A 56,622-nucleotide genomic window follows, 5' to 3' on the forward strand; every position below is an offset into this window, starting at 1 on the left:
GAGGAATAGAACCATATTCCTTCTGTTGTTGATCGCACCAAAACAAAAGAACTTTTGCGTCACGAAAGATAGGGTCCCTCTGCGGGGGCCGGCCATACGGCCGGCCCCCGCATTGTTTTGCGTGCGTGCGGCGCAAAAAGCCCCCGCCATCCCTTGCGGGGGCGGGGGTCAGATCAGTTCTTCCAGGATGCTGTTCTGGACGATCATGCCCAGCGGGGTCAGTGTCAGACGGCGGGGGGTCAAAGTCAGATAGCCCGCCTGTGCGCACCGCTCTAGGAAGGCCAGCTGGTGCGGGGTGAAGGCCGCGCCGCCGCGGCGCCGGTATTCTGCCAGGTCCAGGCCGGTGGAAAGCCGCAGCTGCAGGATCAGGTAATCCTCGGCGCCGCACCCGCCGTCGGGGACAGGGTCCGCGCCGGCGATGAAAGCGGCGGTGTCGGCGGGGTAGAAAAAGCGCTTGCCCCCAAGGCAGCTGTGGGCCGCTGGCCCCAGACCCAGGTAATCTTCGCAGTCCCAATAGAGGCGGTTGTGCCTGCCCTCAAAACCGGGGCGGGCAAAGCTGGAGATCTCGTATTGGCGGTAGCCGGCCCGGGTCAGCTGCTCCACCGCATAGAGGTAAAAACCGGCGGCCTGGTCGGGGTCCGGCAGGCCCGCAGGGGGACGGCGGCCAAAAGCGGACCCCGGCTCGATCTTGAGCAGATAGGCCGAGATGTGGCAGGCCCCGCCCTGCCGGATCAGCTCGAGCGTCTCGTCGAACTCGGCCCGGGTGTAATGGGGCAAGGCCAGCATGATGTCCCCGCTGATGTTCGCAAACCCGGCCTGCCGGGCCAGGGCAAACGCCTGGCGGGCCTGGGCGGCGGTGTGAGGCCGGCCCAGGGTGCGCAGCTGGCTGTCCCGGGCCGACTGCACCCCGATGGAGAGCCGGTTCACGCCGGCGGCCCGGTATCCCTGCAAAGAGGCCAGGGTCACTGTCTCGGGATTGGCTTCCAGGGTGATCTCGGCGCCGGGTTTGGGCGCCGCAGCCTGGATCAGGCGCGCACACTGGGCAGGCGTCAGCAGGCTGGGGGTGCCGCCCCCAAAATACAGGGTGTCGGGCCGGCCGGGCAGGACGTGGCGGCCCAGAGCGGCCACAAGGGCGTCGATGTAGGCGTCCGGGACCCCGCGCCAGGCCCCTGCGGCGTAAAAATCGCAGTAGCGGCAGCGGGAAAAGCAGTAGGGAATATGATAATAGAGTCCAAAAGACAAAATCAGTCACAGCCTTTTCATGAATCGTTCATTTCTATATAGTATACTAAAACCATCAGAGCGGGGCAATAGGCCGTGACACCCCCGCCTGGCGGAAAAGGAGTGTCTGTTATGAATTATTACAACAATGATTACGACCGCGGCTACACCGAGTCGATGATGTCTGCGGCTGACTATATGGCCCGGACCTACCGCTGGATGGCCTGCGGCTTGATCGTGACCTTTGCGGTGGCCTTCCTGACGGCCACTACGCCTCTGCTCTATGTGGCCAGCTCCCTGTATCTGGTGCTGACCATCGCAGAGCTGGCGCTGGTGTTCTTCCTCAGCGCCCGGATCCAGCAGATGTCGGTGGGGACGGCACGGGCGGTCTTCTTCGCCTATTCGGCCCTCAACGGCATGGTGCTCAGTTTCTATTTCGTGGCCTTCTCGGTGGGTACCCTGGTGATGGCTTTCCTGGCTACGGCGGTCTACTTCGGCCTGATGGCCTTCTATGGCCACACCACCAACCGGGATCTCACCAGCTGGGGCCCCAAGCTGATGATGGGCCTGATCGCCATGATCATCACCGGCCTGGTGGGCACCCTGTTCGGATTTGGCATTGGCGCGTCGCTGCTGTACAGCGGCATCGGCCTGGTGGTGTTCATGCTGCTGACCGCGTATGACACCCAGAAGCTGCACCAGATGTACGCTTACTACGCCGCCGACAGCGAACTGGCCGAAAAGGCCAGCGTCTACGGGGCTCTGACCCTCTATCTGGACTTCATCAACATCTTCCTGTTTGTGGTCCGTCTGCTGGGCCTGAGCAGCCACAGCCGCGACTGAGCCTGCGCCCCAGGGAGGCCCCTGCCTCCTGAACGAGTTTCATGATCCCTCTGGTTCCTCCTCAACCAGTCCCTCTGCCTGTGAAGAGCAGGCGGAGGGTTTTTTGTGTCCCGACCGTACGTGCGCCGTACGGCCGGGACTTTTCTTTTGCCGGTCCTTGGCCGCACATCCCGGCGGCCCGCTGCATAGGAAGGGGATGTAGAGGGACTGCACGCCGGGACGGTATGTTCCGGAGCTCTGACACATACAATGGCAGAGACTCGAAAGGAGGCCGGCTGCTGTGACAGACCTGCATGCCCACCTGCTGCCCGCCATGGATGACGGCAGCCCCGACGTCAAAACATCGGTGGCCATGCTGCGCCGTTTGCAGGCCCAGAAGGTCACGGCCGTCTGCGCGACGCCCCACTATTACCGGCGTCAGAACGCTCCCGCAGCCTTCTGCCTGCGCCGGGCCGAAGCTCTGGGCCGGCTGCTGGCCGCCGCGCCTCCGGGCCTGCCCCGGGTGATGCTGGGGGCGGAGGTGGCCTATTTCCCCCAGATGGAACAGCAGCCTCTGGGCCTGCTGTGTGTGGAGGGCACCCGCACGCTGCTGCTGGAGATGCCCTTTGCCGACTGGACCGACCTGCAGGTGGAGACGGTCACGACCCTGGCGCTGGATTGCCGGTACGATGTGGTGCTTGCCCATCCGGAGCGGTTCTGCTTCAGCCAGGGCAACCGGCGGCAGCTGGCCCGGCTGGCGGCGCTGCCCGTCGGTTTGCAGGTGAACGCCGACAGCCTTCTGCGCCGCCCGCTCCGAGGCCTGGCGCTGGAACTGCTGCGGGGCGCGGCCATCCCCCTGTTGGGCAGCGACTGCCATGACCTGGCCCGCCGTCCGCCCCGTCTGGAGGAGGCAAGGACCGTGATCCGGCGGAGGCTGGGTCCGGACTTCCTGGCCCGGATGGACCGGCAGGCCGACCGCCTGACCCGGCTGCGCCCCGGGGAGGCCGCCTTATGAGGGCCCCGGTGGAGATCACCCGGCGGCAGGTGCTCAAGGGGGCGGCAGCGCTGGCAGCCTTTGGGGCAGGGGTGGCCCTGCTGCGCCGATGGGAACAGCGTCCGATCCCGCCCGACCCGGAGACATCGGGGGACGCCGGCGTGCCGTCCTCGCAGCCCGCCTGCAAAGAGCGGGTCTGGGACGGCAGGACCTACCGCCAAAAGAGCGATGTGGAGAGCTATCTCTTTCTCGGCATCGATGTGATGGGCCCCGCCACAGGGGCGGGCAGCTATATTGCCGGCGGGCAGGCCGACACCCAGATCCTGCTGGTGCTGGACCATCAGGCCCGGACCTGGCAGCTGCTGCAGATCAATCGGGACAGTATGGTGGAAGTGCCGGTGCTGGGCATGATGGGCCGATCCCCCTACACGGTGGTGCAGCAGATCGCCCTGGCCCACGCCTATGGGGACGGCCTGGAGGAGAGCTGTGAGAACAGCGCCGCCGCCGTCTCGATGATGCTGGAGGATCAGCCCATCGACGGCTATTTCGCCATGAATATGGGGGGCGTGGAGGTGCTGGTGGACCAGATCGGCGGGGTGACCCTGACGGTCCAGTCCGACTTTTCCGCCGTGGACCCCACCCTGACCGAGGGCGAGACGCTGACACTGGACGGCCGGCAGGCCCTGGCCTATGTCCGCACCCGCAAGGACGTGGACGACCAGACCAACCTGGCCCGGATGGAGCGGCAGCGGCAGTTCCTGGCTGCACTGGAACAAAAGGCCCGCACGCTGGACGCGGATCTTGCAGCCCGCGTATGGCAGGCCCTGGCCGACTATGTGGTCACCGATATCCCCAGCGGTACGGCGGCCCGGGCGGCCCAGTGCCTGCGGGACTATACCCGGCTGCCCCTGCTGACCATCGCGGGGGAAAACCGGGTGGAAGACGGCTACTGGGCCTATTACCTGGATCAGGACAGTTTGCAGCAGGTGATCCTGCAGCTTTTTTACACCGAGATATAAGGTAGGATAGGAGCGCTGTTATGGAGAACCAACCCCACAGCCAGGCCGCGGCAGCCTGGCAGCCCGGCCGCCCGGCGGAGGACGGCGTCGATCTGGTGGAGATCTTCTACCTGCTCTGGGGGCAGGGACGGCAGATCCTGGCCTGCCTTGCGGCGGGGGCCCTGCTGGCTCTGTGCGGCACCCGGCTTCTGGTCACACCCCTCTATCAGGCGGTGTCCAGCATCTACATCGTGTCGGCTTCCAACAACTCTGTGGTCAACCTCAGCGACCTGCAGATCGGCTCCCAGCTGACTGCGGATTACCAGGAACTGATGCGCAGTCGCCCTCTGCTGGAGGACGTGATCCGGCGTCTCGAGCTGGACACCACCCCCCAGCGGCTGGCCCGGCAGATCCGGATCACCAACGCCGCCAACACCCGTATCCTGAAGGTGACCGTCACCAGCCCCGACCCGCAGATGGCCGCCCGGATCGCAAACCAGCTGGTGGACCTGGCCCGGGTATACCTGCCCGAGGTCATGGAGACCGACCAGCCCAACCTGGTGGAGACGGCGGTGGCGCCCCAGTGGCCCTCCAGCCCCAGCTATGCCTTCAACGGAGCGCTGGGAGGTCTGGCCGGGGCAGTCCTCTGCTGCGGGGTGCTGCTGTGCCGCCGTCTGCTCAACGATACCTTCGTCACCCCGGAAGAGGTGGCGGGCAGCCTGGGGCTGCAGCCCCTGGCCACCATCCCCGAGGCCCAGCCCGAAGGCGGGGCCGGGCGGCCCGGCCGCACCCTGCCCAGATGGAGGAAAGACCAGTCATGAAGACCCTTGTGATCGACCAGATGCCCCAGCTGCCCTTCCAGGTGTCCGAGGCCATCAACCAGCTGCGGATCAACCTGGGGTTCTGCGGCAGCCAGATCAAGACCATCATGATCACCAGCAGCGTGCCCAACGAGGGCAAGAGCTTCCTGACCATCCAGCTGTGGAAGCGGATGGCCGAGGTGGGCACGCCGGTGCTGCTCCTGGACTGCGATTTCCGCAACTCCGAGATGCGCCGCAAATACGGCATCCGCAGCACGGACGGCGGCAAGCTGCTGGGCGCGGCCCACTGCCTGGCGGGTCAGGCCCAGCTGGAAGATGTGATCTACAGCACCAATATTCCCCAGGGTTATATGATCCCGGTGGCGTCCACCATCGCAAACCCGACCATCCTGCTCGAGAGCCCCCGCTTTGCCCGGATGCTGGAGGACTGCGCCGGACGGTTCGGGTGCGTGCTGGTGGATACACCCCCTCTGGGCAGCGTGGCCGACGGGCTGAACATCGCCCGCTACTGCGATGGCAGCGTCCTGGTGGTGCGCTGCGGATCCACCCCCCGCCGCCTGGTGCACAATTCGGTGCAGCTGCTGGGCCGCACCGGCAAGCCCCTGCTGGGGGTGGCCCTCAACCGGGCCAATGCCGGCGGCGGGGCAGGGGGCTATTACTACCGCTATTATGGCGGCAGCTACGACCATACCCATGATACAAACGGCAAAGAGGGAGGCAAATGATATGAAACGAATGGTCAAAAGGGTGGCCAGCGTGTCCCTGGCGGCGGCTGTGGCCGCGACAGCGGGCAGTCAGGCTTTGGCGGTGGGCTGGCAGCCCAGCCGGACCCAGAACGAGGTGGAGGTGGTGGAGAGCGTCGTCTCCACCGGCATCGGGGCGCAGGTGGCGGTCACCGCAGGACCCAGCATCAACCCCGCCACCGGCAGCATCCTGCAGGTGCAGCAGTCCCAGGATGCGGTGATCCAGGTGACGCCGGTGTCCCAGACCCTGGCGGTCAACAACGCCATCAACGCCGCCAACCCCGGCCTGTCTGCCGGGCAGCTGTCCGCAAACCCCACCGCCAGCGGCCTGAGCTATGCGGCCAACGGCCAGCTGAACAACCTCTACAACCTGGTCAATGCGGCCACCTCGGTGGGGGCTCTGCTGGCGGCCAACGCCCCTGCGGCTGCGGCCAACTTCACCCAGGTGGCGGGCGCCCCGGCGGACGCCTATATCCCTCTGGCCCTGTATGACATAGGGGTCTCGGCGGGGGCGGAGAGGATCATCGCCCAGGGCGGCAATGCCACCATCCCCCTGTCGGTCCCCGGGGTGACCAACGGGGCCCTGGTGGTGGCGGTCTGCTGGGACCGGGCAGGCAACTCCCGGGTGGTGCCGGCGGCCGTGGCGGGCAGCGTGGTCTATCTGAACGTGACCACCTCCGGCCCGGTGATGATCCTGGTGCGCGCCCGGTAACACCGGAAGGCTGTGGGCCGCTTTTTTCGCCGGCAAGGGGAGGAAGGCGGCCCTTTATCGCAGGAAAGGGGCGCTGTGTATGAAGGGGTAGAGAGATGAGGCCGGCGGCAGCCCGGCCGCCCCGGAACGGTTGGCTGGACCGGCGGCAGGTGCAGCAGGGCCGGCGGTTGTACCGTGCGGCCCGGCGCTTCCAGGATGTCCTGCTGACGGGAGCGGCCCTGGCGGTCCTGTGGCCTGCCATGGCGGCGGTGGCCCTGGCGATCTGGCTGGACAGTCCGGGCGGCAGCCCTTTCTTTGTGCAGCAGCGGGTGGGGCAGAACGGCCGGCTGTTCCGGCTGTACAAATTCCGCACCATGGTGCCCGATGCCGAGGCACGCCTGGAACAGGTGCTGCCCTGCAATGAGATGGACGGCCCGGTCTTCAAGATGCAGCGGGACCCCCGGGTCACCCGGCTGGGACGGTGGCTGCGCCGGGCCGGCATCGACGAACTGCCCCAGCTGCTCAACGTGCTGAAAGGGGAGATGAGCCTGGTGGGCCCCCGGCCTGCCCTGCCCCGGGAGGCAGAACGGTACACCCCCTATCAGCGCCAGCGGCTGTACGTCAAGCCGGGGCTGACCTGTCTGTGGCAGGTGCAGCCCGACCGCAACCAGATCCCCTTTGACCGGTGGGTGGAGCTGGACCTGGAGTACATCCGGCGGCGCAGCCTGCGGCTGGACTGGGTCCTGATCTTCAAGACCTTCGGGGCGGTGGGTCGGATGTACGGCGCATAAGACCGGCAACGAGAGGAAAGGGGAGGGCATCTTATGAACGTTCGGATTGCGCAAAGGTCTGCAGGAGGCCTGGCATGAAGGGGGCGGGACAGCCGGTGCGGGTGGCCCATGTGATCGGCAAGCTGAGCGCGGCCGGGGTGGAGACGGTGGTGAGCAACTACTACCAGCACATCGACCGCAGCCGCTACCAGTTCGATTTCTACATCGATGCCGACTCGGTGATCCCGCCTTCCCGCCGCCTGATGGAACTGGGGGCGAGGTACTTTGTCATCCCGCCCTACCAGCAGCTGCCCCGGTACATGGCGGCCCTGGCCGGGCATTTCCGGGCGGAGGGCTACCAAATCGTCCATGCGGGGATGAACAGCCTGTCGGTGTTCGCCCTGGGTGCGGCCTGGGCGGCCGGGGTACCGGTGCGCATCTGCCACAGCCACAGCACCTCGGCCCCGGGCGAGCCGGCCAGGAACCTTCTCAAAACCCTGCTGCGGCCCTGGGCGGGGGTGTTCGCCACCCACCGGTGCGCCTGTTCGGCCCACGCGGGGGCATGGCTGTTTGGCCGGCGGGCCATGGCCCGGGGAGAGGTGACCATCCTGCCCAACGGCATCGACTGCGGACGCTTTGGCTACTGCCCGGAACTGCGCGCCGCCTGCCGGCGCCGGCTGGGCCTGCAGGACCGGTTCGTGGTGGGACACATCGGACGGTTCTGTCCACAGAAAAACCACGGCTTTCTGCTGGAACTCTTTGGCCGGCTGTGCCGGGAGGAGCCTTCGGCGGTGCTGCTGCTGGCCGGGACCGGGCCGCTGGAGGGGGAGATCCGCCGCAGGGTCCGGGCCGCCGGGCTGGAGGAACGGGTGCGCTTTCTGGGGGTGGTGGAGGATACGGCGCCTCTCTACCAGGCCATGGACTGCTTTGTGCTGCCCTCCCGGTATGAGGGGCTGCCAGTGGTGGCGGTGGAGGCCCAGGCCGCCGGCCTGCCCTGCGTCTTTTCGGAGGGAGTGCCCTGGGAGGCCGACATTCTGCCGGCCGTGCGGCGGCTGCCTTTGGCGGCCCCGGTCTGGGCCTGGGCCCGGGCGGTGGCCGGGTGCAGGGGCCTGCCCCGGCAGGACGGCAGGGCCCGGGTGGCCGCGGCAGGGTTCGACATCGCGCAGGATGCCGGGCTGCTGGAACGCTTTTACGATGCCTGCATCCGGAACGAAGGAGGAGATGCCTTGTGGACCCCATCCGTCTGAAACTGGCCCTGAAACGCCGGCCCGCCGTGGATGCCGCGCTGCGCAGCGCGGCCTGGCCTGTCCTGCAGGCCCAGCGCCTGGGGGCGGACTGGGCGGCCTGGCGCCGGGGCCGGGGCGCTTACGACCCGGAATTCGCCTGGCTGCCGCCCTTGCAGGGCAAGTACCGGGGCCGCAGCTGCTTTGTGGTGGGCACCGGTCCCAGTCTCTGCCTGGAGGACCTGGAACGGATCCGCCCGGCCTATTCCTTTGGGGTGAACGCCGCCGTGCTGGCCCTGGGCCAGACCGGGTGGCGGCCCGACTTCTATCTGATCCAGGACGAATACGTCTACCTGCGCCTGGAAGCGGCGCTGGCCCTGGCGGCGTCCTCCTGCCAGCTGAAAGCGGTGTGGGTGGGGCAGAACATCGCCCGCCGCTTTCCGCTGCCGGTGGGGTATAAAACCTACCCGCTCCACCTGCTGGACCACAGGCTGCTGCACCGGCGGGGCTGGGGGACGTTCCGCTGTTCATCCGACTGTTACCGCTGCGTCTACGACGGCTATTCGGTGGTGTTCTCGGCGCTGCAGCTGGCCGCTTACCTGGGCTTTGGGCCCATCTTTCTGCTGGGGTGCGATTGCGACTATGCCCAGCCCCGGACCCACTTTATCCCCTGCGGCATCCCCCAGCCCAGGGACAGCGGGCAGCGGATCATCCAGGGGCACCGCGCCTTCTGGGCGTTTGCCCGGCAGCGGGGGCTCCGGGTGTATAACTGCACCCGGGGCGGCGCGCTGGAAGTCTACCCCCGCATCCCGCTGGAACAAGCCGTCCGGCACGCCGCCAGGGAGGGGCGAAAACCATGAAGACTGCCTGTTTTATCCCCATCAAGGCCCACTCCCGGCGGGTGCCCGAAAAGAACCTGCGCCTGCTGTGCGGCCGCAAACTGTACGAGTACATCTGCATCCACGCCAGGCAGGCGGACGTCTTTGACGGGCTGTATGTGGATACCGACAGCCCCGAGGTGGCCGAGTATGCCCGGGCCATGGGCTTTGCGGTGATCCCCCGGGCGGCGGACCTGGCCCGGGACGACGCCAACGGCAACGACCTGCTGGTGCATCACTGGCAGCTGTACCCGGAATATGACTGCTATTTCCAGCTGTTTGCCACGGCTCCCTTTTTGCAGCCGGAGGCCATCCGGGCCTGCGTGGGGCGGCTGGAGAGCGACGGGGGCTGCGATTCCTGCTTCACGGCGGTGCGGCGGCAGGGCTTTTACTGGATGGGCGGCACGCCGGTCAATTACCGCCCCGGCATCCTGCCCCGCAGCCAGGACCTGGCTCCCCTGCTGGAGGAGACCACCGGGCTGTACGGCATCCGCCGCCAGGCGCTGGCAAAGTACCGCTGCCGCATCGGGCGGCGGCCCTATGCGCATCTGGTGGACCGGTATCAGGCGGTGGACATCAACACCGAGGAGGACCTGCGGGAGGCCGGCTGGGTGGGCCGGACCATCTACCGCTTGGGAGGGGAGGGATAGGGATGCGCCTGCTGTACGTCCACGGGGGCTCCCGCTGGAAGTTTGACACCGAGGGCGGACTCTACACTGACACCAGCTCCAACCAGGACGTATGGGACCGGTATCTGCGCTGCGGCAGCCTGACGGTGGTGCTGCGGCGGGACCCCGGCGTCTACCCGCCCCGGACGGCGGCGGCCCGGTTCAACGCCTTTGACCGATCCCGGGCAGACTGGGTGGCCCTGCCCGACCTGTACCGCCCGGCGTCGAATTGGTTCTGTCCCCGGCTGCGCTGGCAGGTGGAAAGGGAGATCGCCCGGCAGGTGCGCCTGGCCGACCGGGTGATCGTGCGGGGTCCCGGGAACGTCTATGCCGACACCGCCCTGCGGTGGGCGCGCCGCTGCCGCAAGCCCTGTCTGATCGAGGTGACCGGCCTGGTCTGGGAGGGGGCCTGGTACCACGGGCCGGTGGGCAAGCTGGCCGCCCCCTGGCGGGAACTGCAATGCAGGCGCAGCCTGCGTCAGGCCGATTGGGCGGTGTATGTGACCCGGCGGGCCCTCCAGAAGCGGTATCCCACGGCGGGGGCCAGCATCGGCTGTTCGGATGTGGAACTGACCGGCCTGGACCCCCGGGTGCTGAGCAGCCGGCTGCGGCGCACTTCGGCCCAAAGCGGGCCTTTGGTGATCGGGACGGCAGCCTCTCTGGACAACGGCGGAAAGGGCCAGAAGGTGGTGATCCGCGCCCTGGGGCTGCTGCGCCGGCAGGGCTGGCCGCCCATAGAGTACCGGCTGGCGGGGGGCGGGGACAGCAGGAAACTGCTGGCCTGTGCGGAAAGGTGGGGCGTCCGGCAGCAGGTGAAGCTGTCGGGATGCATCCGGCACGACGCCATGCGGCAGTGGTACGACCAGCTGGACGTCTATATCCATCCCAGCTATGGCGAAGGGCTGAGCCGGGCCATCCTGGAAGCCATGGCCCGGGCCTGTCCGGTGCTCTCCACGGCAGTGGGAGGCGCCGGGGAGCTGACGGACCCCGGCTGCCTGTTTGAGCCGGGGGACTTCCGCCAGGCCGCCCGGCTGCTGCAGAAGATGAGCAGCCCCGCAGTCAGGCAGGCACAGGCCATGGCCTGCTTTGCCCGGGCCCAGGACTATGCCAAGGCCCGGCTGGACCCGCTGCGGGAAGCCTTTTACCTGGCCTTTATGCAGGAGGGAACATGAAACGGACGCTGGTCCTCATCGACGACCTCTATTACCAGTACGGGCTGCGGGGCAAAGAGGAAGCGGGGATCCTGTGTTTGCCCATGCTGCGTCCGGCGCGGCCCGGCCTGGCCGTCCGGGCGGCCCGCAAGCTGGAACTGTCCGTCCGGGCGCCCTGGGCGGACCGCTGGCTGGCCCCCTGGATGGAGCGGATCGGGGAGTGCAGCCAGGTGATCCTGGCCGACGCGGGCAACAGCTTTGCGGTGGCGGGCCTGATCCGCGAACGCTGGCCCCAAAAGCGGCTGATCCTGTGGTACCGCAACCTGGTGCAGGCGTCCCAGCCTCCCGGTCAGGCTCCGCCCGGCTGCGAGGTGTGGTCCTTTGACCCGGGGGACTGCCGGGCCTATGGCCTTGGGTACAACCCCCAGTTCTATGTGCCCAGCCCCGCCTGCCGTGCCGGGGCGTCCGGGCCATGGGACGCCTTTTTTGTGGGGCGGGACAAAGGGCGGCGGCAGCTGCTGGCCCGGATGGAGGCGGCCCTGCAGGCCCAGGGGTGCAGCACCCGGTTCTGCATCGCGGGGGTGAACAGTCCCCGGCTGACCTACGCCCAGGTGCTGCAGGGGATCGCGGGCTGCCGGGTACTGGTGGACTGCAAGTGCAGCGGCCAGCAGGGGATGACCCTGCGTCCGCTGGAGGCGCTGTTCTACGGCAAAAAGCTGCTGACCAACGACAGCCGGCTGGCGGGGGAGGCGTTTTACCACCCCGACAATATCTTTATCTGGGGGCAGGACGACCCGGCCCGGCTGGGCAGCTTCCTGCACAGCGCCTGCCGTCCGGTCCGTCCGGCCATCCTGGCACAATACGGGCTGGAGCGGTGGGTGGAGCGGTTTGGATGACCGCCGCCGGGGCGGGATGGGGAGGGGATAGGGTGGTTTATATGTTGCTGGCAGCGCTGGTCCCCCTGGGACTGCTGGGCTATTGGGCCTGCGGCAGGGATCTGTTTGCCCCGGGCATGATGCTGGTGCTGGTGACGGCTTTCACCACGGGATGCGCGCTGTACAATATGCCCTTGTGGCAGTTCGAGCTCTCGGGCTGGACGGTGTGGCTGCTGGTCAGCACCCTGGCCGTGGGGGTGGTGCTCAACGGGTTGGTGCACGCCTGTGCCCGGCGGGTGCGCATCATCCCCTGGCAGGGGCAGAGCCGGCCCATCCCTGCCGGGGCCTCCTGGGCCGTACTGGCCGTATTGGCGGTGGTGGCGGGGATCATGCTGAGCCAGATCCGCCAGATCGCCGGCACCGGCTTTTTTGTCGAGGTGATGGTGCGGTTCCGGACCCGCAATTCCTACGGCACCGACCTGGCCGACCAGCTGCCCCTGTGGGTGCGCCAGCTGCTCAGCCTGGCGGCGGTGCTGGAGGTGCTGTACCTGTTCAACCTGTTCAAGCACGGCAAGCGGATGGGCCGGCTGGACCGGGCGCTCAACCTGGGGGTGGTGGCCCTGGCTACCCTGGTCAGTCTCCTGACGGGAGGACGCTTTTCGGCCATGACCGCCCTGGTGGCTGCCTTTGTGCTGTGGTATATGCTGGGGCCGGACGGGCCGCGGGCGCTGCGCCCCGGCCGGATGGTTCGGGCGGCCCTGGTGGCTTTGGGGGTGCTGTACCTGTTCTACGGGGTCAGGGTCTTTGTGGGCCGCCAGTCGGAGCAGGGGATGCTGGAATACATCACACACTATGCGGGGGGAAGCCTGCCCGGGCTGGACCTCTATTTCAAGGACCCGCCGCCGCCTTCGGACATCTGGGGCAAGGAGACCTTCTACTCCCTCAACCAGGGCCTGCGCAAGCTGGGGCTTTTGGAGATCCCCTATTATCTGGTCCACCATGAGTTCCGCCGCAGCGGGGGCGGCTCGATCGGCAACGTCTACACCGCGCTGCGGGATTACCACTACGACTTTGGTCTGGCGGGGATGTACCTGCTGCACATCGTGTTCGTGCTGTTCTTCTCGGTCTTTTACGAGTACCAAAAACGGCGCCGCTCCGACCTCGGGCTGATCGTGCTGGCCATGATGTACTACGCGCTGGCCTTTTACATGATCTCCAATTTCTTCTACGCCAATCTGGTGTCCTTCGGGTTCGCCATCCGGCTGGGGATGACGGCGGCGCTGTATCTGCTGCTGATGGGCAAAAGGAGGGGCCGGCCATGGACCGCAGGCTGAGGCGGAACGTATGCTTTGCCCTGCTGGGGCAGGGAGCGGCCCTGGCGGCGGGCGGGGTGGGCAGCCTGGTGCTGCCCAAAGCCCTGGGGGCGGAAGCGTTCAGCTATTGGCAGCTGTTCCTGTTCCATGCGTCCTACCTGCCCTGTCTGGCTCTGGGCCTGAACGACGGGGTCTATCTGCGCTATGGCGGCTGCGAGCGGGCCCGGCTGGATCTGGCGGCACTGAAAAGCCAGCTGGCGGCAGGGCTGCTGGCCCAGGGCTGCGCGGCCGCCGCGGCAGGCGGGTGCGCTCTGGCCCTGCTGCGCGATCCCTGGCGCAAAGGGATGGCCGCTGCGGCGCTGGTCTACTATCTGCTGTACACCTGTCACAATTTTTTGGGCTATCTGTTCCAGGCCTGCGGGGAGGCGGAGGTCTGGGCCAAATCCCTGCTGCTGGACCGCGGCCTCTGCCTGGCCGCGCTGGGGGCGCTGCTGGCTTTGGGCCGCGCCGGGCTGTGGCAGCTGCTGGGATGCTACCTGGCGGCCCAGGGCTGCGCGGCCCTTTATCTGATTGGGCGGATGGGACCGGCCTTTGTCCGGGCGAAATGCAGTCTGGCCGTGGGCCGGGCCGAATGGCGGCGCAGCGTCCGGGCAGGCTGGAGCCTGATGCTGGCCAATCTCTGCTCGATGCTGGTGCTGGGCGCAGGCCGGCAGGTGGCAGACCTGCGGTGGGGGGTGCAGGCCTTTGGGCAGCTGTCCTTTGCCCTCAGCCTGGTGAATGCCGGACTGGCTTTTCTGGCCCAGGTGGGGCTGGTGCTGTTCCCGATGCTGCGGCGGATGGAGGCGGAAGGGTGTGCGGCTGCCTTCCGGCGGATGCAGAAGCGATTGTTCCTGCTGCTGCCGGCAGTCTACATTCTGTATTTTCCTTGTGCGTTTTTCCTGAAACGGTGGCTCCCGGACTATGCGGCCAGCCTTGCCTGCCTGCCCGCCCTCATGCCCATATGCTATTTTGACTGCCAGATGCATCTGGTGGGGGCCACCTTCCTCAAGGTGCTCGGCCGGCAGGACCAGCTGCTGCGGATCAACCTGACCGCTGTGGGTGTGTGCATCCTGTGCAGTCTGGCGGCGGCCTGGGGCCTGGACAGCGTCTATGGGGTGGCCTGCGGCATGAGTCTGGCATCGGCCTGCCGCTGCCTCCTGGCCCAGCGGGCCCTGCGCAAAACGCTGGGCGGCCCCGCCCGGGGCCTGTGGGACGCGGGTCTGGCTGCGGCGTTTGTGGCTCTGGCAGGCCGCGCCCCCTGGCAGCTGACGGCGCCGGTGCTGGCGGCGTGCCTGGCCGCCCGCTGGGTCTGGGCAGTAGAAAAAGCGCCTCCGAAATGGTATACTGGAAAAAAGGAGGCGGACGGATGAACGGTTTTTTGCTGCTGGTTCCATTTTTTGCGATCCGGTTTGGGGTGCTGGCCCGAAAGGGGCGGCAGGCCACCGGGTGATCCTGGCCGAGGAGAGGGAGTGCCTGGCGCGGTTTGGCGCGGCCTACCGGGACTATATGCAGAGGGTCAGGCGCTATTTGTGAGGTCTACGCAGCGAAGAGTTCCGCTTATCTACGCAGCGTGTGTTGCAAAACAGGCCGTCCGTTCGGTAAAATGGAGGCAGAAAGGAGGTGGAGCGATGGACCAGATCAAGATCGGCAGATTCATCGCGGAACAGCGAAAGGCCCGACAGCTCACCCAGCGCCAGCTGGCCGGAGAGCTGGACATCAGCGACAAGACGATCAGCAAATGGGAGACCGGGGGTTCACTTAGATAAAGATACCACATCAATCCCACGCTGACTTTTGCTCAACCGATACAGCCGGAGGGCTGGATAACAAGAAAAGGCGGTATGCGCCCCGTGGAGGGGTAGCGTACCGCCTTTTCTTGTGGGGGTTTCCAAAGGGGGCAACGCCCCCATTTGGCACACGACTTTGCGAAGCAAAGTGTAGTGTGTTATACGCTCTGTCGGCGTTGCCGTGAAAATGCCGTTGCCGCCGGGGAGGGCAAGGGCATTTGGAGCGGCAGGAAAACAGGGCTGTGCTTGCGTGGCGTAGAGCCGTAAGCACAGGTCTGGTTTCAACAGCAGACTGGGCGTATATGAAAGCCCCCGTCCCTCGTCCTACGCTCCGACTTGTGGACAAAGTGTCCCGAAGTTGTGGCTACACTCCCGGAAAAGTAACAGGACAGCGGGCAACCGTCAAGGCTGAAATGAACGGGCTTACACCCGGCCTTGACCGCCACCCGCCGTTCCGCTGAATGGGTGAACAAGGCGACCAATCCCTCAAAGTGCTTGGCCGCTCTCTTTCTGATTTTGGAGTGTTTCTTTTCTCATAATTGAAATGGGCGGGAAGCCATTTTAGGGCTTTCCCGCCTTGATTGCCCATCAGCAAAGCCAGACGGAACGGTCAACGGCGGCGCATGAAATGCGCCGTTCATCTTGACCGTTAACTGGCTTTGCTATTTCTCTGATAAATGAAATTTCGATTTTTAGAAATCGTTTAAGATAGCAATGCGGCTCCACTTGAAATTTTTTCTTTTACTGCAAAAACAGCCTCTTGGATAGAATAGGTTGTCGTTTCTATAACATTCGATTCATATATCCCCAAATTACAAAATTGCTCCCACATTGTTTCTACTAATTCAACATTTGTTTTTCTGTCTAATTTTGAACGTTCCACAGCTCGTTTCATAGTTTCTTCTTTACTGGCTCTTAAAACAATATAGTGTACTTCATAATCTTCTCGAACAAGGGCTCTCCATGGTTCTAAAAACCACGGCCCGACAATTCCATCTACAATTACATCATATCCGCCGCGGGCATAGCGCTTTGCAGCTTCTAAAAAGGCTTCAATGACAACTAAATTTTGTTCGTTGGACTCTGGTAAATGCGGCGGTATTGCTCCTTTGCTTAAATAATGAAAGGCTATGTCACAACAAACAGTTGATAAATAGCCATTTTTATAGGGGAGTATCAGAACTCCCCTACAAACTGTTATTTGCAGTTATCTATACTCATTTGGAATTTCGATATGAAGTGTCTCACACAATAACTTCACATCATGTGCATCATTTTCATCAAACTCGTATCCCAGATGGAACATTACTTGACTATATGGTTCAATACAGGAAACCTCTATTTCCTCAATTCTTCCTTTACCCGAAAAAGTTTCTACCGGAAAACAATCCCCATCATAAAGAATTTCACCTTCGTCCGTATATTCAAAACAATGCAAATCAATAATTCTGTTTTTCAAATCTTCCCATACAGTATGGTTCAATGTTGTATATTCCATCTTAATCTCATAAAAGCCATTAGCTTTCATTATTTCTATAAAGTTCTGATAATCGTTCTTTTCTACAAAAATGTCAATATCATTATGGGCTCTTGACTGATATCCAAGAAGAGCATCTACACCCCAGCCACCATCAAGAAAGACTTTAATCTCCGCATCTATTGCAAATTGAAGAATCTGTTTTACATCTGTTATATTGACCATCTTATCATCTCCACAAATTCTAATTAGGCGACCAGAGGAACTGCTGGTCTGTTTGATAAATCTCTGCATTTAGCAGTTTTCAATGTTGCCAAAACGAAAGTTAAGAAGATGTTCCTTTTCTCCATGTCGCTTTCTTTGGCGTAATTTACAAGGTTATTCCACACAAGATAGTTGTTCAGATACTTGGTAGAAACACCGTTAAAGCCACGCATAAACCTCTTTAGCTGGCTATGGTAGCTATTGATATGTTGGATATTATAAATGCCTTTCTTGGCTTTGCCAGTCTTTAACTGCACAAGGTCAATGCCATTGGCATTTGTAAATCTCACATAGGAGTTCATCTTGTCCGTAACAAGAGTGGAATTGGTCTTAATCCTACCATCATAAATATGATGTAAATCTATTGTAGAAACTCTACCAGTATTCGTAATCTTGGAGATAGACAAGCCATTCCTATTAACCGCACAAGGAACACATACCTTTTCTTGGGACAAGCCTCTGATATGTGTAGAATGACCACGCTTATGAGCCTTGCGTGGCATAGCAAATGTCTTACTCTTGCTATGATTGCCCTTGTACGAGATGGCGAAAAAAGTTTCGTCAGCCTCAATAATGCCGTCAAGGGTAACATCGTCTGCCATATTCTGAAGTGCATCCAAAATCTTGTGTCTCCAAAGGAATGCGGTGTTTCTGTGAATCCCACAAGCAACAGCAGTCTTACGAATGGATAAGCCATTCATCATACAATCAATGTACTGCTCCCACACGGACAAGTCTTTTCTTGTACCAGACACAATGGAGTTCGTAGCAATCACGAAGGACTTGCCACAATCCTTACATACATATCGCTGTGTGCCATCTTTACGATGACCATTGCGAACCACATGGATACAGCCACAAAGAGGGCATACACGACCATTTGCAAAGCGTTCCTTTGCTACGAAATCTTCAATATTCAAAGACTTTACAAAGGCAGGACTTAAAAGCATTGTTTTAAGGCTTTCCTGCTCTGCGACAGTCAACTTACCGATAATATCTAATGCGTCTTTGATAGTAGGCATATCCAATTACCTCCTTCGGTGGTACTGTTTCTTACTATTATTATACGCTATTTCTCGTCAAAAATCAACCATTTGTTGTGACAGAGCCTAATGAAAAAAGTCGTCTGTGTGCATATGCACAGATTTATCCATGTTCGATTCTTTTGCGACAATCGACGCAGTTGTTGTCTTTCCTGTTCCCGGCGAACCTGTAATCACAATAATTCTTCCTTGATTCATCTACATTCTCCCTCGCAATTTAGATTTACCGCTCTCTTTCTGATTTTGGAGCGTTTCTTCTCTCAAGATTGAAATGGGCGGGAAGCCATTTTAGGGCTTTCCCGCCTTGATTGCCCATCAGCAAAGACGGGCGGGACTGTCAACGGCGGCGCATTTATGCGCCGTTCATCTTGACCGTTGATTGGCCCCGCTAACTTTGCTACTCTGTTCTAAGTAATTCCTCAATTTGTTTTTTCATATATTCTACAAGTGCCATCGCTTCCTTTTCTACTGTCTCCCATTCATCAGACAAATTTCCCAAATAAGCTTCCTTTGCCGTTGTTAGCAGGGGGGGAAATCTCTCCGGCAATTTTAAAATTACCCATTTTGCGGCAACATCTTTTGTCGTGATTTCTTCTGTTACTAAAGTAAACCACATTCGTGATAAGGTTAATAACACATTTCTTTCATCACCCTTAAAGCTGGAAATCAAACCAGGTAAAGAAAACCGAATTGCTTTTTTAATTTCGTGAAATGGGATAGCGGGAATAAGCTCTTTGCTTTCCGCCCCCTTCAAAGTTATGCTATTTTTTCTTGCTTGCCATAATAAAATCATTATATCTGGGTCATTGCAGGCTTGCGGATATTCTCCTGCTTCCATCTCTCCCCTTAGCCATTCACCATACATATACTGACATTTTGGCGGAAATTGCAACGGAACAATATCAGATTGATTGATAATAGTTACCTCTAAAGGTCTTTTTTCAATACAGCCTACGGAGCCAGAAATTTTCAATAATTGCTTTGTTAGATCTGCTCTGATTGAATTACTCAATTCTTGTTTAGTAATTATCAGTATATCTATATCACTATCTGGACGCAGCCCATTCATTGTTGCTGAACCATATAAATATATCCCCAATATTTGACCTTGTAATATGGTTTCTGCTATTGAAATAACTTGATTTACTTGTTGTGGAAATTCATTTATATTCATTGTAACTCCTATATGTATTTATTTTTACTCCTCAACAACTGATAAAACAGCGTCTAAGGCTAATTCTAAGGCTATGGATATACTTGTTTTTCCCCATTCTCTTTCTTGGTATTTATGAGGGTCTGCAAGAGTATCGGCTGAAAAAAGCAGCATAGCCCATGTAACTTTTCTAAATTTTGCACACGCCGCCAATGCGGAACATTCCATTTCTACTACTTGACATCCCTCTTCTTTCCGATACTGAACCATTTCTACTGTTTCTCGATAAAAACCGTCTGTTGTCCATGTTTTAACTTCCCAATATGGTATATTCTTTTGGCTTAAAGCAGATTCAATCGCATTTATACCAGCCTTTGAAATCTCTACTTCTCGGGAGGGAGGAAGATAATGGTAAGATGTTCCCTCATCTCTCAATGCAGAAACAGGTATCAAAAATCTATTTTCCGGGATGTCTTCCAATACGCCGCAGGAGCCGACGGAAATAATCTTTGTTACACCCCCTGCAATTAAATATTCTAAAACTTGGACGGCAGCAGCACTTCCCACAGGAGCCGGACATAGACATATTTTCTCCTGATTATAAAGACATTCATAAATAGGATATCGTCTTGTTGCACTTTCAAATTCATCTATCTGTATTCCATCATGGGTATGTGCATAATTTTCAACCTCGTCTCCTAAAAAAGCAAACACTGCTTTTGCAGGAAAACATTTTTTCCCATTTCCCGGCTGAAAAACAGCTTTTGATGCGGTATCGTACTCTAAAACAGGGTAGTCATGCTTTACTAATGGCATATTATTATCTCGAATAACAGGCTATTATTCTATTCCTTTCATCATCTTTTTTGCCAACTGCTTGAACAGGTCGGCAGTTTCTTCATCCATCGGTGCAAGCTGTCCGATCTGTCCGGCAACCATCGCCGTTACATCGTCAATGGAAAGCGGGTTTTGCTTCTGTTCCGCCAATGCGTCCCGCATGGCTTGGAACATCGCGGCGGTCACAGCTTCTCCCGGCTGTTCCCCGTTGTCAATGTCTTTCTTAATATCCCGCAGGATAGCAAGGAACACATTTTTGATTTTCTCAATCTCCGCCTCATGTTCCCCCATCTTCTGGGCGTTCAAAAGCTGTAAATCCTGCTTTGCTTCCGCCCGGTGTTCCGGGTGTTCTTTCATCAGGTCGGACAGGGAAGCCGTTGCCATCTCGATAAGCTGGTTTCTTGCTGTTATGCCTTTTGCCGCTGTGTCCTGAAAATAAATCCGTATCAAATCTATCAGCTTAGGAAAATTCCTATGTTCCAACAGGCGGTTGAGGATTTGCACATCAACAGCACCCGTCACAAGCCCCCTCACGGCTCCCTCGGACAAGCCTAATTCAGAAATATCGTAGCTTTTACGAACGCTCACGGTAGACAAGCCCAGTATGTAGTCTGTCGATACCTTAAATTCCTTTGCTACACCTATGAGAATATCACTGCTGACCGTTCTTGTTTCGCCGCTGACAATGCGGCTCAACTGGGAAGCGGAAACGCCTATCTTCTCCGCAAGTTCCTTTTGTGTGATGTGGTTCCCGTTGCATAAATCGGAAATCCGCTGTCCGGGTGTTCCGGGTAAAGCCATAGATACGCACCTCCTCCGCATACTTCCATTATACAGAATGATTGCAAAAATGCAATTTCCAAAGTGTAAACTTCATCAAAATGCAATTCTCGCAATATTCCGGGAATTGCATTTTTTTCGTGTAGACTTAGGGTAGTTCATCGATGGACGGCACCTTGAAAACAGAATGACCGTCCGAAAAGGAATACCCCGGCTGGGGAAGCACCGCAAGGAGCCGGACTTCGGGACAAAATGTCCCGAAGTTGCGGGGAGCGTGCCAACGCCGGAACACGCCGCAGGAATGAGGCAGGAAGCCTTTTCGGGGGGGGAACGGCAACGGAAAGCAAAATGGAGGGAACGCATGAGAGATAACCCCTATAAAGACTTGCCGCCGCTGGAACGCAGGCCGGACGGTTCCCTTTACCGCATGACCCCGGCGCAGAGAAAACAGGCGGCCAGCCTGATACGCCGGGAGTGCTGTTGCTGTGAGGACGGCAACTGCATTGTCCTTGACGATGGGGACACCTGCACCTGTCCGCAGACGATTTCTTTCTCGGTCTGCTGTAAGTGGTTCCGCTGGGCGGTCTTGCCGCTGGACGGGACGCTGGAAGCGGAGATTTTCCGGGATAAGGACTTGAAACGCTGTGAGGTCTGCGGCGGTGTGTTCGTCCCCAAATCCAACCGGGCAAAATACTGCCCCGGCTGTGCCGCCAGAGTTCACAGGCGGCAGAAAACAGAAAGTGAACGGAAAAGGAGGTCTGCTGTGGACAGTTAGGAGCGAAAAAAGCCTTGATTTATCAGGCTTCGCAAGCCCCAAACCGGGGCAGGTGGTATAAAGTATCGCCCGCCCCGGAAAACGGGCTTCTAACCGTCCACAAAACGCACTATGACAAATACCATCTATATCCATCAGCCGGAAAGGGCGTTCAGCTTCACCCGGCTCCCGAATTTCCTCTTTGAAGCCCCCACGTTCAAGCTCCTGTCCAACGAGGCAAAGGTTCTGTATGCCTTTATTCTGCGCCGGACAGAGTTATCCCGCAAAAATGGGTGGGCGGATGACTGCGGACGGATTTTCCTGTATTTCCCTATCTGTGAAGTGGTCACATTGCTCCATTGTGGGCGGCAAAAAGCGGTGAACACCCTGCGGGAACTGCAATACGCCGGACTGGTGGAAATCCAGAAGCAGGGCTGTGGAAAACCCAACCGCATTTTCCCAAAATCCTATGAAGCGGTTCCAAACACCGACTTCAAGAAATCCCGTTCTGGTACGCCGGAGGACTGAAAACCGTACCCTTGAAGTACGGAAATCAATCTTGAGAAGTAGGAAAACCAGACGGTATATAGAAATACAAAGATTAAAATGATTTATTTATATCCATTCCATTCCTATCGTATCAGAGATAATTCTGGCGGGATTTTCCCTGTGGAAAACCCTGGATAGGAAAGGAATGGGGAAAGGAGCAGAATGGCACAACACGCAATTTTGCGGTTTGAGAAGCACAAGGGCAACCCGGCAAGGCCGCTGGAAGCCCATCACGAAAGACAGAAAGAACAATATGCCAGCAATCCCGACATTGACACAAGCCGGAGTAAATACAACTTCCATATCGTCAAGCCGGAGGGACGCTATTACCACTTCATTCAGAGCCGTATCGAGCAGGCCGGATGCCGGACGAGGAAAGACAGCACACGGTTTGTCGATACACTGGTAACTGCCAGCCCGGAGTTTTTCAAGGGGAAATCCCCAAAGGAGATACAGGCGTTTTTCCAGAGGGCGGCGGCTTTCCTCATTGGCCGGGTAGGACGGGAAAATATCGTGTCGGCGGTGGTACACATGGACGAGAAAACGCCCCACCTGCATTTGACCTTTGTTCCGCTGACAAAGGACAACCGCCTGTGTGCAAAGGAGATTATCGGCAACCGGGCAAACCTGACGAAGTGGCAGGACGATTTTCACGCCTATATGGTGGAGAAATATCCTGACTTGGAGCGTGGGGAAAGCGCCAGCAAGACAGGCCGGAAGCATATCCCCACCCGGCTTTTCAAACAGGCGGTTTCCCTCTCCAAACAGGCCAGAGCCATTGAAGCCGCCCTTGACGGCATTAACCCGCTGAACGCCGGAAAGAAAAAAGAGGAAGCCCTTTCCATGCTGAAAAAGTGGTTCCCGCAGATGGAAAACTTCTCCGGGCAGTTGAAAAAGTACAAGGTCACAATCAATGACCTGTTGGCGGAGAATGAGAAGTTGGAAGCAAGAGCAAAGGCCAGTGAAAAAGGCAAGATGAAAGATACGATGGAACGGGCAAAGCTGAAAAGCGAACTGGACAATTTACAGAGGCTGGTTGACCGTATCCCGCCGGATATACTGGCGGAACTGAAACGGCAGCAGCGGCACACGGCAAAGGAAAGGTGATAGATATAAGCAGAAATTTTCGCCGCCCCTGTGCGGCATTGTACCTTGAAAACTGAATATGGAGGACACTGGATGGCAAAAAGCGAAAGCGATATTTTTACACCCCGGACAGGGCAGGTCATACGAACAGAGAACGGGACGCAGTATTTTGTATGTGGGAACAACCGTATAAAAATCTCCGAACACTTCGCCGCAGTCGGGAAGCCCCTCGGTGATCTGATTGTAGATGTGGTGCGGCATACCGCAGAAAAAGCCGCTTCAACCTGATAGCCCATCATTGATAACACGCCCACGCTTATGATATAATTGCCATAGAGCAAAAGTATTGTAAGCGTGGGTTGTTTCTTTAGAAGGAGGATTTTTAACGGTGAAACAACCTTACAATACTACGATTTACAACACGGCGCTTTATATGAGATTGAGCCGGGACGATGAAAACTATGGTGACAGCGTAAGCATTGAAACACAGCGGACAATCCTGCAACAGTACGCAAAGGAACAGGGGCTTCATGTAGTCGGTGAGTATGTGGACGATGGCTGGTCGGGGACGAACTTTGAACGCCCGGATTTTCAGCGCATGATGGACGATATGGAAGCCGGAAAAGTAAACTGCATTGTCACGAAAGACCTTTCCCGTTTCGGGCGGGAACATGTGATGATGGACTACTATCTGGAATTTCTGTTCCCGGAAAAACGGGTGCGCTACATCGCCGTTGCGGAGAATGAGGACACAGAAAAAGGGCTTTCCGATTTTGTCCCGTTCAAAAACCTGTTCAATGAGTGGTTTGCGAAAGATACGAGCCGCAAGGTAAAGGCCGCTTTCAAAGCGAAGTTTGCCACAGGACAGCGTATCGGCGCCTATGCTCCCATCGGGTACAGGAAACACCCGGAAATCAAAAACAAGCTGATAATCGACGAGGAAACCCGCTGGATAGTGGAGAAGATTTTTGACCTTGCCATTCATGGCAGAGGGGCGGCCAGTATCACAAGAATACTGATTGCGGAAAAGGTTCCCACGCCGGGATTTATCAACTTCCAGCGTGACGGGACTTTCGCAAACATCTATGCGGGTGCACCGGAGGAAAAAAGCTACGCATGGACGATAGCGCAGGTCAAGAGCATTATGAAAGATGAAACCTATATCGGCCATACCATCCACTACCGGGAAACAAATATTTCCTTTAAGAACAAGCGGAGGGTACGCAAGCCCCAAAGTGAATGGGTGCGGGTGGAGAACACGCAGGAGCCGATTATCAGCGAGCAGGTTTTCCGGCAGGTACAGGAGCAGATAGCAAACCGCCGCAGGAAGTGCAAGGATGGTACAACGCAGATTTTTTCCGGATTGGTAAAATGTGCGGATTGCGGCTGGTCGCTGTCCTATGGGGAGAACAGGCAGAACAGCAAGCCTTACGGCCATTATCATTGTAGCAAGTACGGGCAGGGCACACGCCAATGCTCCATGCACTATATCCGTTATGATGTGCTTTATGCCTATGTCCTCTCCCGTCTGCAATACTGGTCGGGACTGGTACAACATGATGAAGAACGGCTCTTGAAGCGGCTGTTAAATGCCACTGATAAGGGACAGGCCGCCGCAAGAAAGAAGCAGGCCGCAGAACTGAAAAAGGCAGAGAAGCGAAAAGCCGAAGTCGATACTTTGTTTGCCCGGATGTATGAGGACTGGGCGGCGGGGCGTATCACGGAATACAACTTCTCTATGCTGTCCGGGAAGTACCAAAGCGAACAGGCTGAACTGGACGAAAAGATTGAGCGGCTTCAATCCGCTATCACCACTGAAAGCCAGAACGCCGCAGACGCAGAAAAATGGATTGCCTTGATGAAAGAGTGCGTCAATCCAACGGAACTGACCGCCGAACTTTTGAATACGCTGATTGAAAAAATCGTTGTCCATGAAGCGGTCAAAGGTGAGGACGGAAGCAGGGAACAGGAGGTAGAAATCTTCTACCGCTTTATCGGCAAGATTGATTGAATGACACCAATATCTTTAACTATGTGATACCGGCAAGGGCCTGCCGGAAGTCTCCTTGATGCTGCCCCTGTGCCAGGCGCTGCACATCACCGTCAATGACCTGTTGTCGGGGGAGAAGGTGCAGCCCGCAGATTACCAAAAGAAAGCGGAGGAAAATATGATGGATCTCATGAAGGAAAATCAGGAAAACAAAAAGTATATGGTCCTGACGGTCATCTGTGGAACGATCACCGTGATCGCAGTGGTCTCGCTGGTGACCCTGGCGTCGTACATCCAGATGCCCGCGGCGGTCCGGGTGGCTCTGGTGGTACTGGCGGTGGCGACAGCAGTAGCCGGGATAGGCGCCGCCGCCGTGCTGGATGTCCGGGCGGGCTACTACGAGTGCCCTGACTGCGGGGCGCTGTTCGTCCCCAGCCTGCGGGATTATGTGAAGGGCTATCACACCCTTACCAGGCGCAGGCTGCAATGCCCCGTCTGCGGTAAGACCGGTATGTGCCGCCGCCGCGTTGTGCGGAAGTAAGGGAAGCTTTGCGGCGGCGATGGGCTGAAACGGAAAAACGGGAAAGGGACGGGCCCCTTTCCCGTTTTTTGATTCGGCTGGAGCAATTGCATCGGCTTTGTACCAGTGGAGCCTTCGGATATTGCGCTTGGGTGCGTGCTTTGATACACTTGTCCTGGAGCCGCAGGATAGGAGGCAAAGGAATGAAAAGGACCCACCCGACCAATGCGTTTGTCTGCGAATGCATCACGCAGTCTCTGTTCCGTCTGATGAAAAGAAAACCATATCATAAGATCACTGTGACCGACCTGGTGCGTGAAGCCGGCGTCAGCCGCAACTCCTTTTACCGGAATTATCAAAGCATCGAGGAGATCATCCGCCAGTTTCTGGAGGAAAGAACTTCCCGGTGGTGGGATGGATTGATCGCCTGCCCGGACCGCTACCCGCACGTGATCTCGGAAATGTTCCAGCATTTTCTGGACATGAGGGAGGAGATCGAACTGCTCTATCGCACAGGCCTTTCCCATCTGCTTATGGAGCATATCGTCCGGTGCGGAAAGCAGAGCCGGACCGGCGAATGGAAAAATACCTATCAAACCGCCTTTCTGTCCGGTGCGCTGTGCGGGCTGGTAAATGAATGGGTGCTGCAGGGGATGAAAGACAGCCCGGAGAAGATGGAGCAAATCTTTTTGAAACAGGAAACGGAGAACGACGACCCATGAACAAAACACTGAAAACGATCGGTATCATTGCTTTGATCCTGACGGCCGGCGGCCTTGCGGTGCCCAAGCTGCTGGAGAGCCGTCTCGCTGCGCCTGCCGACTATACGCAGAAAACCGAGACCGGCGGACCTGTTGAGGCAAAATATATGGGAAAAGGCGGCCATGAAGTGTCGGTCTATCAGGAGCCCGCGCTGCAGGGATTTTCCAGGTACACCATCTGCTATCCGTCCGACCTGGAGACAACGGATGGAACATACCCTGTGATCGTCCTCTGCAATGGCAGCGGGACGCCGGTTTCGAAGTATCTTTCGGTGCCGGAACATTTTGCTTCGTGGGGCTTTATCGTGATAGGGACGGAAGAAGCGTATGACTGGAATGGCTTTGGTGCGGAGATGTGCATCCGGCATTTGCAGAAACTCAACGACAACGAAAGGATCGGAGAGAACGAAAACAGATTCTATCAGAAGGTGGATTTTGAAAAGGTGGGCATTGTTGGCCACTCGCAGGGCGGCGTCGGCGTGTTCAATGCCATCACGGAGCAAAGGCACGGAGATCTATACAAGGCTGCTGTAAGCCTGTCTCCCACCAACAAAAAACTGGCGCATGATCTGGAATGGGACTATGACGCCGCGCAGATCGATACGCCTGTCCTGCTGCTTTCCGGCGCAGGCGGCGGCGATGACTGGGTGGTGACGGGAGAGCAGCTGGAAGAAATCTACAACGATGTGAGCGGCAGCAAAGTCATGCTGCGAAGAAAGGATACCCCGCATGGCGAAATGCTGTATGCTGCGAATGGCTATGTGACAGCCTGGTTTATGTACTGGCTGCAGGCCGATCGGGAAGCGGGAAAAGCCTTTTGGGGAGATGCGCCCGAAATCGCGGCGAATCCGCTGTACCAGGATCCGAAAATCAGGCTGGCGGAATAAGGCCCGCCTTTGCCGGGCGCGCATCGGAAGGGAGACAAAAGGCGGGGAGGCTGCAAAGGGCCCCCCGCTTTTTTATTTATCCTTTGTCAAAGTTGGCTGCAAAAGGGGAAAGAGGGCTATATAAAAGCCCTCCCGCCGGTACGGGCGGAAGGGCTTATAAGTACCTTGAGGCGCGGGGTTTACAGGCCGAAGTACCGCTTGGCGTTGTCGAAGCAGATGCCCTTGACGATCTTCTCCAGGGCCTTCTCGTCAGCGGGATATTCGCCGTCCTCGACCCACTGGCCGATCAGGTTGCACATGATGCGGCGGAAGTAGTCATGGCGGGTGTAGCTGAGGAAGCTGCGGCTGTCGGTCAGCATACCGATGAAGTTGCCCAGCAGGCCCAGGTTGGCCAGGGACTTCATCTGGTTCTCCATGCCCACCTTCTGGTCGCAGAACCACCATGCAGAGCCGGCCTGGATCTTGCCGGGGATCTCATCGTTCTGGAAGCAGCCGCAGATGGTGCCGATCTGCTCGTTGTCGATGGGATTCAGGCTGTAGATGATGGTCTTGGGGCACTCGTCGGTGTCGTTCAGGGCGCTGAGCAGGGCTGCGATGTTGCCGCCGCAGGTGTTCTGGTTGATCATGTCAAAGCCGGTGTCGGGGCCCAGCAGAGCGTTCATCTTGCGGTTGACGCCGCGCAGGCAGGAATAATGCAGCTGCATGGCCACGCCGTGCTTGTGGTACAGGCGGCCCAGATGGATCAGGATGGCGGTCTGGTACTTTTCGGCCTCCTCGGTGGTGACGGCTTCGCCGGCCATGGCTTTCTTGTAAATGGCGTCCACTTCCTCCAGGGTGGCCTCACGGTAGGGCACATAGTCCAGGCCGTGGTCGGAAGCGCGGCAGCCCATCTTGACAAAGAACTCCAGCCGCTCGGTCAGGGCGTCCATGACGCAGTGGATGCAGGCCAGTTTTTCCTTGCCCACGCTCTTGGCCAGCTGGCCCATGTACTCCGCAAAGCCGGGCTTGTTGATGTTGATGGCTTTATCGGGACGGAAGGAAGGAGCCACCGTGAACTTGATGGTGGGGTCGTTCTTGATCTTCTCGTGCCACTCCAGGCTGTCGATGGGGTCGTCGGTGGTGCCGATGAACGCCACGTTGGACTGCTCGATCAGGCCGCGGACGGTCAGCTTGGGATCGTTCTGCAGCTTGTCGTTGCACAGGTTCCAGACTTCTTCGGCGGTGTCCCCGTTCAGCACGCCGTCATAGCCAAAGAAGGTGTGCAGTTCGAGGTTGGTCCAGTGGTACATGGGGTTGCCGATGGCCATGGGCAGGGCCTCGGCAAACTTCTGGAAGCGCTCGCGGTCGGGCTTGTCCCCGGTGATGTATTCTTCGGGCACACCGTTGGAGCGCATCACGCGCCATTTGTAGTGGTCGCCAAAATAGCTGCCGTCGGGATTGCGGCCGCCCAGCCATACCTGGGTGATGTTTTCGAACTTGCGGTTCTCGTAGATCTCACGGGGCGGGATATGGCAGTGATAGTCGCAGATGGGCATCCCGGCCGCGTAATCGTGGTACAGGTGCTGGGCCGTGGGCGACTGAAGCATGAAGTCTTTATCCATAAATGCTTTCATGGTTGGATACTCCTTTTCTCCGCTTGTTTGCAGCGCGTGTTTCGGGTGTGCCTCTGTCCGCAGAGCATATGGACAGAATCTCACTTATGTATAGTATACCTTAAAAAGGGGATTGTATACAACTGAAAAATTGCCGAAATTTCCTAGAATTGATTGTGTAAACCGCCGGAATTTGTGAATAGGGCCTGTTTTCAACGGAAAATCTGCAAGAAAGGGCTTGACTTATTTGTATACAAGAGCTTAAAATGAAACAAGGAACCCCGGCGGCAAACCGGCCTGCCGGCGCTGGCTAGAGTACGTTGTAAAAGGAGATCTTGAGATGGAAACGTTGAATTATAAGGTGCTGGAGCAGTCCGGCTACAAGGGGTATGTGCTGAAGGACGCCCCCGTCAAGGTGATGCAGTTTGGCGAAGGCAACTTCCTGCGGGCGTTTGTGGACTACTTCTTTGATATCGCCAACGAGAAGGCGGGCTGGAACGGCAAGGTCAGCCTGGTGCAGCCCATCGGCAATTTCCCCCAGATGGCAGACTGGATCAACGCCCAGGAGGGCCTGTACACCTTGTATCTGCGGGGCAGCGACAAGGGCCAGAAGGTGGATGACAAGCGGGTGATCTCCTGCGTGGCCAACTGCGTGTGCCCTTACAGCGAAGGCAAGTGGGACGAGGTGCTGGCCCTGGCGGCCAGCCCCGCATTGGAGATCATTGCCTCCAACACCACCGAGGCGGGCATCGCCTATACAAAAGGGGACAGCGCGTTTGACCAGGTGCCCCCCAACAGCTTCCCGGCCAAGCTGACCCGGGTGCTGTACGAGCGCTACAAGGCGTTTGACGGCGCGGCGGACAAGGGCCTGGTGATCCTGTCCTGCGAGCTGATCGACAACAACGGCAAGGAACTGCAGAAGTGCTGCAACAGCTATGCCGCCGACTGGGGCCTGGAGCAGGGCTTTATCGACTGGATGAACACCGCCAACACCTTCTGCTCCACTCTGGTGGACCGCATCGTGCCCGGCCGCATCCGCGATCCCCAGGAGCTGGCCGCCCTGGAGGAGGCCAACGGCTACCACGACCAGGTGCTGGACGTGGGCGAAGTGTTCGGCGTGTGGGTCATCGAAGGCCCGGCCTGGCTGGAGGACAAGCTGCCGTTCAAGAAGGCCGGCGTCAACGTGATGGTGGTGCCCGACGTCACCCCCTACAAGAAGCGCAAGGTGCGCATCCTGAACGGCGCCCATACCGGCTTTGTGCTGGGCGCATACCTGGCGGGCTATGACATCGTGCGGGACTGCATGCACAACGATACCATCCGCGAGTTCATGAACAAGATGCTGTATGAGGAAGTCATCCCCACGCTGCCGCTGGACAAGAACGACCTGAAGGAGTTTGCCGCCGCCGTGCAGGACCGCTTCAACAACCCCTTCATCAACCACGAGCTGATGAGCATTTCCCTGAACTCCACCTCCAAGTGGAAGGCCCGCAATATGCCCTCCTTCCTGGAGTATATCAAGGAGACCGGCGCGCTGCCCAAGTGCCTGACCATGAGCCTGGCGGCCTATATCGCTTTCTACTCCAATGACATCCAGGAGCGCGCTGCCGACGGCCTGATCTGCAAGCGCCCCAAGGGCAACACCTACAAGATCCAGGACGACGCATGGGCGCTGGACTTCTACTATGCCCACAAGGATGACACCGCCGCCCAGCTGGTCAAGGCTGTGCTGAGCAACACCCAGATGTGGGACCAGGATCTCAGCGCCATCCCCGGCGTGGAGCAGGCTGTGCTGGCCGACCTGGAGCTGATCCGCACCCAGGGCGCCGAAGCCGCCTACAAGAGCTGCCTGTAAGGCGCTGACTGCATCAACAGAACCGTTGCCGGCGGGGGCCGTTCCCGTGCGCCCCGCCGGCCTTTTCTTTGCAAAGGAGAACACTATGGCGCAGGCTATTCACATCAGCCCCATCGACAACGTGGTGGTGGCGCTGCACCCCATCGCCAAGGGGGAACTGGTCCAGACCGACGGACTGTCGGTGACGGCGCTGGAGGACATCCCCCAGGGCCATAAGATGGCGGTGCGGCCCATCCGGGCAGGGGAGAACGTGGTCAAGTACGGCTTTGCCATCGGACACGCCACCGAGGACGCCCAGCCCGGCCGCTGGATGCACACCCACAACGTCAAGACCAACCTTTCGGGAGAGGTGGAGTACAGCTACGATCCCGCCCCCGATCTGGCCCCCCTGCCCAGGGTGGAGCCCGAGACCTTCATGGGCTTCCGCCGCAAGGACGGCCGCGCAGCCATCCGCAACGAGATCTGGATCATCCCGGTGGTGGGCTGTGTCAACGAGAACGCCAAAAAGATGGTGCAGGACAACCAGGACCTGGTGACCGGCAGCATCGAAGGCCTGTACACCTTCCCCCATCCTTTTGGGTGCAGCCAGACCGGCCATGACCATGCCCAGACCCGCAAGCTGCTGGCCGCGCTGGTGCGCCACCCCAACGCCGCCGGCGTGCTGGTGCTGCACCTGGGCTGCGAGAACATCCAGCCCGACCAGTTCAAGGAGGAGCTGGGCCCCTACGACCCCGACCGGGTCAAGTTCCTGGTCTGCCAGGACGTGGAGGACGAGTTCGCCGCCGCCCGCAAGCTGCTGGAGGAGCTGGCCGATTACGCCCGTCAGTTTGAGCGTCAGCCCATCCCGGTGTCCGAGCTGGTGGTGGGCATGAAGTGCGGCGGCTCGGACGGGCTGTCCGGTATCACCGCCAACCCCACCATCGGCCGCTTTTCGGATATGCTGGGCCAGCGGGGCGGCTCCACCGTCCTGACCGAGGTGCCCGAAATGTTCGGCGCCGAGGGCTTCTTGATGAACCGCTGCATCGACCGCAAGGTGTTCGAGAAGGCCGAGCATATGCTGAACGGCTTCAAGCACTACTTCATCAGCCACAACGAGGTGGTGTATGACAACCCCTCCCCGGGCAACAAGCAGGGCGGTATCACCACCCTGGAGGACAAGAGCTGCGGCTGCGTGCAGAAGGGCGGCACCGCCCCCATCATGGACGTGATCGACTACGGCGACCCGGTGGTGACCAAGGGCCTGAATATGCTCTACGGACCCGGCAACGACCTGGTGTCCGCCACCGCCATGACGGCGGCAGGGGCCCATATGATCCTGTTCTCCACCGGACGGGGGACCCCCTTCTCGGCGCCGGCCCCCACGTTGAAGATCTCCACCAACACCCCCCTGGCGGAAAAGAAGCCCGGCTGGATCGACTTCAACGCAGGCGTCATCGCCGACGGCAAAAAGACCATCGACCAGACCGCCCAGGACCTGCTGCAGCTGGTGATCGACACCGCCAGCGGCAAACAGACCAAGGCAGAGATCAACGGCTTCCGGGATATCTCCATCTTCAAGGACGGCGTGGTGCTGTAAAAGCGGAAAAAAGAGAAGGGCCGTGCCAAAAGGCATGGCCCTTTTTTGAAAAATCTGGTACAATAGAGGCAAAACCGGACGGGCCGGCCCCGCCCCATCTTACAGGAGGTATACGCTATGAATCAGATCACCACCCGTTATGTCACCGAAGGCGATGCCTGCTATGAGCAGTACGTCATCACCGACCCCGCCGCAGGCACCGAGCTGGTCATCACCCCCGAGCGCGGAGGGATGATCACCGGCTTTGCCCTGAACGGGGAGGAGTACATCTGGGTGCGCCGCCCCAACTTCAGCGAGTGCAACCGCCCCCGCTTTGGTGTGCCCATCCTGTTCCCCAGCTGCTCCAACCCCGACGGGGGCGTCCACATCTTTGAGGGCAAGGCCTATCCCATGGAGACCCATGGCCTGGCCGATCTGTGCGCCTGGCAGGTGGACAGCGTGGGACCCGACGGGGTCACCCTGATGCTGCAGTCCTCGCCTTTGACCAAGTTCCTGTATCCCTTCGACTTTACCCTGCTGGTGACCTACAACCTGCAGGGCAGGACCGCCACCATCGACCTGACCGTCATCAACGACGGGGATAAGCCCATGCCCTTCAGCTTTGGCTATCATCCCTATTTCATGGCCAGCAAACTGGAGAATGTGGCGTTTGACATCCACTGCGCCACCTGCTCGGAAAACGCCAAGGGCGAACAGCCCGCCGCACCCGAGACCATCACCCTCACCCGCAAAGAGGGCGCCGCCGACAGCATCCGGCTGCTGACGGGGGTGCAGTTCCCCATGTCCTTCACCGACAAGGGCAACGGCCACAAGGTGACGGTGGATGCCGACGAGAGCTTCACCAACGGCGTGCTGTGGCAGCAGGATGCCGAGAGCTTTGTCTGCATGGAACCCTGGAACGGCTGGGCCAACAGCGTCAACGAGGAGGGCCGGCACGAGGTGCTGGAGCCCGACGAGGCCCTGGGCAGCACCTGGAGCATCACCATCGACAAAGTCTAAATCCATAACATCCCGCCTCCTTTTCGGGACCGTCCGAAAGAGAGGCGGTTTTTGCGTCATGGGGCGGTGCGCTTTTCTTCCAGATAGAGCCGGGTGCGCCTGGCCACCTCCCCCGAGAGGGCGAACAGCCCCGCCAGGTTGGGCAGCATCATCAGGCCGTTCACCGCGTCGGCCAGGGCCAGAGCCAGAGTGAAGTCGGCGCAGGCTCCGGCGGCGGTCAGGGCCAGGAACACCAGCTTGTAAATCCAGAGGCTGTCCGGCCCCAGCAGATAGGTCCAGCAGGCCGCACCGTACTGGCTCCACCCCAAAATGGAGGACCAGGCGAACAGGGCCACGGTGACGCCCAAAAACACCGGGCCCAGCGGTCCGAAGGCGGAAGCGAAAGCCGCCCCGGCCAGCTGTTCCACCGGCGCGGAGAACGCCACCCGCCCGGTGTCCAGGTCCACCAGACCGGCCGTCAGGATGGCCAGGGCGGTGAGGGTGCACACCACAAAGGTGGATACGAACACCTGGAACATCCCCCACATCCCCTGCTGCACCGGCTCGGGGGTGGAGGCCGAGCCGCTGGCGATGGCTGAGGAGCCAAGTCCCGCCTCGCTGGAAAAACACCCCCGTGCAAAGCCCCAGCGCACCGCCGTCCAGACGCCGTAACCCATAAGGCCGCCCCCGGCGGCCCGCAGCCCGAAAGCGCCCCGGACGATGGCTTCCAGCGCCGCCGGCAGCCGCGCGGCGTGCAGTCCCACCACCAGCAGGGCCCCCGCCAGATAGAAGGCCGCCATCAGCGGGACCAGACGCCCGGCGGCGGCCGCCACCCCTTTCAGGCCGCGCCACAGCAGCACCCCGGTGGCCAGGGCCACCACGGCCCCTGTCAGCGGGGGCGGCGTGCCAAAGGCCCCCTGCAGGGCTGCGGCCATGGCGTTGACCTGGCTCAGATTCCCCATGCCCAGGGAGGCCAGCACGCACAGGCCCGCGAACAGCCCGGCCAGAGCCCGGCCCAGAGCCTTGCAGCCAGGCCTTGCGCCCAGCCCTTCCGACAAATAATACATGGGCCCGCCCTGCCACATGCCGCCCTGCCGGCGGCGGTAGGCCAGTCCCAGTAGGTTTTCGGCGTAGGCGGTCATCATCCCGAACAGGGCCATCACCCACATCCAGAACACCGCCCCCGGCCCGCCGCTGGCAATGGCCGCTCCCACGCCCAGCACGCTGCCGGCCCCGATGGTGGCCCCCAGGGCGGTGCACAGACTTTGCAGGGGAGAAATGCTGTCCCCGCCCTGACGGTCCAGCTCGGGACTGCCCGCCAGCAGGGCGCCCAGGGTCTGGCCCAGCCACAGCCGGGCCTGCCGCAGCTGGAACCAGCCGGTGCGCACCGTCAGCCACAGGCCGGCGGCCCCCAGCAGGCCCACCCCCAGCGGGCCCCACAGCACCCGGTTCAGTTCTTCCAGCATAGGCCACACCTCCCCGCACAACAGAAAAAGGAGCGGCGCCTGGCGGCGCAGCTCCTGGATGTATATGCGGAAAACGGCTGTGTTATGCCCTGTGAACCTGCTTCAGGCTGCGGTCCTGGGGTTTGGGCAGCAGCCCGGCCCGGTCCAGAGCGGGCCGGACGGCCAGGTACAGCAGCACCGCACAGAGGGTGGATACCAGGCTGTTCACCAGGGTGACGCCTCCCGCCACCGAGGCCAGCACCTGGGCTGCCGAGTAATCCTGCCCGAAGATGTACACGTTGCGGAAATAGCCCAGCAGGGGGTCGGTGAACACATTGACCAGCAGACCCGACCCGGCCGACACCGTCACCCGGGCCAGATAGGGCAGGCTGCGCCCCGGCGCGGCGGCATCGATGCGGCAAAGACGGTGGGCAGTGAAGCCGCACACCACCCCGATGATGAACTTGAGCACAAAGGTGGTGACCGCATAGCCCGGGTCGCCGGCCAGTACGTCGGCCAGGGCCAGGCCGATGGCCCCCGACAGCCCGCCGGACACACCGTCCAGCAGCAGAGCCGCCAGGGCGGTGAAGGTGTTGCCCAGATGGAAGGAGGACCCCCCATAAAAGGGCACGCGGAAAAACAGGTAGGCGACAAAGCTCAGCGCAGCCATGACGCCGGTCAGGGCCAGCTCATGGGGGGTAAAGGTGCGCTTGTACAGCACGCTGACAAACAAGATGCCGATGACCACGACGGCCAGCAGCAGCCACATGGCGGTGGATGACATGGCGATCCCTCCAAACAACAGATTCCCGTGGGGGCTTGACTTTTGGGTCCCCGGCGGGTATGCTCCTATTATAGCCAAAACTGGCTCCATGAAAATACCCAGAATACAACTTTTTTATGGTATCAGTTGAGAGGAGGCGCCTGTTATGCTCCATTTGACTGCAGCTCTGGACCCGGCTTCCCGGGTGCCTTTGTACCAGCAGCTCTACCGCAGCCTGGCAGGGGAGATCCGCTCAGGGGCTCTGCCCGCGGGGACCCGGATGCCGGGCAAGCGCAGCCTGGCCGAGGCGCTGGGCGTGTCGGTGAACACGGTGGACGGGGCCTATCAGATGCTGGCCGCCGAAGGGTATCTGGCCAGCAGGGCCCGCAGTGGCTTTTATGTGCAGGAATATCCCGCCCTGCCGGGCCGTCCCGAGCTGCCGGCAGCCCCGGCGCCTGCGGCTGCGCCCGCCGGCCCGCCGGTGCAGTACGACCTGTCCACCGGCGGAGTGGATACCGGGCTGTTCCCGTTCCGCACCTGGGCGCGGCTCCAGAAGGAATTGCTTTATACCAGCCCACAGCTGCTGGCCCGGGGCGACCCCCGAGGGGATATCCAGCTGCGGCAGGCCCTGGCGGGCTATCTGGAGGAGTACCGCGGGGTGCGCTGTACCTTCGGCCAGATCGTGGTGGGGGCGGGCATCGAATACCTGCTCAGCCTGCTGGCCCCTCTGCTGCCGGGACCTGCGGCGGTGGAGGACCCGGGCTACCCCCGGGCCAGGCAGGTGCTGGAAAACAGCGGCCGGCCCTGCCGGCTGATCCCGGTGGACGAAGGGGGACTGTCGGTGGCGGACCTGGCCGCCTCGGATGCGGCGGTGTGCTATGTCACCCCCAGCCACCAGTTCCCCACCGGTGTGACCATGCCCGCCCCCCGCAGGGCCGAACTGTTGGGCTGGGCGGCCGCCGCCCCCGGCCGGTATATCATCGAGGACGACTATGATTCCGAGTTCCGTTTCGATACCCGGCCTCTGCCCAGCCTGCAGGGGATGGCCGGGGGAGACGGTCCGGTGATCTATCTGTCCACGGTGGCCCGCAGCCTGGCCCCTGGCATCCGCATCGCCTATATGGTGCTGCCGCGCAGCCTGCTGCCCGCCTGGCAGGAGAGGTACAGCCTCTATTCTGCCACGGTGGGCCGGTTCGAGCAGCAGACCCTGGCCCGCTTCATCCAGGAAGGGTATTTTACCCGCCATCTGGCCCGCAGCCGTATGACCTACAAGGCCCGGCGCAATGCCCTTGCCGGCGCACTGACGGAGGCTTTCGGCCCAAAGGCCCGGTTGTCCGGGCTGCATACCGGCCTGCATCTGCTGCTCCATTTGGCAGGGCCGGTGCCCTCAGACCAGGAGCTGGTCCGGGCGGCCCGGCAGGCAGGCATCCGCCTGGCCGCCCTGAGCGGTTACTCGATGGCGTCCCCGGCCCGCTGCCCTTCGGGCACGCTGGTGCTGGGGTACGGTGCGCTGGAGGACTCCCTCTGCCCCGAGCTGGCTTCCACATTGAAGAAAGCCATCAGCGCGGCCTGCGCCTCCTCGTCCAGGGCGTAAAAGCCGGTGCCCGGGCGGTACTGTCCCGGCAGGACCCCGCTTTCCACGACGGCCCCGCCGTTGGCCAAAAGTTCCAGGGTGTCCTCCAAAGTCAGCAGATCCCCGGCCGTCAGATCGGTGAGCAGGGAGCCGCTGGCGTCCCGCAGGGCCTGGGGCAGAGCGGCGGGCAGGGCATCGAGATTCTGCCGGAAAAAGGCGTCCCATACAGCAGCCCTGGCGGCGGCCACCGTGCCGGGAGGCAAAGCGCCCTCCAGCCCGGCCAGGAAAGCGTGGGCAGAGGAGACGGTCCAGTCGCTCACCCCGCTCTGGCCGGTCTGTTCCAGCTGGCTGGGGGTGAGCGCCCCCGAAAAGCCCACCCGCAAGCTGCCATAGCCGCCGCACAGCTCCGCCAGGGTCTCGGGAGTGGCCGCCAGATAATGGGCGTCCTCGGGCAGACTGAGCACCTGCCCCAGACCCTGCAGACAGCGTGCGGGGCCTGCGGCCTGGTAGCACTGGGCCAGGGTGGCTTCCCCATCGCTGAAAGGCACTGCCAGCTGGCTGGGCAGGGCCAGCAGGTGGATGCAGTTTTGGTCGGCGTTCAGGTACAGCAGTACAAAAGCCGGGTCCTCTCCGGCTACACAGGCCAGCAGGGTCAGGTGGTTTTCTTCCCGGGGCAGGCGCACCGGCACCCCGCTCTGGCTCTCGGATGCCCGCACCCGCTGCAGCGCCTGGCGCTGGGCCAGCACCAGCGTGCCCGCCACCAGGGGCAGCAGGACCAGCAGGGTCACCCACAGGGCGGTCCAGAAACTTTTCCAGCCTTTGGTCTCCATAGGGACAGCCTCCTTTGACAGATGGTGCATAAAGTATAGGCCCTGGGGCCAGACTGTATACAGTCCGCAGCACATCCAACCAAGGAGGACGGTCAGATGAAACGAGCACAAAAGGATACAAAGCACGCCCCGGTCCCCGAGCCGCAGGCCAAGGACCTGCAAATGCCCGAGGCGGAGCAGTTCTGGCTGGAGCTGGGCCCGCCCAGCGCTTACAGCGGCACCCCGGCCTATGACACCGCTGTGCGGGAGGGCGACGCCAGCCCCGATGCAGAACGCCTGGGCTGGACCGGCGCCGAACCGGGCAAGGGGAGCCTGGACGACCTGCCCCCCGAAGACCGCTGACCCCGCGTCCCCAAGGAGAGCAAAAAGAATCTGAAAAAAGTGCTTGACAATCCGCGCCAGTGTGGTATAATAACACACGTCCCAGCCAGACAGCGGGACACAAAACCAAAGATGAGCGGATATGGCGGAATTGGCAGACGCGTTAGATTCAGGTTCTAATCGGGGCAACTCGGTGGAGGTTCAAGTCCTCTTATCCGCACCACAAGCACAAAATCCGAACCTTTTTCCAATAGGAGAAGGGTTCGGATTTTTCATTTTCTTCGGTGAGCTGAATCAGGGGGCTGTCCCCTGTCCGAAACTGTACCAGAAGGCCGGGCGGGGCAGGCAGTGACGGCTTGAACCGGAGGACAAAAGAAAGGCGCACCCCGAAAGGTGCGCCTTGTCTGAAAAAAGTCGTTTGCGGTCCGTATGTAAAGCAGGGCGTTCCCCAGCGGGAACGTCCTGTTTTTCTTTGGCTGTGAGTCCGGCATGCTTTGCCTGCCAGGCGGCGAAGGCCCGCTGGCCTTCCTCGCTGTTGAAACATTCCAGAATGGCAGGGTAGAAGCACCGGGCCAGACGCTCGATGACCTCATCAGGATAGATCGAAGTATTGACGACTTTTTTCTTTTTGTTCAAGTCCACCTCCTGTTCCGGTCCACTGCCTGGCTCATGGGGGTAATCAGCCTGCAAAGCCCCAAGTGTGGAATGAGGGAGGCCGGCCCTGCTTTGCTCCAGAGCCGGCCTCTAAATTTTTTCTGTGCGGAATACAGAAATACGCGCCCCAGCCGCCCTCCCGCCCCAAACGCGCCCTCTCGGGCGGGTTCATGGGCAGGCGGGGCGGTTTTTGAAAAAAACGAAGCGAAAGAAATAAAACGACAATACGATTTATTTTTTGCTGATGTGGGCGAGAGGGCGCGTGGGGCGGGAAATTTTCACTTCCCGCCCCAATTTTATTCGAGGGCGCAATCAGGGCGGACATACACGCCCCGATAGCCCCGGTAGCCGCCCTCGATGTGCTTGGAAAAGCGGATACCATACCGGTCCGCGTTCTTGAAAAGATACTGACTGAACTTCTTTTGTGTCGTCGGCTTTTCCAGGTTGTCGGCGCACCACTTGTTGTAGGCACGGAACAGGTAGGTAGACCTGGCCGACTTCTCCGGGTCAAAGCGGACATACGAACTAGCCTGCATGAACTGGTCGAGGTGGCAGCCGTCCTCCATAGCGGCGGCAAGGCTCTGTTTGGCACGTTCGCTGAGGGTGAAGCGGTACTGATTCGCCAGCAGCCGTTTCAGCCCCTCCAGCGCCCAGAGCAGGATGCCGGACAGTTCCTCTAACAGCTTGTCGATCAGGTAAGGGTCATCGGCCCGGCCTTCCGGCTTGTCCTTGACCGAGATCAAAATCTGCCGCCGCCAGAAACCATCGCTGGTGTCGTGGGCTGCAACCAGATTGCCGTTGCCGAAGCAGAGCAGCCGGGCATAGAGCAAGCCCTGGGTGGCCTGTTTGCCCTTGCGTTCCACGCAGATGCGGTCCTCGGCCGTGACGATGGACTTGATGTTCCGTGTCTCGGGGAGGGCGGTCATGTTCAGGTCGTCATCGATCATCACCAGCTTGTGTTCCAGATTGGCGCTGGCGAAGCGGTTGGTTTCCAGCCGAAGGACGGCCTCCATGTGGGCGGCAGGCCCGAGCAGTTTCTTCAAAAGCAGCCCAATTCGGGACTTGCCCTCGCCGCCCTTGCCGGTCAAGATCAGCATCTTCTGCGCCTTGGTAGAAGGGATGAGAAGGTAGCCGATATATTCCTGCAAAGTCAAAATATCCTCGGAAATCAGCAGCTCGTCCAGAAATTTCAGCCATTGCACGGGAGGTGTGGCATCCGCCTGGTATTCGACCGGGAGCCGGTTCAGGCAGAGTTCCTTGTCCGAAACAAAACCACGCTCGCCCAAATAATAGGTGCCGTTTTTGAGGTGGATACGGTCGAGCTGCGGCTTCCACTCCTCGCGGTATGCCTCGATCTTGAGGGCCTCCACCAAACGCTTGACCTTTTTGGCAACATCATTGCGGGCGTGATAGCGTATCTCCTGGTGAATCTCGTAGATGAGCTTATCCTCGTCCACTTCGCCGTCCAGGTCAAATAAGGTCTGTTTCAGGCACATCAGGGGATGCTTTGCGAGGAAGTACTCGCAGAAGGCGGCCTCCAAAATTTTGCCTTTGTCATCCACCCAGGATGGACCTTCGTCTTCCTCCTCATCCTGCTCATAGATTTCATCGCGGACATCCTCATTTGTCCAGCTCATGCAACCCTCCTCTCGTCATCTCGCGGCGGCCCTCTGCGCGGTGCAGGGCCTCCAGATTTTGCTGTGCGGTGGAAAGGTCCAGCCAGGCTTTGCGCGTTTCGCGGTACTTTTGGTAGAACTGGGCCTTTTCAGAAATCAATTCTTCACGCTCGGCTTTCAGCTGTTTCAGGCTGGGCAGTTTTTGGATGTTGTGGGCCTTGAAATAGGCGGCTGCTGCCTGGTAAGCTGTCAATTCGGCGCGGTGCAGTTCCCGAAACGCTTCCGACTTCTTCGCCGTTTTGACCTGCTGGGCAAACTTCCGGTTTTGGAGATAGGCCGAAACGTGGCGGCTCCGTTCCCGGTTTTCGCCGATGCGATTTTCCAAGTCTTTGACCACCGCAAGCGATTCGGAAGATTCCGTCTTGAACCGGCTGATTTGATTCGCCAATTCCGCTTCGGTGTGCACTCCATATTCGGACAAAAGCGCCACCGACTTTGACAGTTGCTTGAGGTTGAACACCTTGGCCCAGCGCTCGTAACCTGCGCCCTTGCCCGAGGCCAGCTTGGCCTGAATGTCAATCAGGCGGCTGACCTTATCGGGAGTCGGGTCAGTGCGGTGGAGAGCGGCGGTTTTCTGGTGCTCGGCATTTTCGGCGAGGATGGCAAGCACCCGTTCTTTGGAAAAATCGTCGCCCAGCTTGCGGGAGGTGATAGGTTTTATCCGATCAGCGGTGCGGTAACTAAACCGGCCGCGGCTCTCAGTGAGAGCAATGCCATGCTCCTGCAAGAGCTGAGCGGAGAAGTCCTCCAAACTGGTCGCCTTTCGCAGAACGGAACGGATGTTTTTGCGCAGGACGGCTTTCTCGGTCTCGTATTTGGTTTGCCGGATGGGCAGGCCGGAAGCAGCGTCCTTGGCGTTGGCGTAGTCGAGGCGGCGTTGGCCGCGACGCTGCGCCCAATACTCCCGTTCGGTGATGCGGTCGCCGGAACCTTTCAGCAGGTCGATTTGATAGAGACCAGCGCTTTGGCAAAGCTCCATGACTTCGGCACGGAGATGCCGCAGCATGGCCGACGTACAGCGGTGTTTGCAGCCCTCCTGCCAGTCGCAGGGTTTTTCCATATGGGGCCGGCGTTCGACTTCACGAATTCGTAGGCTGCTAATGACAATGTGAACGTGGATATTTCCAGCTCCATTGTGGCCGTCCGGGTGGGCGCAGACAATGGCCGGATGACCAGGAAAGTTTTCCTTGCAGAATTGCAGGCCCAGGGTTTGCGCCTTTTCCAGGGTCAGGCCGTTGTCGGTCGCATCCCGCGGGTCAAAGCTGATGATATAATGGTGGGTCTTTACATCACCAGCTTGTGCGTTCTTGCCATACTTCCGGTTCGCCAACAGGCAGGCCATGGCGAAGGTGTTCTCTCCACATTCCAACGTATCCAGCAGATAATTTTCGCGGAGTTTGGGCTGGCCGTGCTCGTCCCAACTGGGCAGGCCGGTGTACTCGTTGTGCTGGAAGGTGAGGTAGCGTTCCGCCGCCGAGAGGTCAGAGTTCTTCGAGCTTGTATGCTTGATGGTTGCCATACAGTTCTCCGATCGCTTTCTCGGCGTCCAGCCGAAAGGAAGTGAGGGCAGACAGCTCCGTCAAAAACTGAGCTCGAAGCTGCTCTGTATCCCGGCCGCCGGTGTTGAAGTGCCGGGCCAGTTGGTTCAGATTACTGCCAATTTTGCCGCATTGTCCCAGCAGGGCAGAGAGAATGTTCAGGGCATCCTCTCCACCGCCAGCAACAAGAACAGTGTGTTGGACAGGCTTCCCCAGCAGAGATTGACGAATGAGGGTTGACATGCTAATGTTGAGCCGTTTGCAGCAGAGTTCGAGGGTGAGTTTTTTTTTTTCGGTCACGCGAAATTTGATGATGTGAGTGCGGTTGTTCGGATTGTCGTTGTGAGTAATCGGAATAGTATTTACGATGTTCTTGGTGAGTATCAGCCTCCAATCCTTTGGGCGGCGCTGTGAAAAAGCCGCGCGGAGCATAGAGCGAACAAGTGCAAACGGTTCAAAACAAAAGCAGGGTTTGGGGAAGGCACTCCCCAACAAGTACGACCGGTCAGTGAGACGCAATTTCAATTTTTGAAATTGTGGCCACAGGTCGATACTTGCTTATCGCTTTTTCCGTCTAAAATGAAAATACAGATTTCAAACTGGATTTCAATTTTTAAAACGGGGAGTGCGGGTGCCAATAGAAAAGTGTCCTCTTACTTGTGGTCACCGCTTGCACCGAATCTGCGTTCCTGCCCCTGTGTTGCAGCGGCGTTATCCGGCTCGCCCGCGTTTTGCGCGGGGTCATGGCACGGTATCCAGATCCAGGCGGCTCATGCAGTTTTCAAAGTGCGGGTATGAAGAATTGCAGGCCGGTCGCCCGGCTGCAAATTCTCTCGAAATATAAGAAAGCCGCCCCGCAGGGGACCAAAGGATTTTGTCGTAGGTGAACGGCGGCAAAATGGTTCGGTGTGGCTGCGGGACGGCTGTTTAGCGTACTAAAGCAGCTGGTGTGGGATAGAGGATACCATGAACAAAGCGGGGCGTCAAGTGAGAACTTGAAATTCTGGGCGAGATAACAATGATTGACGTTACTTTTTGTCGGGGAAGTACAAAAACTTATCCCCAAAATGTAAGCCCTGGGCAGCCTTGTTGCAGGCGGCCCGGGGCTTTGGCGTGTGGGGAGATGAAGAAGAAAGAAGAAGGTTTAACCTTTGTCTGCGCCGGAGGTGATTCCTGCAACGTAGAACTTCTGCATGATGATGAACAGCACCGAGATGGGGATGGAGACCAGCACGCTGCCTGCACAGAACAAGGCAAAGTAATCGTTGACCAGCGTGCGCGAGAGCATGTTGTACAGGCCAATCGAGACGGTCCAGTCGGCGCTGATGCCCGAGTTCAGGATCATCTTGGCCATCACGAAGTCGGTCCAGGGGGTCATGAAGGAGTTGATGACGGTGTAGACCAGGATGGGCTTGGACATGGGCAGGACGACATGGAAGAAGGTCTGCGCTTCCGATGCGCCGTCCAGCTTGGCGGCCTCCCGCAGGGAGACCGGTACAGTGTCAAAGAAGCCCTTGCAGATTAGGTACCCAAGGCCGGACGAGCCGGCATAGACCATGATCAGGCCGGCGTAGGAGTTGGTCAGGTTGAGGTAGCGCAGGACGAAATAAACTGCGATCATGGCCAGCACGCCGGGGAACAGGTTGACCGTCACCGACAGGTTTTGCAGCAGGCGGCGGCTCTTGAACTTGCAGCAGCTCATGGCGTAGGCTACCATCACCACAAAGGCGGTGGAGATCACGCAGTTGAAACAGGCCACCACAAAGGTGTTCATGAACCACCGGGGGAACTGCGCCACCGAGTCAGAGTGGAACAGGATGTCGATGTAGTTCTGGAAGGTGTAGTGATCGGGGAAGAAGGTGCGGAAATTGATGCCCGCGTAGGTGGACAGGCTGGTGACCAGCAGCCAGAGGATAGGCACCAGCCACACCACCGAAAGGCCGATCAGCACCAGATGGCGGACCGCGCCGTCCACGCCGCGCCGGATGCGTCCCATCCGCAGCTGCTTTTGGGTATCCATTGTACTTGCCTGCGTCATGAGAAAGCCGCCTCCTTCTTATTGATGAACCGGAAGCACACCACCGTGAACACCGCGCAGACAATGAACACCATGATGCCGATGACCGCAGCCATCTTGTAGTTGTACTGCTCCTGCGTCAGACGGAACAGCCAGGTGACCAGCAGATCGACCTCTTTGGCGCTGGACGAGGCCATCGCCTGGTCGGTGGTGACGTAGACGTCCTGGGTCAGCAGGTAGATGACGTTGAAGTTGTTGACGTTCTTGACAAAGTCGGTGACGAGGGCCGGCCCCTGCACGCTGAGCAGGTAGGGCATCTTGATGTGGATGAACTGCTGCCAGGGGCTTGCGCCGTCGATGCGGGCAGCCTCCAGCATATCGCTGGGGATGTTCATCAAAACGCCGGTGGCGATCAGCATCTGGTACGGCACGCCCACCCAGATATTGATGAGGATGATCATCACTTTGGCCCAGGAAGCCTCGGTCAGGAAGGGGATGTGGTCCATGCCGGGGCTGAGGATGCCGATGGTGTGCAAAAAGTCGGTCACCCCGATGTTGGACATCATGGTGTTGAAGATGCCGTTGTCGCTGAAGAAGTTGCGCACCAGCAGCAGCGTGACGAACTGCGGCACCGCGATGGTGACCATGAACAGCGTCCGCCACAGCTTGGGGAACTTGGTCTTTTTGTCATTGATGAGCATCGCCAGAAAGACGCCGCCGAAAAAGGTGGTGAAGGTGGCGAAGAAGGCCCATACCAGAGTCCAGACCAGGATCTTGCCGAAAGCGTAGCCGAAGGTCAGCGAAAGAGACTGCCCGCCTCCGAACAGGGTGAAGAAATTGGTCAGTCCCACCCAGGTGAACAGGGCGTTGGGCGGCATATGCTGCTGGTCGTAATTGGTGAAGGCCACTGCGATCAGGATGAACAGAGGCACGATGGTGAACACCACCACGCCCAGCACCGGCAGGGTCAGCAGGGTGACATAGAACTTTTCGTTCAGGAACATATGGATGTCCTGTACGAAGTTATTGGTCTTTTTGCCTGCGGCGCGGATCTGCTGCAGGTGGAAATTGGACATCACCACCCCCATCGCCGCAGCCAGCATGGCCGCGATGACCACCATGGCGATGACGCTGAGCAGCAGGATGGCGAAGGAGTTGTCGTAATCGTTGACCTCGTTTTTGAGGGTGATGGGGTTAAAGACCATCTCCATCTGGACGGTGCCCAGGGTGCCGAACTTGGCCAGGTTGGGCACGCCCGCCACTGCCAGGTAATAAAGCCCCAATCCCTGCACCAGGGTGACCAGCAGCGCTTTGATGAGCTGGCCGTGGCCGATGTAGCCCAGGCCCCAGATCACAAAGGACAGCTTGGTGAAGATGTCGCCGTGCGCAAAGGCATGGCCGAACCGCTGGAGGAAGTTTGGCTCCTTGCCGCCTGCACGCAGCGGCGGCTGAATGAGCACGGTTTGTGCCACAAAGATCGCTCCTCTCTGCAAGGTTTCGTCTCCCCGCGCCCCCAGGCCGGACGCTGCCGGGTTTGTCTTTTGCCGCGTATGGGCAGCGCCGGCGGGGCACAAGGAAGGAGACGGGAGTTAGCGGGTGAAATTACTGGGCCACCGGCGCGGTGATGCCTGCCACGGCGTCGTCCACCAGCTGCTGGGTGGTCTTGCCCTGGGTATTGCCGGAGGCCAGGATCTGGCCCAGGCTGGCGGCGGGATCCCAGTAGTTGGCTCCCACGCGCTGCAGGTCGGAGAAGTCGCTCTGCATAGCCAGGGCGGCGATGGCCGGGGCGGACTGCACCTCCTCCGAGGCGTTGACGTTGATGTTGGAGGGGCCGAGGTTGCGGTCGTTGAAGCGCTTGAGCTGGTTGTCCTCGTTGGTGATGAAGTCGGCCAGCATCATGGCCACGCCCACGTTGGCGCTGTGGGGGTTGACGCCCACCAGCTTGTAGCCCGAGAAGGAACCCATCTGCACCTGCTCGCCGTCCATCGTGAAGGTGGGCAGCTTGGTGGCCTGGTAGTTGTCGCCCCAGGCCTCCTCGGCGGTGATGGCGTTCCAGGTGCCGCTGATGGCGGCGCAGACCGAGCCGTCCGCGATGCCCGAGACGATGTCGGCGTCGGGCGCGTTGCGGAAGGCGTCGTTCGAAGCGATGTCCAGCACCGCCTGCGCGACCGACGCGCCCGGCTCCTCGTTCCAGTTGCAGACGGTGTTGACGCCGTCGTCGGCCAGGGTAGCGGTCAGGCCCGCCCCTGCGAAGAAGCTGTAAATGTACCAGCCGTCGTTCAGGGTCATATCGAAGGTGCGGCCGGCGGCTGCCGCGGCGGCCAGGATGCCGTCCACGCTCTGGGCGTCCTCGGCGGTGATGACGCTGCCGTCATAGTAGAGGAAGTAGCCGTTGTCGGCGGTCATGGGGTAGGCGTACAGCTTGCCGTCCATGCTGGCAGCCTCGACCGAACCCTCCAGGTTGCGGCTCTTGATCTCGTCGGGGTTGAGCAGCACCTCCTGCAGAGCGCCGGCGGCCACCAGCTCGTTCAGCTGGTCGTCCGCAAAGGCGAACACGTCGGCCGCGGCAGTGGGGTCCACCAGGATGTTGTCCTTGGCGTCGGACTCGGAGCAGGCGCCGATGTTGATGGTGATGTTGCCCTTGTCGGCATTGGCCTCGATGAAGGCGTCGGCCATCTCGCGCAGCATACCCTGATCTTCCTCAGCGCCCCACATGGTCAGCTCGACATCGCCCCAGCTCTCAGCGGCGGAGGCGGCTTCGCCCGCAGCAGAGGAAGCGGGGGCCGCGCTGCTGGAAGCAGTGCTGGACGAGCCGCCGCAGGCAGTCAGCGCGCCGGCCGCAGCCGCAGCGCCCATTGCCGCGAGGAATTGACGGCGGGAAATCAGCTTTTTCATAGTGCATCTTCTCCTTCTTGTGTCTGGATGAAATGTCCGTTCCTGAGAAACTGCCGTTGCGCACATTTTGCGCAATTTCCTGGTTCCTCTTGCGCAACTATAGAATACCGCAAATCTTCTCGAGTGTCAATGCACAGATTTACCTATAATAGTAATAAAAATATGGTCATTCTGACTTATAACGGGCCGCTTTTTTGAGTTTGGTTGCGCAATTTATGCGCAACAATTTTGAGCTGCCGGTCCATTCCGCACCCGGGGCAGAAAAAGAGCCGCCTGCGCGCGGCAGACGGCTCTCAAAAGCAGGTCAAAGGGTTTAGCGCCGGGGCAGGTTCTTGGTCGAGTCCCGCAGGACGACCTGATGCCCCATCACCAGGGGACGGGCGGCGGCTTTGCCGGCCATCAGGTCCAGCAGCATCCGGCAGGCAGCCCCGCCCAGGGCCACCGCATCGAAGTGGACCGCCGAAATGGCGGGGTTGAGGCCGGCGGTCAGCTCGCTGTCGTAGAGGCTGGCCAGACGTATGTAGTCCGGCACCCGGATGCGCCGGGCCTGCAGCTCCAGCGACACGTCGAAAGCCAGCCGGTCGTCCCCGCAGAGGATGCAGTCGGGGCGTCGTTCCAGCACTGCGTCCAGCGCGTCGATCCGCTGGGCGTCGCTCTCGATGCCGGTGCGGACGAGGGCCGGGTCGGGCTGGATGCCCAGCTCGGCCAGGGCGTCAAAGTACCCTTTGGCGCGGTCCTGGTTGACGTAGTAGCTGGGGCTGCCGGTGAGCAGAGCGATCCGCCGCAGGCCAAGCTGAAGCAGCAGCCGGGTCATTTCCTGACTGGCGGCGGCCTGGTCGTTGTCTACTTGGGGGATGGCGGGGTCCTCGGTCCGTCCGATGGCGACAAAGGGCATCTTGTGGCGGCGCAGAAGTTCGACACAGGGATCGTTCTGGATGGTGCGGGAGAGGATCACCCCGTCCATTTTGTGGCAGTCGAGCTGGCGCTCCAGTTGGCTGGTGTCGGCCCCGGAGACATAGCAGAGCAGCAGGTCGTACCCCCGCTGGGCTGCCGCCGTGCAGATGCCTCCCATGCACTTGCGCAGAAAGGGCAGGTCCAGGTGGACGAAGTCGCTGGGGATGACCATGGTCAGGTTGTGGGTCTCGCGGGCCGCGGGCTGGGCGCGCACCGCCGGTTCAGCCCCGGCCTGGGCGATGTAGTCTCGCACCCGGCCGCGGGTAGCCTCGCTGATGCGGCCCTTGCCCGAGAGGGCACGGGAAACGGTGGTCTTGGACACCCCCAGGGCTTTTGCGACCTCGTCGATGGAGATCTTCTTGGTCGGTTGGTTTTCTGCCGGCATGACGTGCCCTCCCTCGTGTGCGCAATCGGTTGCGCTTTTCTTCAGCATACCAGCCAAGACGGCGCTTTGTCAAGGGGCTGTGCGCAATTTCCCCTCACAGTACCCGTGCCATGCCATCGGCTTTGTAGACGGCGGTGCCGTAGCCGGGCAGCTCGTCGCCGCCCGGCAGCAGAGCGGGGATGGTATTGCAGTTCTGCAAAAAGAGCAGTTCCCCACGGCGGACGGCCAGCACACCCTCGGGCAGGGCGGCCGGCCGGCAGCTGACAAGCCCCGTTTTGCCGGCGACCGCCTGATAGAAAGCGTCGTAGAAAGCCGGCTCGAAACGGCTGGCCAGGTAGTAGGCCCGGCCCCCGCCATAGCGGTGACGGGCTACCGCCGGCGCGCCGGCAAAGTAGTCCTCGCCGTAGAGGACGAGAGGCTCGGCGGGATCGGCCTCGTCGAGGGCGGCCACCTCGCAGAGGGTGGAGGCGTGGGTGACCTCCTGCAGGCGGTCGGAGGCCAGGACGCAGCGACGGGTCTCGCCGTCGTACATCCCGTCGATCTCGGCGCGGCGCAGGCCCAGCAGCTTGGTCAGGCCGTAGGGGGTATCGCCCAGGCGGCAGAGGTCGCTCTCGTCCACCACGCCGCTCCAATAGGTGACCACCACCGTGCCGCCTTTTTGGGCAAAGTCGCAGACGGCGCGGGCAAAGCTCTCCCGCAGCAGATAGGCCATCGGCAGGACCACCAGTCCGTAGCCTTCGATGCTGCACGTCTGATCGACAAAATCCACCGCGATGCCCGCTCGGGAAAGGGCGTTGTAGTGGAGGGCCAGCTCCTTCCAATAGCCCATGCCGGCGTTGCGGGGACCCGACGACCCCTCGATGGCCCACATATTGTCCCAGTCGTGGAGGATGGCGGCCTGCCGGGGCCGGGCGGTCCCGGCGGCTGCGGCCAGTTCTTCCAGCGCCGCGCCGATGCCGGCCGCCTCCCGGAAACTGCGGCTGTCGCTGCGGCCGTCATGACCGATCACCGCGCCGTGGAATTTTTCCTCTGCGCCGCGGCTGGCCCGCCACTGGAAATAACAGACGCTGTCCGCCCCGTGCGCCACCGTCTGCAAAGCCGCCAGCATCGAGATGCCCGGCTTTTTCTGTTTGCTAATGGGCTGCCAGTTGGCGCAGGTAGGGGTAGACTCCATCAAAAGGAAGGGTTTGCCCTTGAGGGAGTAGAACAGATCGTGCATCATGGCGGTGTCAAGGGCGGTCTGCTCCACCGTCTCGGTGGATTTGTGCCAGGTGGGGTAGCAGTCCCAGCTGACGACGTCCACTTCCTTCGCCATCTGGAAATAATCGATGTCGTGGAAGCGATACATCATGTTGGTGGTGAACCTGGCGTTGGGCGTAAGCTGGCGCACACAGTCCTGCTCGAACTTGAAAAAGTCGATGTGCCGGCTGCTGACGAAACGCTTCCAGTCGAGAGTAAGACCCTGGACGGCATTCTCGCCCTGGGGGGCGGGGCTTTCGATCTGGTCCCAGTCGGTGTAGTCGTGGCTCCAGAAGCGGGCGTTCCAGGCTTTATTCAGGGCGTCCAAGGTGCCGTAACGGCGCTGCAGCCAGCGGCGGAACTCAGCCTGACAGAGCGGGCAATGGCATTCGCCCCCCATCTCGTTGGAGATGTGCCAGAGGATGACGGCGGAGTCGTGCCCGAAGCGCTCGGCCAGTTTCTGGTCGATGGCGCGCACCTTCTCTCTGTAGACGGGAGAGGTATAGCAGTAGTTCTGCCGGCGGTTGTACAGCTCCCGCACGCGGTCGGCACGCACCCGGCGCACCTCGGGGTACTTGTAGGCCATCCAGGCTGGCCGGGCCGCGCTGGGGGTGGCCAGGATGGTCGAGATACCACGCTGGTACAGATTATGGATGATGTCGGCCAGCCAGTCGAGGTGATAGACCCCCTCTTCCGGCTCGAGCAGCGACCAGGAGAACATCCCCAGCGACACCACGTTCACGTGGGCCTTTTGCATCAGGTCAAGGTCCTCTGCCAGGATGTCGGGGCGGTCCAGCCATTGTTCAGGGTTATAGTCTCCGCCATAAAGGAGCTTTGTTGTCTGCATCGTTGTTGCCTCCGCGTTGCTCTGTATTAGATTGGTTGCGCATTTTGCGCCATTTGCGCAACTTATTTGCCCCAGTATAACAGCTCTGCGCCGGGAAAGCAAGATTGCAGAGTGCCGAACTTTGCATGGTAGTTTTGTGTACTTTTGCAGTGGTGCTCAAAAAGAACACCACCAAGCGGCGCTCAAAAGCCTTGCAATATTGCGTGAAACATGTTATATCTTATACGAAAATGTGCTGCGTCATCGACATACAGAGAATGAAAGGAGGCCCCGCCATGACCGCCGTTATCTACGCCCGCTATTCCAGTGACAACCAGCGCGAGGAATCCATCGAAGGCCAGATTCGCGAGTGCACCGCATATGCTGAGAAGAACGGTATCACGGTGGTCAAGCACTACATCGACCGGGCCATCTCGGCCAAAACGGACAATCGGCCCCAGTTTCAGCAGATGATCAAGGACAGCGAGCGAAAACTGTTCGACATCGTTTTGGTCTGGAAACTGGACCGGTTCGCCCGCAACCGCTATGACAGCGCCCGCTATAAGACGCAGCTCAAAAAGAATGGCGTCAAGCTGATGTCCGCCACCGAAATCATCTCGGACGGACCGGAGGGCATCATCTTGGAATCGGTGCTGGAGGGCTATGCCGAGTACTATTCCGCTGACCTGTCCGAAAAGGTAGTGCGGGGAATGACGGAGAACGCACTCAAGGGGAAGTACAATGGTGGGGCCGTCCCAATCGGTTACGTCATTGATGCAAAGCAGCGGTTCCAGCCTGATTTCCTTACGGCACCCTTTGTTGCGGAAGCCTTCAAGAGGTACAATGAGGGCGCGACTATGACGGAGATTCGGGACTGGCTCAACAAGCACCATGTTAAAAATCCGCGTGGCGGCTCCATGACCTATAACACTGTCCAGCATATGCTGAACAACCGCCGGTACATCGGGGAGCTGAAATACCGTGACATTCTGATTGCGGACGCCATCCCACCGCTTGTTTCAGCCGAACTGTTCCAGGAGGTGCAGGAGAAAATGGCCAAAAACAAAAAGGCCCCTGCCCGTCGCAAGGCAGAGGACGACTATCTTCTGACAACCAAACTATTCTGCGGTCACTGCGGCGCACTGATGTTCGGTGAAAGCGGCACAAGCCGCACCGGCGACGTGCACCGTTACTACAAGTGCGCTGCCGCCAAGAAGAGAAAGACCTGTACCAAGAAAACCGTCCGTAAACAGTGGCTGGAAGACCTGGTGGTCAACGAAACCATGAGGCTGATTCAGGACGATACGGTCATTGATTCACTCGTGGCGGCGGTCATGGAGCTGCAAAACAGAGAGAGCACCAGCCTGCCTCTTTACGAAAAGCAGCTTCGGGAGACAGAGACCGGCATCCAGAATATGCTCAACGCCATCCAGGCCGGTATCCTAACCAGTTCCACCAAGGAGCGTTTGGAAGTCCTCGAAGCCCAGAAGAAAGACCTGGAAGCCAAAATTGCCGAAGAGAAGCTGGCCAAGCCCGTGATGAAAGAGGAATTTGTCCGCTTCTGGCTGCTGCATTTCCGCAAGTTAGACCTGTCCCAGAAGGAACAGCGGCAGACGCTGATTGACACCTTCATTAATGCTATTTACCTCTATGACGATAAAGTACTGATTACCTTCAACTACAAAGAAGGGACGGAGACCATTTCTTTCGGCGAGGCCACTGAGGCTGCGGCAAAGGAAAAAAGTTCGGATATGGATTGCCTTGGTGCACCATTCAAACAGATCCGGGCCTTTCTTACAAGGAAGGCCCGGATTTTTGCGTGTTCGGGAGGGAAGGGCAAAGCGGTGTTCCATCCGAGGCAGAGCTGTTTCAAAAAAGACCAGAGCTGTCGGGCCTTTTGGCCGGGCGGCTCTGGTCTTTTGGTTTGTCTGCAAAGGCGGCCTTTCAGCGGAAGGCCGGGGGAGCGCCGTGCCTTACAGGGCGTCCAGATCGTCGGAGGAGTCGTAGGTCTCGGTGCGGTAGCCGCTTTTGGATGCGGCGTCGGACAGCATCCGCATCAGCTGGCGGAACTGCTCGGCGTAGGGGCCGTCGTAGTCCTCGTCGGCCTCGCAGTTTACCGGCCCCCGGGCCCGGATGGCGGCCAGCTGGCCGTTGTCCTCCCGCTCATAGTCCACGATCCAGCCATAGACCGACTCGTCGGTCACCGAAAAAGAGTACACCTGCGGCATGAAGGGGGTCCAGCAGGCGGTGCAGTAGAGGGTGCGCCCGTCCTCCTGTCCCACCAGCTCGGCCACAAAGGTGTCGATCTGGCAGGGATTCAGCTCCACATCCTCGTGGTCGCCCATGTCGGTGTCGCAGCGGCGGTTCAGTTCGATCCACATAGTTTGATTGCTCCTTGTGCTTGCAGGGCGGCAGAGGCCGGCCCGGAAATTCAGCGGCGGCCTGGGGCCGCATACGCTGTTATTGTATCACAGGCCGCAGGGGGATGCAACGTGCCCGGCACAGCCGGTGTGTAATGGATACTATGCATTATACAAAACGTATATTTTGCGCAAACCCGGCGGGCTTATGCACGGGGCGGACGGCTGCTGCGGGCGACCAGTCCAAACAGGATGACCAGGGGCAGGGCAAACAGCACCCCGGCAAAGAGCTTTTGGGCCGGGCTGGCCCCGGGCAGCCGGGAGAGCAGGATGGACAGCGGATCGTTTGCCCGCTGCTGCAGGAAGATCATGGGCTGCTCCAGCAGATTCCAGCTTTCCGCCATGGACAGCAGCGCCGCGGCTGCCAGATAGGGAGCCATCAGCGGCAGGTAGATCCGGCGGCAGAAGGAGAGGCCCGCCGCGCCGTCACAGGCGGCCGCATCGAAAAGTTCCCGGTCGATGCGGCTGGTGCCGAACCAGAACAGCAGCACCATCCAGGGCTGAAAGGCGGTCATGAGCAACAGGCCGGCCAGGGTATCCAGCAGGCCAAACGTTTGCAGCAGCAGATACTGGGGCAGCATAAGGGCCTGTTGGGGCAGCAGCATGAGCAGCAGGCAGAGCGCCAGGCATACCTGCCGGACCCGTCCGGGTGCCAGCCTGGCGAGAAAGCAGCCGGCGGGCAGGGCCACGCCCGTCTGGACCAGAACGCCGCCCAGCGCCAGCAGCAGCGTATTGCGGTAAGCGCGCAGATAGTCCGGCGCGGAAACCGCCTGCCAGAGCGTTTCCGGCGGCTGTCCCGCCAGCGGCAGGACCAACAGGACGCAGGGCGCCAGGAAGCAGACGGCCAGCGCCGCCAGGCCCAGTTGCCAAAATCTATTTGTCCGCATGGCCTGTCCTCCCATGATACCGTTTCCAGATCCCCAGAATGGCCAGCCCGGCAGCCAGCACCGCCGCCACCACCAGGATGGAGGCGGCTTCCAGCCGGGCGTAGTTCATGTTGGCAAAGTTGTTCTGCAAAAAATGCTGCAAACTATACAGTTCCTCGTGGGGGTGCTCCCCGCCGATGAGATAGGCCTCCCGGAAACAGCGGTAGCCGTTGAAAACCACCAGAATGGCACTCAGAACCAGCCCCCTCCCGATGAGGGGCAGCCGCACCCGCAGCAGGCATTGCCAGAACCCCGCTCCGTCCAATTGGGCGGCGTCGGTGACCTCCGCCGGGATGCTCTCGAAAAAGGCGGCGCAGATCAGGACCGTATAGCCCAATGTTTTCCATAAGACGATGGCCAGCCAGACCCAAGCCGATTCTGCTTCAAAGGTCCAGGTGTCTTCCCAACCCAGCAGGCTGACTCCCTCGGCGGCCACCATCACCACACAGGCCGCCGGCAGGATACCCGGGAAAAAGAAGGCCAGCCGCAGACGGGGGCCTGCCGCTTCCACGCAGAGCACCGCCAGCAGAACGCCCAGCACCAAATTCAGGGGAATGGCGATGCACCACAGCCGCAGCAGGTTTTTTGCCGCCAAGCCAAAGGCATAATTTCTGAACAGATCGGCGTAATTTTCCAGACCCACAAAATCTGTGCTCATCCCGGCGAAAAGGCTCTTGTACAAAGCGATGGCCAGCGGGAGCAGATACCCCACCCCCAGGGCGATCAGGGCGGGCAGCACCAGCAGCCAGCCCCGCATCTTGTTTCTGTTCATGGCCGCCTCCTATTCATCCAGATAGAGGCGCATCTTGGAGGAGAGGGTTTCAACGAGTTCGTCCAGGGTGATCTCGTCGTTCCAGTACTGCATATGGAGGTAACTTGCCACATTCTCCCCGGTTTCGGTCTTTCCCAAGTCCACGCCGCGATACCAGATGGTCTGGTAGTGTGCGGCTGTCACCTGATCGCAGATGACTTCCAACTGCTTGATTCGGGCCTCATCCAGCGGAACGCCATACTGCTCTTGCCGTTCTGCAATTCCTTCTTCGGTCATCCTCTCTCTGGAAGCATCGTAAATGGAGAACTGATACTGTGCATCGAAGCAAGCCTGCATACATCCTTTGCGGATGGGGAGCTGATTGTAATCTGCATAGGCTGCCGCAGACTGGCATTCCTCACTGACAAGATAAAGCAGCAGGTCTGCGACTTCCTCAGGATATTTTGTGTTGCGGTTGCCCATGGCATGGGACCCAATTTCTGCCGTGACGGTCCCCTCCTCATTGGGGATCGGCATGACTGACACCTCTATTCCCAATGCCTGGCACTGCCGCAAAAGGTTGATGCAGAACCTGCTGTCCTGCAGAACAGCAAATGGCACGCCCTCGGCAAATTCATCCTGAACCTGTGCAGGGTTTGTATTATCGAACAACCCGCGGGCAAGATCGTAGGCAATGTCCCCGGTCCGAAAAACTTTCTCCAGTTCCAGCGCGCGACGGGCGGCAGCCGTATCCAGCCTCACCTCGTGCGCCTCATGATCCAGCACCGGCTGTGCCAGTGCCCCCAATGCGTCAAAGCTGGCGATCACCAGAATGGACTGCTCCTGGTGGATGCGCAGCAGCTCCGTCAGCAGGGTGTCCATGGTGTGCATGGCGCGCTGCAAGTCAAAACTGCTGGCATTCAGCACATCGGCCGCGCTGACCATCAGCGGCACCGAAAAACCGAGGGGCAGAATGTACTGCCGTCCCTCCCACTGACCCGCGTCCAGCACGGCGGTGTAAAAATCCTCCTCCCGGGAAAGGCCCTCTTTCGCCATGGCCTCGGTCAGGTCCAGAAAGGTTCCATTTACCATGGCTTTCTCAATATCCGGGAAGAGATTGATTTCTGTGGTGCGGTAACCCTCCATGATAAAAAGATCCGGGCCGCCGCCTGAAAGAATTTCCGCATTGAGCTGGCTAATCATGGCCTCCCGTTCGGCCAGATCGTTGCTTGCCGGCGTCACAAAGGTAAGCTCGATGTCCGGGTGCGCTTGCTGATAATCCATCAGCTTTTCATAGATGGGGTAATGGGTCGTTGGGTCGGCATACTGCTTCGGCAGATAGACCGACAGGGTGACAGGCTCGTCCGGGCGGGCGGAAGCGCTGGAGGCTCCGGCCGGCTGCCCGCCGGCAGAGGGGGCCTGGCAGCCGGCCAGGCACAGGCAAACCGCGGCCGTCAGAGCCAGCCGCCGCAGCCGTTTTGCAAACATGGTGATTCCCTCCTTTTGGAAGATGATTTCGGGGCTTTGCTGCATCGGCCTGTGCCGTATGGCCGGGTGCAGGAAAAACAAAACCCTGCCGGCCTGCAGGCGGACGCCTGGCAGACGGGCAGGGGACAAAGGATCAGATGGTGCGGTGCTGGCGGGACATCCAGGTCCACAGGTCGGCTCCGGTGGCGTCGTCCTTGCACAGGCCCTGGAAAAAGTAGATCCAGCTGCAATGCCCGTTGTACTGGTAGGGTTCGCCGTTCGGGCCGGTCAGCCGGCCGGTGGCGTCGGTGACGCTGGGCCACACGGTGGAATACAGGTCGGCGTCCATGGCGGCCAGCCGGGCCATGGTGGGAGCCGCATACAGCTGAGGGGGGACGGTGGTGTCGTTCCGGGCATAGACGAACCAGATGGGCAGGCGGGTGTCGGCGATGGCGTGCAGCTCCTCGTCGGTGATGCCTGCGTCCAGATAGGCTTCACAGATGGGATAGGCTGCGGCAAAATAGCCGGGATGGTGCATGACCAGGTCCATGGTCATGTAGCCCCCGTTGGAGCAGCCCCCCAGGATGATCCGGTCGGGGTCGATGCCGGGATTTTGGGCTACATAGTTCTGGATCAGCGCCATCAGGTCCTCCCGGTAGACGGAGGAGACGCCGGGGTTGTCGCTCCAGTCGCCGTTTTCGTTGTAGCACATCCAGAAGGTGGGGGTCTGGGGGGCCAGGATGTAAGCGCCGCCCATCACCGACTGGAAGGCGTCCGAAAAGAGGGAGGACACCTGGTTGCCCAGCAGGACCACGGCAGGGTCCTCGCCGCCCTCGCCTGCGCCGT

53 protein-coding genes and 1 tRNA gene (1 of these 54 only partly in view) are annotated in these 56,622 nt (G+C 59.9%); 30 read left to right on the forward strand and 24 right to left on the reverse strand.

Going from position 1 to position 56,622, the window contains the following annotated elements; translation table 11 throughout:
• Nucleotides 1–168: 168 nt before the first annotated feature.
• Nucleotides 169–1,242, reverse strand: a complete 1,074-nt coding sequence (gene hemW, locus B5G12_RS08660; RefSeq protein ID WP_087324635.1) for a radical SAM family heme chaperone HemW — start codon at nt 1,240–1,242, stop codon at nt 169–171.
• 111 nt (nt 1,243–1,353) lie between these two features.
• On the opposite strand from hemW, the gene B5G12_RS08665 reads away from it, so the two are divergent.
• The 15 genes from B5G12_RS08665 to B5G12_RS08735 all read left to right on the forward strand — a co-directional run bounded on the left by B5G12_RS08665 (nt 1,354) and on the right by B5G12_RS08735 (nt 14,973).
• Complete coding sequence (locus tag B5G12_RS08665; RefSeq protein WP_087229099.1) at nt 1,354–2,064, forward strand: Bax inhibitor-1/YccA family protein; 711 nt, start codon at nt 1,354–1,356, stop codon at nt 2,062–2,064.
• A gap of 280 nt (nt 2,065–2,344) precedes the next feature.
• A complete protein-coding gene (locus B5G12_RS08670; protein ID WP_087324636.1) occupies nt 2,345–3,058 on the forward strand; it encodes a CpsB/CapC family capsule biosynthesis tyrosine phosphatase in 714 nt (237 codons plus the stop codon).
• Nucleotides 3,055–4,056 (forward strand): LCP family protein, encoded by a 1,002-nt coding sequence (locus B5G12_RS08675; RefSeq protein WP_087324637.1) that lies wholly within the window; start codon nt 3,055–3,057, stop codon nt 4,054–4,056. Before B5G12_RS08670 ends, B5G12_RS08675 begins: the two co-directional genes overlap by 4 nt.
• A 20-nt stretch (nt 4,057–4,076) precedes the next feature.
• On the forward strand, nt 4,077–4,856 hold the full coding sequence (locus tag B5G12_RS08680; protein ID WP_087324638.1) for a YveK family protein: 780 nt from the start codon (nt 4,077–4,079) through the stop codon (nt 4,854–4,856).
• A complete protein-coding gene (locus B5G12_RS08685; protein ID WP_158098326.1) occupies nt 4,853–5,581 on the forward strand; it encodes a CpsD/CapB family tyrosine-protein kinase in 729 nt (242 codons plus the stop codon). Before B5G12_RS08680 ends, B5G12_RS08685 begins: the two co-directional genes overlap by 4 nt.
• Nucleotide 5,582: 1 nt before the next feature.
• Nucleotides 5,583–6,311: a hypothetical protein gene (locus B5G12_RS08690; protein ID WP_087324639.1), complete on the forward strand. Its 729-nt coding sequence runs from the start codon at nt 5,583–5,585 to the stop codon at nt 6,309–6,311.
• Between the two features lie 95 nt (nt 6,312–6,406).
• Complete coding sequence (locus B5G12_RS08695) at nt 6,407–7,081, forward strand: sugar transferase (RefSeq protein WP_087324640.1); 675 nt, start codon at nt 6,407–6,409, stop codon at nt 7,079–7,081.
• A gap of 74 nt (nt 7,082–7,155) precedes the next feature.
• Entirely contained in the window at nt 7,156–8,307 is a 1,152-nt protein-coding gene (locus B5G12_RS08700) for a glycosyltransferase (RefSeq protein WP_087324641.1), read from the forward strand.
• Nucleotides 8,289–9,143: a 6-hydroxymethylpterin diphosphokinase MptE-like protein gene (locus B5G12_RS08705; protein WP_158099702.1), complete on the forward strand. Its 855-nt coding sequence runs from the start codon at nt 8,289–8,291 to the stop codon at nt 9,141–9,143. The genes B5G12_RS08700 and B5G12_RS08705 overlap by 19 nt, the downstream gene beginning before the upstream one ends.
• On the forward strand, nt 9,140–9,811 hold the full coding sequence (locus B5G12_RS08710; protein WP_087324643.1) for an acylneuraminate cytidylyltransferase family protein: 672 nt from the start codon (nt 9,140–9,142) through the stop codon (nt 9,809–9,811). Before B5G12_RS08705 ends, B5G12_RS08710 begins: the two co-directional genes overlap by 4 nt.
• A gap of 2 nt (nt 9,812–9,813) precedes the next feature.
• Nucleotides 9,814–11,001, forward strand: a complete 1,188-nt coding sequence (locus B5G12_RS08715) for a glycosyltransferase family 4 protein (protein WP_087324644.1) — start codon at nt 9,814–9,816, stop codon at nt 10,999–11,001.
• Nucleotides 10,998–11,876 carry a WaaS/CpsH family glycosyltransferase gene (locus B5G12_RS14655; protein ID WP_158099703.1) on the forward strand — a complete coding sequence of 293 codons (879 nt, stop codon included), beginning with the start codon at nt 10,998–11,000 and terminating at the stop codon, nt 11,874–11,876. The genes B5G12_RS08715 and B5G12_RS14655 overlap by 4 nt, the downstream gene beginning before the upstream one ends.
• A gap of 41 nt (nt 11,877–11,917) precedes the next feature.
• Nucleotides 11,918–13,189, forward strand: a complete 1,272-nt coding sequence (locus B5G12_RS08725) for an O-antigen polymerase (protein ID WP_242955989.1) — start codon at nt 11,918–11,920, stop codon at nt 13,187–13,189.
• Complete coding sequence (locus B5G12_RS08730) at nt 13,174–14,577, forward strand: lipopolysaccharide biosynthesis protein (RefSeq protein WP_087324647.1); 1,404 nt, start codon at nt 13,174–13,176, stop codon at nt 14,575–14,577. The genes B5G12_RS08725 and B5G12_RS08730 overlap by 16 nt, the downstream gene beginning before the upstream one ends.
• A 258-nt stretch (nt 14,578–14,835) precedes the next feature.
• Nucleotides 14,836–14,973 carry a helix-turn-helix domain-containing protein gene (locus tag B5G12_RS08735; RefSeq protein WP_087324648.1) on the forward strand — a complete coding sequence of 46 codons (138 nt, stop codon included), beginning with the start codon at nt 14,836–14,838 and terminating at the stop codon, nt 14,971–14,973.
• Nucleotides 14,974–15,697: 724 nt separating this feature from the next.
• Here B5G12_RS08735 and B5G12_RS08750 read toward each other — a convergent pair.
• From B5G12_RS08750 to B5G12_RS08780, 7 genes are all read right to left on the reverse strand, one after another.
• A complete protein-coding gene (locus B5G12_RS08750; protein ID WP_441169890.1) occupies nt 15,698–16,201 on the reverse strand; it encodes a phosphotransferase-like protein in 504 nt (167 codons plus the stop codon).
• Nucleotides 16,202–16,696 carry a lincosamide nucleotidyltransferase Lnu(C) gene (lnu(C), locus tag B5G12_RS08755; protein WP_019543803.1) on the reverse strand — a complete coding sequence of 165 codons (495 nt, stop codon included), beginning with the start codon at nt 16,694–16,696 and terminating at the stop codon, nt 16,202–16,204.
• A 23-nt stretch (nt 16,697–16,719) separates the two neighbouring features.
• A complete protein-coding gene (locus B5G12_RS08760; protein WP_058962567.1) occupies nt 16,720–17,757 on the reverse strand; it encodes an IS1595-like element ISSag10 family transposase in 1,038 nt (345 codons plus the stop codon).
• Between the two features lie 87 nt (nt 17,758–17,844).
• Nucleotides 17,845–17,976, reverse strand: coding sequence for a zeta toxin family protein (locus B5G12_RS08765; protein ID WP_132587467.1), 132 nt, complete (start codon nt 17,974–17,976; stop codon nt 17,845–17,847).
• Between the two features lie 199 nt (nt 17,977–18,175).
• Nucleotides 18,176–18,952 carry an ANT(9) family aminoglycoside nucleotidyltransferase gene (locus B5G12_RS08770; protein ID WP_002578722.1) on the reverse strand — a complete coding sequence of 259 codons (777 nt, stop codon included), beginning with the start codon at nt 18,950–18,952 and terminating at the stop codon, nt 18,176–18,178.
• A 24-nt stretch (nt 18,953–18,976) separates the two neighbouring features.
• Nucleotides 18,977–19,747 carry a nucleoside phosphorylase gene (locus B5G12_RS08775; protein WP_002578723.1) on the reverse strand — a complete coding sequence of 257 codons (771 nt, stop codon included), beginning with the start codon at nt 19,745–19,747 and terminating at the stop codon, nt 18,977–18,979.
• Nucleotides 19,748–19,771: 24 nt separating this feature from the next.
• Nucleotides 19,772–20,569: a helix-turn-helix domain-containing protein gene (locus B5G12_RS08780; protein ID WP_087231435.1), complete on the reverse strand. Its 798-nt coding sequence runs from the start codon at nt 20,567–20,569 to the stop codon at nt 19,772–19,774.
• A gap of 340 nt (nt 20,570–20,909) precedes the next feature.
• On the opposite strand from B5G12_RS08780, the gene B5G12_RS08785 reads away from it, so the two are divergent.
• The 8 genes from B5G12_RS08785 (at nt 20,910) to B5G12_RS08820 (ending at nt 27,095) form a co-directional block, all read left to right on the forward strand.
• Nucleotides 20,910–21,323 carry a cysteine-rich VLP domain-containing protein gene (locus tag B5G12_RS08785; protein WP_002588751.1) on the forward strand — a complete coding sequence of 138 codons (414 nt, stop codon included), beginning with the start codon at nt 20,910–20,912 and terminating at the stop codon, nt 21,321–21,323.
• 111 nt (nt 21,324–21,434) lie between these two features.
• The gene (locus tag B5G12_RS08790; protein ID WP_087231432.1) at nt 21,435–21,830 is read left to right on the forward strand and encodes a replication initiator protein A; all 396 of its coding nucleotides are present in this window, start codon (nt 21,435–21,437) and stop codon (nt 21,828–21,830) included.
• A gap of 183 nt (nt 21,831–22,013) precedes the next feature.
• The gene (mobV, locus tag B5G12_RS08795; RefSeq protein WP_087258076.1) at nt 22,014–22,958 is read left to right on the forward strand and encodes a MobV family relaxase; all 945 of its coding nucleotides are present in this window, start codon (nt 22,014–22,016) and stop codon (nt 22,956–22,958) included.
• Between the two features lie 72 nt (nt 22,959–23,030).
• Nucleotides 23,031–23,225 (forward strand): hypothetical protein, encoded by a 195-nt coding sequence (locus B5G12_RS08800; protein WP_087258079.1) that lies wholly within the window; start codon nt 23,031–23,033, stop codon nt 23,223–23,225.
• A gap of 100 nt (nt 23,226–23,325) precedes the next feature.
• Nucleotides 23,326–24,948: a recombinase family protein gene (locus tag B5G12_RS08805; protein WP_070112441.1), complete on the forward strand. Its 1,623-nt coding sequence runs from the start codon at nt 23,326–23,328 to the stop codon at nt 24,946–24,948.
• A 58-nt stretch (nt 24,949–25,006) separates the two neighbouring features.
• Nucleotides 25,007–25,468 (forward strand): hypothetical protein, encoded by a 462-nt coding sequence (locus B5G12_RS08810; RefSeq protein ID WP_087324649.1) that lies wholly within the window; start codon nt 25,007–25,009, stop codon nt 25,466–25,468.
• A gap of 182 nt (nt 25,469–25,650) precedes the next feature.
• The gene (locus B5G12_RS08815) at nt 25,651–26,169 is read left to right on the forward strand and encodes a TetR/AcrR family transcriptional regulator (RefSeq protein ID WP_087324650.1); all 519 of its coding nucleotides are present in this window, start codon (nt 25,651–25,653) and stop codon (nt 26,167–26,169) included.
• Entirely contained in the window at nt 26,166–27,095 is a 930-nt protein-coding gene (locus B5G12_RS08820; protein ID WP_087324651.1) for an alpha/beta hydrolase family protein, read from the forward strand. The genes B5G12_RS08815 and B5G12_RS08820 overlap by 4 nt, the downstream gene beginning before the upstream one ends.
• A gap of 179 nt (nt 27,096–27,274) precedes the next feature.
• On the opposite strand, the gene uxaC is transcribed toward B5G12_RS08820, so the two are convergent.
• The gene (uxaC, locus tag B5G12_RS08825) at nt 27,275–28,708 is read right to left on the reverse strand and encodes a glucuronate isomerase (RefSeq protein ID WP_087229052.1); all 1,434 of its coding nucleotides are present in this window, start codon (nt 28,706–28,708) and stop codon (nt 27,275–27,277) included.
• A gap of 319 nt (nt 28,709–29,027) precedes the next feature.
• Between uxaC and B5G12_RS08830 the strand changes: the two genes are divergently transcribed.
• The 3 genes from B5G12_RS08830 to B5G12_RS08840 all read left to right on the forward strand — a co-directional run bounded on the left by B5G12_RS08830 (nt 29,028) and on the right by B5G12_RS08840 (nt 33,117).
• Nucleotides 29,028–30,542, forward strand: a complete 1,515-nt coding sequence (locus tag B5G12_RS08830; protein WP_087229049.1) for a tagaturonate reductase — start codon at nt 29,028–29,030, stop codon at nt 30,540–30,542.
• Nucleotides 30,543–30,627: 85 nt separating this feature from the next.
• A complete protein-coding gene (locus tag B5G12_RS08835) occupies nt 30,628–32,118 on the forward strand; it encodes a UxaA family hydrolase (protein WP_087229046.1) in 1,491 nt (496 codons plus the stop codon).
• Between the two features lie 117 nt (nt 32,119–32,235).
• Nucleotides 32,236–33,117, forward strand: coding sequence for an aldose epimerase family protein (locus tag B5G12_RS08840; RefSeq protein ID WP_087324652.1), 882 nt, complete (start codon nt 32,236–32,238; stop codon nt 33,115–33,117).
• A gap of 56 nt (nt 33,118–33,173) precedes the next feature.
• Here the strand turns inward: B5G12_RS08840 and B5G12_RS08845 are convergent, their stop codons facing one another.
• Together B5G12_RS08845 and B5G12_RS08850 are read right to left on the reverse strand one after the other, a co-directional pair.
• Nucleotides 33,174–34,562 (reverse strand): alanine/glycine:cation symporter family protein, encoded by a 1,389-nt coding sequence (locus B5G12_RS08845; RefSeq protein ID WP_087324653.1) that lies wholly within the window; start codon nt 34,560–34,562, stop codon nt 33,174–33,176.
• An 82-nt stretch (nt 34,563–34,644) separates the two neighbouring features.
• The gene (locus tag B5G12_RS08850) at nt 34,645–35,325 is read right to left on the reverse strand and encodes an ECF transporter S component (protein ID WP_242955986.1); all 681 of its coding nucleotides are present in this window, start codon (nt 35,323–35,325) and stop codon (nt 34,645–34,647) included.
• A gap of 145 nt (nt 35,326–35,470) precedes the next feature.
• Here B5G12_RS08850 and pdxR point away from each other — a divergent pair, with 145 nt between their 5' ends.
• The 3 genes from pdxR (at nt 35,471) to B5G12_RS08870 (ending at nt 38,251) form a co-directional block, all read left to right on the forward strand.
• On the forward strand, nt 35,471–36,898 hold the full coding sequence (gene pdxR / locus B5G12_RS08855) for a MocR-like pyridoxine biosynthesis transcription factor PdxR (RefSeq protein ID WP_087324654.1): 1,428 nt from the start codon (nt 35,471–35,473) through the stop codon (nt 36,896–36,898).
• Between the two features lie 905 nt (nt 36,899–37,803).
• Nucleotides 37,804–38,049 carry a hypothetical protein gene (locus B5G12_RS08865; RefSeq protein WP_087229034.1) on the forward strand — a complete coding sequence of 82 codons (246 nt, stop codon included), beginning with the start codon at nt 37,804–37,806 and terminating at the stop codon, nt 38,047–38,049.
• Nucleotides 38,050–38,164: 115 nt separating this feature from the next.
• Nucleotides 38,165–38,251, forward strand: a tRNA-Leu gene (locus tag B5G12_RS08870).
• 71 nt (nt 38,252–38,322) lie between these two features.
• On the opposite strand, the gene B5G12_RS14955 is transcribed toward B5G12_RS08870, so the two are convergent.
• From B5G12_RS14955 to B5G12_RS08915, 9 genes are all read right to left on the reverse strand, one after another.
• Nucleotides 38,323–38,670 carry a hypothetical protein gene (locus B5G12_RS14955; RefSeq protein WP_242955987.1) on the reverse strand — a complete coding sequence of 116 codons (348 nt, stop codon included), beginning with the start codon at nt 38,668–38,670 and terminating at the stop codon, nt 38,323–38,325.
• Between the two features lie 308 nt (nt 38,671–38,978).
• Entirely contained in the window at nt 38,979–40,319 is a 1,341-nt protein-coding gene (locus tag B5G12_RS08880) for a DNA primase family protein (protein WP_087324656.1), read from the reverse strand.
• Nucleotides 40,303–41,877 (reverse strand): relaxase/mobilization nuclease domain-containing protein, encoded by a 1,575-nt coding sequence (locus B5G12_RS08885; protein WP_087324657.1) that lies wholly within the window; start codon nt 41,875–41,877, stop codon nt 40,303–40,305. The genes B5G12_RS08880 and B5G12_RS08885 overlap by 17 nt, the downstream gene beginning before the upstream one ends.
• Entirely contained in the window at nt 41,840–42,328 is a 489-nt protein-coding gene (locus tag B5G12_RS08890; RefSeq protein ID WP_144064125.1) for a plasmid mobilization protein, read from the reverse strand. Before B5G12_RS08890 ends, B5G12_RS08885 begins: the two co-directional genes overlap by 38 nt.
• 712 nt (nt 42,329–43,040) lie before the next feature.
• On the reverse strand, nt 43,041–43,934 hold the full coding sequence (locus B5G12_RS08895; RefSeq protein ID WP_343215556.1) for a sugar ABC transporter permease: 894 nt from the start codon (nt 43,932–43,934) through the stop codon (nt 43,041–43,043).
• Nucleotides 43,931–45,385 (reverse strand): carbohydrate ABC transporter permease, encoded by a 1,455-nt coding sequence (locus B5G12_RS08900; RefSeq protein ID WP_343215555.1) that lies wholly within the window; start codon nt 45,383–45,385, stop codon nt 43,931–43,933. Before B5G12_RS08900 ends, B5G12_RS08895 begins: the two co-directional genes overlap by 4 nt.
• Before the next feature lie 130 nt (nt 45,386–45,515).
• On the reverse strand, nt 45,516–46,808 hold the full coding sequence (locus tag B5G12_RS08905; RefSeq protein ID WP_087324658.1) for an extracellular solute-binding protein: 1,293 nt from the start codon (nt 46,806–46,808) through the stop codon (nt 45,516–45,518).
• Between the two features lie 313 nt (nt 46,809–47,121).
• A complete protein-coding gene (locus tag B5G12_RS08910; protein ID WP_158099705.1) occupies nt 47,122–48,147 on the reverse strand; it encodes a LacI family DNA-binding transcriptional regulator in 1,026 nt (341 codons plus the stop codon).
• 94 nt (nt 48,148–48,241) lie between these two features.
• Nucleotides 48,242–50,233 (reverse strand): beta-galactosidase, encoded by a 1,992-nt coding sequence (locus tag B5G12_RS08915; protein ID WP_087324660.1) that lies wholly within the window; start codon nt 50,231–50,233, stop codon nt 48,242–48,244.
• Nucleotides 50,234–50,508: 275 nt separating this feature from the next.
• Here B5G12_RS08915 and B5G12_RS08920 point away from each other — a divergent pair, with 275 nt between their 5' ends.
• A complete protein-coding gene (locus tag B5G12_RS08920; RefSeq protein WP_242955988.1) occupies nt 50,509–52,728 on the forward strand; it encodes a recombinase family protein in 2,220 nt (739 codons plus the stop codon).
• 50 nt (nt 52,729–52,778) lie between these two features.
• Here the strand turns inward: B5G12_RS08920 and B5G12_RS08925 are convergent, their stop codons facing one another.
• The 4 genes from B5G12_RS08925 to B5G12_RS08940 form a co-directional block, all read right to left on the reverse strand.
• Entirely contained in the window at nt 52,779–53,519 is a 741-nt protein-coding gene (locus B5G12_RS08925) for an ABC transporter permease subunit (protein WP_087324661.1), read from the reverse strand.
• Entirely contained in the window at nt 53,506–54,330 is an 825-nt protein-coding gene (locus tag B5G12_RS08930; protein WP_087324662.1) for a carbohydrate ABC transporter permease, read from the reverse strand. Before B5G12_RS08930 ends, B5G12_RS08925 begins: the two co-directional genes overlap by 14 nt.
• Before the next feature lie 9 nt (nt 54,331–54,339).
• Entirely contained in the window at nt 54,340–55,797 is a 1,458-nt protein-coding gene (locus tag B5G12_RS08935; protein WP_158099706.1) for an ABC transporter substrate-binding protein, read from the reverse strand.
• A 133-nt stretch (nt 55,798–55,930) separates the two neighbouring features.
• Nucleotides 55,931–56,622 carry the 3' portion of a prolyl oligopeptidase family serine peptidase gene (locus B5G12_RS08940; protein WP_087324664.1) on the reverse strand. Its footprint extends 676 nt past the window's final position, so the window shows 692 of its 1,368 coding nt (coding positions 677–1,368); its start codon lies beyond the right edge, outside the window; its stop codon occupies nt 55,931–55,933.

The sequence above is a fragment of the Faecalibacterium sp. An58 genome (assembly GCF_002161515.1).
In the GTDB taxonomy this organism is placed as follows: Bacteria; Bacillota; Clostridia; order Oscillospirales; family Ruminococcaceae; genus Faecalibacterium; species Faecalibacterium avium.

What these genes read in the sequence shown, in the direction of transcription:
- B5G12_RS08725 (WP_242955989.1), top strand. Translation starts at nt 11,918, where the DNA reads ATGTTGCTGGCAGCGCTGGTCCCCCTGGGACTGCTGGGCTATTGGGCC.
- B5G12_RS08715 (WP_087324644.1), top strand. Translation starts at nt 9,814, where the DNA reads ATGCGCCTGCTGTACGTCCACGGGGGCTCCCGCTGGAAGTTTGACACC.
- B5G12_RS08780 (WP_087231435.1), bottom strand. Translation starts at nt 20,569, where the DNA reads ATGGCTTTACCCGGAACACCCGGACAGCGGATTTCCGATTTATGCAAC.
- B5G12_RS08850 (WP_242955986.1), bottom strand. Translation starts at nt 35,325, where the DNA reads ATGTCATCCACCGCCATGTGGCTGCTGCTGGCCGTCGTGGTCATCGGC.
- uxaC (WP_087229052.1), bottom strand. Translation starts at nt 28,708, where the DNA reads ATGAAAGCATTTATGGATAAAGACTTCATGCTTCAGTCGCCCACGGCC.
- B5G12_RS08880 (WP_087324656.1), bottom strand. Translation starts at nt 40,319, where the DNA reads ATGAGCTGGACAAATGAGGATGTCCGCGATGAAATCTATGAGCAGGAT.
- B5G12_RS08835 (WP_087229046.1), top strand. Translation starts at nt 30,628, where the DNA reads ATGGCGCAGGCTATTCACATCAGCCCCATCGACAACGTGGTGGTGGCG.
- B5G12_RS08815 (WP_087324650.1), top strand. Translation starts at nt 25,651, where the DNA reads ATGAAAAGGACCCACCCGACCAATGCGTTTGTCTGCGAATGCATCACG.
- B5G12_RS08665 (WP_087229099.1), top strand. Translation starts at nt 1,354, where the DNA reads ATGAATTATTACAACAATGATTACGACCGCGGCTACACCGAGTCGATG.
- B5G12_RS08675 (WP_087324637.1), top strand. Translation starts at nt 3,055, where the DNA reads ATGAGGGCCCCGGTGGAGATCACCCGGCGGCAGGTGCTCAAGGGGGCG.
- B5G12_RS08710 (WP_087324643.1), top strand. Translation starts at nt 9,140, where the DNA reads ATGAAGACTGCCTGTTTTATCCCCATCAAGGCCCACTCCCGGCGGGTG.
- B5G12_RS14655 (WP_158099703.1), top strand. Translation starts at nt 10,998, where the DNA reads ATGAAACGGACGCTGGTCCTCATCGACGACCTCTATTACCAGTACGGG.
- B5G12_RS08930 (WP_087324662.1), bottom strand. Translation starts at nt 54,330, where the DNA reads ATGAACAGAAACAAGATGCGGGGCTGGCTGCTGGTGCTGCCCGCCCTG.
- B5G12_RS08680 (WP_087324638.1), top strand. Translation starts at nt 4,077, where the DNA reads ATGGAGAACCAACCCCACAGCCAGGCCGCGGCAGCCTGGCAGCCCGGC.
- B5G12_RS08885 (WP_087324657.1), bottom strand. Translation starts at nt 41,877, where the DNA reads ATGGCAACCATCAAGCATACAAGCTCGAAGAACTCTGACCTCTCGGCG.
- B5G12_RS08760 (WP_058962567.1), bottom strand. Translation starts at nt 17,757, where the DNA reads ATGCCTACTATCAAAGACGCATTAGATATTATCGGTAAGTTGACTGTC.
- B5G12_RS08845 (WP_087324653.1), bottom strand. Translation starts at nt 34,562, where the DNA reads ATGCTGGAAGAACTGAACCGGGTGCTGTGGGGCCCGCTGGGGGTGGGC.
- B5G12_RS08735 (WP_087324648.1), top strand. Translation starts at nt 14,836, where the DNA reads ATGGACCAGATCAAGATCGGCAGATTCATCGCGGAACAGCGAAAGGCC.
- mobV (WP_087258076.1), top strand. Translation starts at nt 22,014, where the DNA reads ATGGCACAACACGCAATTTTGCGGTTTGAGAAGCACAAGGGCAACCCG.
- B5G12_RS08785 (WP_002588751.1), top strand. Translation starts at nt 20,910, where the DNA reads ATGAGAGATAACCCCTATAAAGACTTGCCGCCGCTGGAACGCAGGCCG.
- B5G12_RS08920 (WP_242955988.1), top strand. Translation starts at nt 50,509, where the DNA reads ATGACCGCCGTTATCTACGCCCGCTATTCCAGTGACAACCAGCGCGAG.
- B5G12_RS08830 (WP_087229049.1), top strand. Translation starts at nt 29,028, where the DNA reads ATGGAAACGTTGAATTATAAGGTGCTGGAGCAGTCCGGCTACAAGGGG.
- B5G12_RS08820 (WP_087324651.1), top strand. Translation starts at nt 26,166, where the DNA reads ATGAACAAAACACTGAAAACGATCGGTATCATTGCTTTGATCCTGACG.
- pdxR (WP_087324654.1), top strand. Translation starts at nt 35,471, where the DNA reads ATGCTCCATTTGACTGCAGCTCTGGACCCGGCTTCCCGGGTGCCTTTG.
- B5G12_RS08690 (WP_087324639.1), top strand. Translation starts at nt 5,583, where the DNA reads ATGAAACGAATGGTCAAAAGGGTGGCCAGCGTGTCCCTGGCGGCGGCT.
- B5G12_RS08910 (WP_158099705.1), bottom strand. Translation starts at nt 48,147, where the DNA reads ATGCCGGCAGAAAACCAACCGACCAAGAAGATCTCCATCGACGAGGTC.
- B5G12_RS08800 (WP_087258079.1), top strand. Translation starts at nt 23,031, where the DNA reads ATGGCAAAAAGCGAAAGCGATATTTTTACACCCCGGACAGGGCAGGTC.
- B5G12_RS08925 (WP_087324661.1), bottom strand. Translation starts at nt 53,519, where the DNA reads ATGCGGACAAATAGATTTTGGCAACTGGGCCTGGCGGCGCTGGCCGTC.
- B5G12_RS08775 (WP_002578723.1), bottom strand. Translation starts at nt 19,747, where the DNA reads ATGCCATTAGTAAAGCATGACTACCCTGTTTTAGAGTACGATACCGCA.
- B5G12_RS08770 (WP_002578722.1), bottom strand. Translation starts at nt 18,952, where the DNA reads ATGAATATAAATGAATTTCCACAACAAGTAAATCAAGTTATTTCAATA.
- B5G12_RS08890 (WP_144064125.1), bottom strand. Translation starts at nt 42,328, where the DNA reads ATGCTCCGCGCGGCTTTTTCACAGCGCCGCCCAAAGGATTGGAGGCTG.
- B5G12_RS08730 (WP_087324647.1), top strand. Translation starts at nt 13,174, where the DNA reads ATGGACCGCAGGCTGAGGCGGAACGTATGCTTTGCCCTGCTGGGGCAG.
- B5G12_RS08790 (WP_087231432.1), top strand. Translation starts at nt 21,435, where the DNA reads ATGACAAATACCATCTATATCCATCAGCCGGAAAGGGCGTTCAGCTTC.
- B5G12_RS08905 (WP_087324658.1), bottom strand. Translation starts at nt 46,808, where the DNA reads ATGAAAAAGCTGATTTCCCGCCGTCAATTCCTCGCGGCAATGGGCGCT.
- B5G12_RS08915 (WP_087324660.1), bottom strand. Translation starts at nt 50,233, where the DNA reads ATGCAGACAACAAAGCTCCTTTATGGCGGAGACTATAACCCTGAACAA.
- B5G12_RS08865 (WP_087229034.1), top strand. Translation starts at nt 37,804, where the DNA reads ATGAAACGAGCACAAAAGGATACAAAGCACGCCCCGGTCCCCGAGCCG.
- B5G12_RS08895 (WP_343215556.1), bottom strand. Translation starts at nt 43,934, where the DNA reads ATGACGCAGGCAAGTACAATGGATACCCAAAAGCAGCTGCGGATGGGA.
- B5G12_RS08765 (WP_132587467.1), bottom strand. Translation starts at nt 17,976, where the DNA reads ATGAATCAAGGAAGAATTATTGTGATTACAGGTTCGCCGGGAACAGGA.
- B5G12_RS08810 (WP_087324649.1), top strand. Translation starts at nt 25,007, where the DNA reads ATGCTGCCCCTGTGCCAGGCGCTGCACATCACCGTCAATGACCTGTTG.
- B5G12_RS08685 (WP_158098326.1), top strand. Translation starts at nt 4,853, where the DNA reads ATGAAGACCCTTGTGATCGACCAGATGCCCCAGCTGCCCTTCCAGGTG.
- B5G12_RS08840 (WP_087324652.1), top strand. Translation starts at nt 32,236, where the DNA reads ATGAATCAGATCACCACCCGTTATGTCACCGAAGGCGATGCCTGCTAT.
- B5G12_RS08700 (WP_087324641.1), top strand. Translation starts at nt 7,156, where the DNA reads ATGAAGGGGGCGGGACAGCCGGTGCGGGTGGCCCATGTGATCGGCAAG.
- B5G12_RS08935 (WP_158099706.1), bottom strand. Translation starts at nt 55,797, where the DNA reads ATGTTTGCAAAACGGCTGCGGCGGCTGGCTCTGACGGCCGCGGTTTGC.
- B5G12_RS08695 (WP_087324640.1), top strand. Translation starts at nt 6,407, where the DNA reads ATGAGGCCGGCGGCAGCCCGGCCGCCCCGGAACGGTTGGCTGGACCGG.